Source organism: Streptomyces lusitanus, assembly GCF_042647945.1.
Lineage (GTDB): Bacteria > Actinomycetota > Actinomycetes > Streptomycetales > Streptomycetaceae > Streptomyces > Streptomyces pseudogriseolus.
The window spans coordinates 115,344-170,588 of sequence record NZ_JBHRWL010000004.1 but is presented as its reverse complement, the minus strand read 5'-3'; the positions used below and the strand labels follow the sequence as shown (position 1 = coordinate 170,588).

Below are 55,245 nucleotides of genomic sequence, written 5' to 3'. Positions count from 1 at the left end.
GAAGTGCGGTCGCGAGACCGTGCCGGCGTGCCCGGCCCAGAACCGCTCCCGCGGCCGCGGCCACGCCGGCCACGGCGAGCAGGGCTCCCGCGACGGCCGAACGTTCGTAGTGCGCACGTGCGAACAGGGCGGCGACGACCAGCAGGGCAACGCTCGCGAGACCCGCCGTCGTCCGCCGGGCGGACGGTCCCCACACCCATGTCCGGTGGCCCAGGTCACGGGCCACCTCGTCGCTGACGTCATGGACGACGGGGGCGGGCGGGGCGTCCTCGGCACGGACGAGACGCAGGACGGCGCCGTCGCGCACGCCCGCCGACTCGAGGGTGCTGTCGTGGTCGAGTGCGGAGCCGTCCACCGTGACGAGATGACGGGATGCGGGCCGCCCGTTCACGCGGTCGTCCAGCAGTCGCATGATCTCCGGCAGAAGGATGCCGACCGGCTCCCGCGCGGGCAGCACCAGATCGACTCGGCGTCGCTCACCGACGAGCGTGACCCGGCTCAACATCGCCGGACCACCGGCGGTCTCCCTGCTCAGAGCCCCCACAGACATCACGTTCGTGAACCTATCACCGGCTTGTATGACTACTGGAGGGAGTGGGGCCACCGTCGGAGTAGGGGTCCTGCCCCATCAGCCGGTGCGACACGAACGACCACCCGACGCACCCCGCGCACAGCACAGCCGCGATCACCATCCCGGCGATCACCCTGCCCACCCGCTCATCCAAGGTCCGCCGCTGCCGTTGCGTCCCGAAGACCAGGGCGTCCCGAAGCCGCCGCCGGCGCACGGCGACGGACTCGAGAAGCTGGCTGTCGTAATCCTGAGCGGTCATGGTGCCGCGTCACCTCGTGTCACGTGGGGAACTCGCCGAGCCAGCTGCGCTTGAGCAGGTGCTCGGGGAGGTATTCGGACTCGACCTCGATGGGCCGCCCGGCGTCGTATGCGAGGCAGGTGAGGGCGAGGAGGGCGAGCGGGACTCCCCCGTCTCCGGTCTCCTGGCGTTCCTCGTTCGCCGTCCAGTACTCACGGTGCAGTTCGAGCGATTGCACGAGAGTTTCGTTGAACTCGTCCGCATCTCGGCTGAGGAAGCGGAAGAAGAGATTGACCGGCGGGTAGAGCACCTTGAGTGCCGTCTCGCGGTCCATGAACCGCATCCGCTCGGGGTCGGTTCCCTCGATGGCGGCAGTGAGCTTCTCACCGAGTCCGGGACGCTCCAGCCAGTAGGTCTGCAGCGTGTCGACCCAGTCGTAGACGTACTCCTCGAAGACGGCGCCGGAGGCACGCAGGGTGTCGACGGACACCTGGCACAGCTGGGTCATACGGGCCTGATCCCGGCAGATCACCGCGAACCAGAAGGCATCGAGCCATGTGTCGGCGTCGGTGAAATCAGTGACGCCGACGGCAGGGATCACCCGGGTCTTGTGCGCGATGACGCACTCGACGGTGGTCCCCGCAGGAGCGGTGGCGGAGGCGAACAGGGCCGATCCGACCTGCATGGCGGTCACCCAGGCCTCCCACGTTTCGAGCAACTCCGCAGTGGGATCCAGGGAGCACTGGGTTTTTGCGGCGTTCATGGCACTACTGAAAGCCAGATCGAAGCTCTGAGGCCACTCCGGCAACTCCTCAACCCGTTGCACAACGCGCTCATTGAGCTGTGCCCGAGACCGGTCAGAGTCGGGGTGGCTGCCTGCCGGTGAGGGGCGAGTGATTTTGGTGGGCACGGACGGCATTCTCATTTCGTCAGGTCGAACGACTTCAATCACGTGTCGTACTCGCCGACCCAAGAACGCCTCAGAAGATGCTTGGGCAAATAGTCGGACTCGACCTCGATCGGGAATTCATTGTCGTAGGCCATGCAAGCCAACGCGAGGGGTGCGAGGGCCACTAGGCCGTCGCCGCTGACGGCGCGTGCCGCATCGCCGGACCAGTACTGTTTATGCCCGTTGACGGCGTCAAGCAGGGCGCTGTTGAACTGTTCGACCTCCCGGGCTTGGAAGCGATGGAAGAGGTTGAGTGGCGGGTACTGAATCTTCAGCATCATCTCTTTGTCGGTGATGCTGTCCCTCTCAGGGTCGGTGCCTTCGACTGCTGACACCAAGCTGTCCCACATGTCCGTCGCGCGACCGGCCCAGTAATTCTGAAGAGCGTCCACCCAGTCGTAAACATAGTCGTCGAAAGACGCGCCCTCGGGAACGGAGGCTCGAAGAAGTGACACGGGCACCTGCATCAGACGATCGAGACGGTCGTTCTCGCGGCATACCGTCGCCAGGTAGACCGAGGTGAGCCAGGCACCTGCATGTGTGTAGGTTGTCGGCCCCGTCGCAGGCAGATTCTTCACTTCACCCGCGCTTCCTATGCGGCATGCCACAGGGCCCTCGGTGGCCGTGGCCGCATCGAACAGGGCGCAACCGACCTGCATGGCGGTAACCCAGGCCTCCCAAGTCTCGAATTTCTCTGCCTCGGGGTCCACCAGGCAGCGCCACTTCGCCATGGTCAGGGTGCTGCTCAGTGCCCGGTGGCGAGACATCTCCGAGGTCTCCAGTCGCTCGAGAACACGGCGAGTCCCAGAAATGAGCGGCGCCATGTCCTCGGTCGCGTTGTCCGTGCGGAATTCATGGCGCGGAACGTTCGTGACCACGAAGCGTCTCCCTTAGTAGATCTTGAAATGTTCCAACACGGCACCGGTATAGGATCCCGTGTTGTCCTGCGCCTTCACCAGGACATATTGAAGTTTCCGGTTTTCCAGGGCCTCTTCGAGGGCGTTTGCTATCTTTGCGTCCTGTCCGCCTCGCGCCCACATCTTCTCAAGGATGGTGAGCAAGTACTCCTTGGTTCCCTGTTTTACCAGCATACCTTCATGGGAACCCGCTCCCTTACGCCAGCCCAGGTCTGCAGAGGGTGCCTTCGCTTCAACTATCAGATAGTTGCCGTCATCACCTAGCTTGTAAACCTGGTCGAACATGTCGGCGCCATTGGCGGTTTTCGGCAGCGGAACCCACTCGGCATCGGAGAACTGACGTGGAACCACGTGAAGCTCGGCGGCCTTTTCGCCCAGCTTCTCAGATATTTTGCTGTTGTTCGGCACATCGCCGAGTTGCCTGGTGTATGCCTCTTCTGCTCTCTTGTAGGCCTCGCGTGTGTGGTCTGTGGGTGAATCTTCGTATGCCTTTTTTGCGTCGGTCAAATCTCCGGCGACCTTGCGGTCTCTCGCCAGCCTGTCGAGTTCGGGGCGATGCGCTGGGGGCGCCGTGTCCGGTCCCAGTGGTGTCCGACCGAACTTGACGTCCGACGGACCGCTTGGCAGGTCGTGCTTGGCTACCAGGTTACCGTCCGCGTCCCTGGCCAGTATGGGCAATTCGACACCGTCAACTATCCGTGAGGCATCCTTGCGTCGGTCGAGAGCGTCGTAGTGTTCATCACGCCAGTCCGGATCGTTGTTGGCTTTCCAGACATGCTCGTCCTGAATGCGCTTTCGTTCCGCGGCGCTGAGCTCTTGTCCCTCAGCGGGGTTCCTTCCCTCGGGGAAGTGATCAGGGCCATGCGATTGTGCGGGCGAAGTCGTCGGACCAGGCCTGCCGTCTCCGCCGCCGGACCCGCCGTGCTGGGCGGGTACCCGGGCGCCGTCGGCCGCGTCACCGCCCGCGTGTCCGTCGCGGCCAGAGGAGTGGCCCCCGGTGTCGTGTGCCGGCACGGTGTCCGAGCCGCGGGCCCCCGCGTGCTCACCGACGTGAGCGGTCGGCGGCGTGTGTCCGCCGCCCCGAGCCGTAGCGTCGCCGACTGCGTGGACGCCCGCCCGCTCACTCGCGCCGACCAGCGCACCTTCCTCGCGTGGCAGGCTCTGCTCCAGCAGTTCCCGGTCCGCCGCGGACAGTTCGACCTTCGCCGGCGCCGCCGTTCCGTCCGCGCGGACGACCGAGCCGTCGTCCAGGTTGAGGCGGGTGCCGTCCGGCCACTCCACGACGTTGTCATGGATGACCGGCGTGTCGTCGGTGACCCGGACCACGCTGCCGTCCGGCTGGACCCGCCCCGCGCCGGAGGCCAGGTCGGCGTACGCTCCGGCATTCACGGTGCGCAGGTTGGCGAAGAGGTCGGACACCTTGACGGTGCCGAACTTCGCGGCCTTGCCGAGATACGTCATCGGGTCGACCAGACGCGCCGTCCTGCCGAGGGCGCCGACCGTGCGGGCCACCGCTCCGCCCTTGGCCGCCGCCCCGGCGCCTCCGGTGAACACCGTCGTCAGCACGTTGAAGGTGACGGCGCCGCCGGCCCGGGCGGGGTTGTCGCCCCACTGGTCCCAGGCGACCAGCGCCTTGCCCGCCTCCTTCACCGTGTTACGGGAGTCGCGCAGGTAGGACGGCAGCTTGTCTTCGGGCATCGTCCAGTACGCGATGCCGACGACCGGTACCGCGGTGATGACCAGGCCGGTGGCCAGCTTGCCGAGCCCCTTCCAGGCGTCGCCCGCAGCGTCCCAGCCGTCCACCCCGACAAGTGTGCCGAGACCGCGGATCGTCCCCCACACCCCGTCGACGAAGAATCCCTTGCCGAACTCGAGCAGTTGGTGACCCAGCCAGTCCAGCCCGTGCCGCTCCTTTTCCACCGTGCTGCCCCAGGGCAGTTCCTGCGACTGGTTCAGCATGTCGGCGGTGAAACCGTAGGTGGTGGTCCCGATCTTCAGCAGCCGCTTTTCCGCGCCGTCCTCGAGGATCAACGTCGAACCGCCCACCAGCGCGGTGATCTTGTTGTGGCAGGTGATCTCCGCCTGCCAGAAGGCGGACGTGGTGGCGTTGACGTCGTGTATCAGGTCGTTGTTGAGCTGGACGTTGTCCTCGTCCTCGCGCCAGTCGTCGTCCCCCGCGATCTGCTGCCGGAAGGTCTCCGCCCGCAGTTTGAGGCTCCTCAGCTTGGCGACGAGCGGCTGGACCTCCGCCTCGTAGGTGCCGAGGGCCGCCGCGACCTGCTCAAGGTCGTCGGCGAACTCGTCCGACTTGGTGGCGACGGGCGCCGTTGTCGCGAACAGTTGCTCCGCCTCCGGAGCCGAGTAGCACGCCGACAACCCCTGGAAGCGCGTGTGCACGTCCGAACCGGACTGCCGGAAGGTGAGGGCGTCGGCCGTCAGCAGCATCGTGTCGATGCCGAGTTGCTCGAGGTCCCCGGTGAACTGCGGGATGTTCTGCGGGTCGATGGGGCTGGTGCTCACCGGCCCCCCTGCTGTCCGTCCACGCCCGGCAGGTCGATCTTCGGCTCCTTGAGAGCGTTCGCCTGCGCCTGCGCCGCCATCTCGAGGTCACCTCGGACGTACGCTTTGCTCGCGGTAGCCGCGCCGTCGAGCGAGTTCGAGGTGCGCACCGCGATGTACTTCAGCCTCTTCGCATGGGCGTTGAAGAACTCGGCCAGAGCCGAACCGACCGGTCCCTGTACTCCGCTCTTCTCCACACCGCCCTGCTGAATCGTTCCCGCGGAAGCGGCCGCGCTCGGCAGGTTCTCCTGAAGCGCCTCGCCGATCGTGCCCAGGCTCTCGGCTGCCTTCGCCGTTTCCGTGAGGACGTGCTGCACTCCGGACGGCGAGATGTCCCACCCCGTCATGATTCCCCGTGCTCCCCTGTGCCGTTGTCCCGTCGTCGCGCCACGGACGCCTCGTGCGTCAGCCGATGTTGTCGACCGCTGCCCGCGCCTTCGCCATCGTCGCCTGCGCCGTCCCGTCGTTGTCCTCGAGGGTCGTGCGCAGAAGCTGGATGATGCTGCGCACCTCGTTGGCCGCACGGTTCCAGCGCTGTTCCTTGCCGTGGTACTCCTCGGAGACGCCATCGGCCTGGAAGTCGGCCATGGCGGCCTTCACGGCCTTGTCGCGGTCGGCGAGCACAAGCTCCAACTGCCCGATGATGCCTTGCAGACCGCCCTGCACCTCGCTCGAGGCGCCGGTGTCGTAGGAGCGGCGGTCCTGATTCTGGGCCATGTTCTTCCCCCTGTCGTTGCGCGAGCGGTGTTCTGGCGGCGGGTCAGCGTGCGCCGAACCGTGCCGCGTCGAAGTTCGCGGCGCCCATGTTCTTGTGGGCGTTGTCCTGCTGTTCGCTCTCACCGGTGGTGAACGCGGTGTCCATGCCGCCCTGGCCTTCGAGGATCGCGCTCAGGGACTCGTTGAGCGCGGCCGTGATCTCGTCGGCGCGCAGCTTGAAGGAGTCGAAGGCAACCTTGCCCGAGCCGTTGAACTTGCCCTCCAGGGGCTGGGCCGCCTGGATTAGCCGGCGAATGAGCACACCCAGGTCGGTGCTCGACCCCACCGTGTTCTTGCCGAGATCCGACAGGGTCGTGGACCCCATGTCGAACTTCACGTGTGTCACCCCCGTGCGTCACATACATCTCAGACCTACTCGAACATGTTGTCGCACGCCGCATTGCGCGCGCAACGCAGAACATCACCGTGTGACACGATCCGGACACGGCAGAGGCTTCCCGAGGGCAGTGCGGTCCGCCCTCTTCGACAGCCGGAAGAAAAACTCCCCACCCGTACAACCCTCCCCCCACCCCGCCTGTCTACATAGCGTCAGGACTTCCGGGTGGGGACCCGGGGGGGGACTTCAGGGAGGTCCTGGCGGGGGAGGGAAGCGAGGGGCCCGGTCGACGGACCGGGCCCCTCGAAGTTCGTGCGGGCGCCTCCCGCGGAGCGAACGGGGGCGCGCCTCCGAGAAGCCGGGCGCGCCCCGCGAAGTCCGCGCCTCTCAGAAGAAGACCCCGCACCGCAGCAGCACGTTCGCGTACGGGCTCGCCTCGCCCGTGCGGACAACCAGCCGCGCCCCGCACGTCAGTTGCTTCAGCCGCTCGTGCGGGACGTACGCCAGGTCCGGGAAGTGGCCCGACAGCAGCGACGCCGCGGCCGGGTTGGCGTCCCGTACCTCCTCCGCCGCCGTCGCGCCCTCGACCGCCAGCTCGGCGAGCAGCCCCTCCAGCACCTCCGCGAAGGACGGCACCCCGGCCGTGAAGGCGAGGTCCACCACGCGGGGCCCGTCCGGTATCGGCATGCCCGCGTCGCACACCAGCACCCCGTCGGTGTGGCCGAGCGTGGCGAGGGCGCCGGACAGGTGCCGGTTGAGGATTCCGTGCTTCTTCACAGCGCCGCGACCTCCGCCGCCGTCGGGAACGACACCTGCGCGCCCTCCTTGGTGACCGTCGCCGCGCCCACCCGGGCCGCGTAGGCGGCGGCCTCGGCGAGCGGTTCGCCCGTGCCGAGCCGCCACGCCAGCGCCGCGGTGAACGCGTCGCCCGCGCCCGTGGTGTCCACGGCCTCCACCTTCACCGACGGCACCCGCGTCACCCCGGCCGAGGACGCCACGAGCGCGCCCTCACCGCCCAGGGTCACGACCACCGAACGCGGGCCCTTCGCCAGCAACAGCCGCGCCCAGTCCTCGGGTTCACCGCTCACCTGGGCGCTGTCGCCGAGGATCACCTTCGCCTCGTGCTCGTTGACGATCAGCGGGTCGCAGGCCCCCAGCACCTCCGACGGCAGCGGACGCGGCGGCGACGGGTTGAGGACGAAGCGGCTGCCCGGCGCGAGGCTCCGCACCACCTCCACCACCGACTCCAGCGGGATCTCCAGCTGCGTCGACACCACCCGCGAGGCGTGGAAGAGGCTCGCGGCGGCGCGCACGTCCGACGGGGTCAGCCGGCCGTTCGCGCCCGGCGAGACGACGATGCTGTTGTCGCCCGACGGGTCCACCGTGATCAGCGCGACCCCGGTCGGCGCCCCGCCCACCAGCACGCCCACCGTGTCGGCCCCGGCCTCGCGCAGCGAGTCCAGCAGCAGCCGCCCGTGCTCGTCGTCCCCGACCCGCGCCAGCAGGGCGGTGCGCGCGCCGAGCCGGGCGGCGGCGACCGCCTGGTTCGCGCCCTTGCCGCCCGGGTGCACGGCCAGGTCGGAGCCGAGCACCGTCTCCCCGGCGCCCGGCCGGCGCTCCACCCCGATCACCAGGTCGGCGTTGGCCGAGCCGACGACCAGGAGGTCGTAGTCGTACATGAATTCGCTCCCCGATCCGCTGAGGAGGGCGGGCGGCCCGGTGACCGCCCGCCCGTGTGCCCCTGAGGCCCCGGCGCCCGTGGGGCTCCTGTGCCTCCGTGACCCCGTGCCTCCGTGATTCCGTGACTCCGTGCCCGGTGTCAGCCTTCGAAGCCGGCCACGTTCTCCTTCGTGACCACCTTCACCGGGACCTTCACCATCTTCTCCACCTTTTCGTCCTCCGCGGCCCGCAACGCGTTCCGTACGGCGATCCGGCCGAGTTCGCTCGGCTGCTGGGCGACGGAGGCGTACAGCGTGCCCGCCCGCACCGCCTTCAGCCCGTCCGGGGTGCCGTCGAACCCGACGACCTGCACCGACGTCCCGGCCTTGGAGCCGAGCGCCTTGATCGCGCCGAGCGCCATCTCGTCGTTCTCGGCGAAGACGCCGTCGATGCCGGGGTGCGCCTGGAGCAGGTTCGTCATCACGTCCAGGCCCTTGGTGCGGTCGAAGTCCGCGGGCTGCTTGGCGACGACCTTGATGCCCGGGTAGGCCTTCAGACCCTCCGCGAAGCCCGCCCCGCGCTCCCGGCTGGCGGAGGTGCCGGCCTGGCCCTGGAGGATCACGATGGTGCCCTTGCCGCCGAGCTTCTCGGCGAGCGCCTTGGCGCCGAGCGCGCCGCCCTCGACGTTGTCGGAGGCGACCAGGGCGGAGGTGTCCGCCTTGTTGACGCCGCGGTCCACGGCGATCACCGGGATGCCGGCCTGGTTCGCGCCGCGCACGGACGGTCCGGCCGCGTCGGAGTCCACCGGGTTGACGACGACCGCGGACAGCGAGCCGCTGGTGAAGTTCTGGAGCTGGTTGGCCTGCTGGGAGGCGTCGTTCTGCGCGTCGGTGACGGTGAGGTCCACGCCCAGCTTCTTCGCCTCCTCCTCGGCGCCGTCCCGGATCTGCACGAAGAACGGGTTGTTGAGCGTCGACAGGGACAGGCCGATCCTCGGCTTGTCCGCCCCGGACGAGCCGCTGTGCAGCAGCGAGGTGGCGCCGACGACCGCGACGGCGACGACGGCCGCGATCACGTACGTCAGTGCCTGCCTGGCCTTGTTCCCGCTGTTCCCGCCGCTGGACGCGCCGGCCGCCGGGGTGGTCGCGCCCGCCTTGCGGCGCACCGTGTCGAACAGCACCGCCAGCGCGATGACGACACCGATGACGACCTGCTGCCAGAACGCCGACACCGACAGCAGGTTGAGCCCGTTGCGCAGCACCGCGAGGATCAGCGCGCCGATCAGGGTGCCGGACGCCTTGCCGGTGCCGCCCGCGAGGGAGGCGCCGCCGATGACGACCGCGGCGATCGCGTCCAGCTCGTAGCCCTGCGCGGCCTGCGGCTGTGCGGACGCCAGCCGGGAGGCGAGCACGATGCCCGCGGCGGCGGCGAACAGGCCGGAGAAGGCGTAGATGGCGAGCTTCTGCTTCTTCACCCGCAGGCCGGACAGCCGCGCGGCCTCCTCGTTGCCGCCGATCGCGTACATGGACCGGCCGATGTACGTCCGGCCCAGGACGAACGCGGTGAGCAGGCCCATCACGACCATGACGAGCACCGGCACCGGCAGCCAGCCGCTGAGCGTGTCGCCCAGGTGGGAGACGGAGTCAGGGAAGGCGATGGGCGAGCCCTGCGAGATCACCAGCGACAGCCCGCGCGCCACCGACAGCATCGCCAGGGTGGCGATGAACGGCGGGAGTTTGCCGTACGAGACGAGGAAGCCGTTGACCAGGCCGCAGACGATGCCGGTCGCCACGGCGAGGAGCACCGCGAGGGCCACCGGGATCCCGGCCTCCGTCGCGCTCCAGGCGAGCACGGTCGCGGACAGCGCGGCGACCGAGCCGACCGACAGGTCGATGCCCGCCGAGACGATGACGAAGGTGACGCCGAAGGCGAGGATCGCGGTCACGGCGGCCTGGACGCCGACGTTCAGCAGGTTGTCGGCGGTCAGGAAGTCCCCGGACAGCGCCGACATGGCGATGACGAGGACGATCAGCGCGGTCAGGGCGCCGTTGTCGAGGAGCAGCCGGCGCAGGCCGCCGGTGGCGCCGCCCTGCGCGCCCGGCTTGCTCGTGAGCGTGTCAGTGGCCACCGGGGGCCTCCGTTCCGTTGCTGGGGGAGTCGGGGGAGCTGGGGGAGTCGAGGGTGTCGGGGGACGTGCTGACGGCGAGGGCCATCACGGCGTCCTGCGTGGCGTCGGCCGCGTCCAGTTCGCCCGCGAGCCGGCCCTGCGCCATGACCAGGACCCGGTCGCTCATGCCGAGCACCTCGGGCAGGTCGCTGGAGATCATGAGCACCGCGGCACCGGCCGCCGTCAGCTCGTTGATCAGCTGGTAGATCTCGACCTTCGCGCCGACGTCGATGCCGCGCGTCGGCTCGTCGAGGATGAGCACCTTGGTGTCCGCCAGCAGCCACTTGCCGATGACGACCTTCTGCTGGTTGCCGCCGGAGAGCGTGCGCACGTGCTGGCCGAGCCCGGCCATCCGCACCCCGAGCTGCCCGGCGATCCGGGCCGCGGCCTCGCGCTGCCCCTTGAGGTCGACGAGCCCCGCGCGGGAGGAGGACCGGAGCGTGACCAGGCCGAGGTTCTCCTCCACGGAGGCGTCCAGCACCAGCCCCTGGCCCTTGCGGTCCTCGGGCACCAGCCCGATCCCGGCCGCCAGCGCGGCGTTCACGTCGTGCCGGCGCAGCGGGGCGCTCGCGACGTGCACGGTCCCGGCGTCGTACGGATCGGCCCCGAACACCGCCCGGACCACCTCCGTCCGCCCGGCACCGACCAGCCCCGCGATGCCGACGACCTCACCGGCCCGCACCTCGAAACTCACGTCGTGGAAGACGCCGTCCCGGGTCAGCCCCTCCACCTTCAGCAGGGCGTCCCCGGCGTCGGCGCGCTCGCGCGGGTACTGCTGCTCGATCGACCGCCCCACCATGAGCCGCACGAGCTCGTCCTGAGGCGTGGAGGCGGGCACCTGCCCGACGCTGCGCCCGTCCCGGATCACGGTGACCCGGTCGCCGAGCGCGGCGATCTCCTCCAGATGGTGCGTGATGAAGACGATCCCGACGCCGTCCTCGCGCAGCCGCCGCACGATCGCGAACAGCTTCTCGACCTCCTCCGAGGTCAGCACGGCGGTCGGCTCGTCCATGATGAGCACGCGCGCGTCGAGGCTGAGCGCCTTGGCGATCTCGACCATCTGGAGCCGGGCGATGCCGAGTTCGCGCACCCGCGCCCGGGGGGACACGTCGACCCCGACGCGCTTCAGCAGCACCTCGGCGTCGGCGTCCATCCGCTTCCGGTCGATCATCCCGAACCGGCGCGGCTGCCGCCCCAGGAAGATGTTCTCCGCGACCGTCAGATCGGGGACCAGGTTGAACTCCTGGTAGATGGTGGCGATCCCGAGCCGCTCGGAGTCCTGCGCACCGTGGATGCGCACCTCCTCGCCGCCGACCGTGATCCGGCCGGCGTCGGGCGTGTAGGCGCCGGAGAGCATCTTGATCAGCGTGCTCTTGCCGGCGCCGTTCTCACCGAGCAGCACGTGCACCTCGCCGCGGCGCAGGTCGAAGTCGACGCCGTCGAGCGCGACCACGCCGGGGAAGGTCTTGCGGATGCCCTCGATACGCAGCAACTCGTCAGGACTGCGGCTGCTCACGGCGTACTCCTTCGTACGGGGGAGGGGGACGGGGGTCGCCCGGTCCCCGGCTCGCCGCACGAGCGGCGCACGACGAGCCGGGCGGGAAGGGTGACCGACGCGCCGGGCCGCCCGGCGATCCGGTCGACGAGGGCGCGTACGGCCGCCCGCCCCAGGTCGCCGGTGGGCTGGGCGATCGCGGTCACCGGGGGATCGGTGTGCACGAACCAGGGGATGTCGTCGAACGCGGCCAGCGCGATGTCGTCCGGCACGCGCAGCCCGCGCGCTCGGATCGCGTCCAGCGCGCCGAGCGCCATCAGGTTGTCGGCGGCGAACACGGCCTCGGGCGGCACGGGCAGGTCGAGGAAGCCCTCGGTGACGCGGCGCCCGCTGCCGGCCTGGAAGTCGCCCTGCCCGATGTAGGCGTCGGGCAGCTCAAGACCGTACGCGGCGAGCGCCTCACGGAAGGCGTCCACGCGCTCCCGGCCGGTGGTGGTCGCGGCGGGCCCGGCGATGATCGCCAGCCGCCGGTGCCCGAGCCCGTGCAGATGCGCGACGAGGTCCCGTACGGCGGCCCGCCCGTCCGACCGGACCACGGGCACGTCCACGCCGGGGATCCACCGGTCGACGAACACCATGGGCGTCCCCGCCCGCGCGGCCCCGAGCATCCCGGGCGAGCCGCCGTCGGTGGGCGAGACGAGCAGGCCGTCGATACGGCGGTCCAGCAGGGTGGTGACGTGGTGGTCCTGGAGGTCGGGCCGCTCGTCGGCGTTGCCGATGATCACGCTGTACCCCAGCGCGCGGGCCTCCTCCTCGACGGAGCGGGCCAGCTCGGTGAAGTACGGGTTCATCACGTCGCTGATGACCAGCCCGAGGGTGCGGGTCTCGTCGGTGCGCAGGGAGCGGGCGACGGCGTTCGGCCGGTACCCGAGCGCCTCGACGGCGGCGGAGACGCGCCGCCGGGCGTCCTCGCTGACGGACGGATGCCCGTTCAGGGCACGCGACACCGTGGCGACGGACAGCCCCGCCTCGGCGGCGACGTCCTTGATACTCGCCATCGCCGTTCCACCTCCTCGTGGAATCGATTACACGGAGGATTGGAAACGATTACACCGGCGGTGGGCAAGGGGGTGGGGGTCGCCGCAACCGAATCGTGACCGGGGGGGGCGAGCTCCGCCCCGGGCGTGGGTATGCGGCGAAGCCGGGTGAGCCGACGGTGCCGTGGATCCGTGCCAGCTTCGCGCGAGCTGTGACCAACGGGACGAACGCAGGGATAATGCGGCCATGGATACGCCGCACTCCCGCTCCCTGGGGCCTTCCGCCGGAGAGGTGCTGCGAGCTCGGTACGCGTCCCGTCTGCCCGGCGGGCTGGACGAGCTGACCGGGCCGGCGCACGGACAGGTGGAGTTGCCGCTGCACGTTGCCTGGTCCGGGCTGCGGTCCTACGACCTGGACCGTCCGCGTCAGCGGATGAGCCTGTACCGGACGGTTCTGGCGGAGGGGCAGCGCGACGACCTCCCCACCCTGCTGAACCGGGACGTGCTGGTCGGTCAGTGGCCCGTGCTCCGCACGCTGGTGAGCAGGCACGTCCGGGACGTGTGGGAGGACGCCTTCCCCGAACTCGCCCGTGAGGCGTCCGAAGCCGCGTGAACCTCAGCGATCTGCATCGGCGCCTGCTCGCCGACGTCCTCTCCATCGGCACGCCCTACCCGTTGGTCATCACCGGCGGATATGCCGTCCAGGCGCACGGGCTGGTCGACCGGCTCAGCCAGGACCTCGACGTCGCGACGGAGAATCCCGCTCCCATGCCGGACATCGCCGAGCATCTCCACCGGGCCCTGGCCGAGCGCGGCTGGCGCGTGACGATGATCGGCGTCGACCCGTTGTCGGCACGACTGCTGGCTGCGGACCCGGACACCGGTGAGGAGTGCGAGGTGGACGTCCTCAAGGAGAACCTGTGGGCTGCGCCGCTCGAAACCCGGTACGGACCGGTCCTGGCCTTCGACGACGTCGTCGGAACCAAGGTTCGCGCCCTCGCGGACCGTGGTGCGGTGCGGGATCTGATCGACGTTCACGCGGCTGCTGCCCACCGTACGAAGCGGGAACTCGAGCGGCTGGGTGAACGGCACGGCCGGGACGAGTTCCGCCCGGAGGATCTGCGCGACCGTCTCACGGGTGCCGAGTGGTACGACGACGACGAGTTCGCTTCCTACGGACTCACCGAGCAGCAGATCGCGGAGCTCAGGGAGTGGGCCCGGCAGTGGGCGAGTGAACTCGAACGCCGGCTCGCTGAAGACGCGGAGTTCTAGCTGCCTGTTGACCCTGGAGTGGGGGCGGTGCCGCGCGGTCCTGGTCCCGGACCACGTCCTCATGGGGCAGGCCCGCGCCTTTGGCCGGACGGATCGCGGGGGATTTGGGCGTGCCACCCCCGTGGGTCTACGCGGCGCCCACCTCGCACCACACGAACTTCCCCCGGCTGCCGTCCCGGGCGAGGGGCTGCCAGCCCCACACGTCGGCACACGCCCGTACGAGGGCGAGCCCGCGTCCGTCCTCCCGCTCCAGCAGCGGCGAGAAGGGCTGCGGGGGCTCCGGCGGAGAGGGGTCCGCGTCCCACGCCCCGATCCGCAAGGTCCCCGGCGGCGACCAGCGTACGCGCAGGGCGGCGGGCCCTTTGGTGTGCCGTACGGCGCTGGCGACGAGTTCGGTCGCGAGCAGCTCGGCGACGTCGACGAGGGCGATCAGTCCGTGCACGGTCAGGATGAGCCGCAGGGTGCGGCGACTGACGGTGACGGCGCGGACGTCGTTGGGGATGTGGAGGGAGTACTCCCAGGACTCGTTTTCAGGCATGCGGAAGTCCGTTCCGGGTGGGGTGGGTTGAACGACGGGACCGGTGTCATTGCCGCAGCCGCCATGGCAGGGCGGAGCGGTGCGCTTCCGGATTCCGGTTTCGCACTGTGTGCGTCGCGTGACTGAACGTAAATCTAAATCTAGGGACGCGGCAAGCGGGTCGCGTAATCTGAACCCGAACGAGGTGCATCAACCCAGCGGTGGGAGAGGCCGGTCGATGGTGAAGAGGCGCGAGCCCACGGCACGTCAGATGCGGCTGGCCACGGAGTTACGCAGACTGCGGGAAGCGGCGGGCCTCACCTCACGGCAGGCCGCCGCACTGCTCGGGGTGGCTCCCGCCCAGATCACGCACATCGAGTCGGCGCTTGCGGGCGTCAGCGAGCAGCGGGTGCGCCGCCTGGCGTCCCATTACGCGTGCACGGATGCGGAGTTCGTCGACGCCTTGGTGGCCATGGCGACCGACCGGACGCAGGGTTGGTGGGAGGAGTACCGCGGTCTCCTCCCGACACCGTTCCTCGATCTGTCCGAGTTGGAGCATCACGCGCGGTTCCTGCGACACGTGGCGATCCTGTACGTGCCGGGATTGCTTCAGACCGAGGACTACTCCCGTGCCGTCTTCTCAGCGCGATTGCCGGAGTTGAGCCGGGAGGAGCTGGAGCTGCGTATCCGGCACCGCAAAGAGCGTCAGAAGTTTGCCATCCCGTATGAAGCGGTCATCCATGAGGCGGCACTGCGCATCCGGGTCAGCGGCCGAGCCACCGCGCGCGCTCAACTGAACCGACTTCTCGAGCTGTCCGAGGCCGGGCACGTCTCCGTACGTGTCATCCCTCTCGACCGGGACGACTTTCCTAGAGCATCCAGCACGATGACCTACGTGGGCGGCCCCTTGCCCAAGCTGGACACTGTGGTCCGCGACGCCTTGCACGGCACGGTCTTCATCGATGCCGAGGCACAACTCGAGACCTACCGGACGAGTTTCCGTATGGTGGAGGCGGCTTCACTCGACCCTGATAAGTCGCGTGACTTCATCCACAGCCTGGCGAAGGAGCTGTAGTCCGCATGGAGAACTGGCGTAAGTCGTCCTACTCCGGTCCTGGCGACGGCGATTCCTGCGTGGAGATAGCGCGGAGGCCGGCTCACATCGCGATACGGGACTCCAAGGTGCCCGACGGGGCCACTCTCTCGTTCCCCGCCTCCATGTTCGCCGCTTTCCTCGCCGGCCTGAAGCAGGCGAGTGGAGCATGAGGCGTGCGGCCATCACGTCGGAGGGTTGGCGTAGGTCGTCCTACTCCGGTGGGGGCGACGGCAACAATTGTGTCGAGATCGCCAACTCGCAAGCTCGCACAGCCGTTCGTGACTCGAAGGCCCCGAACTGTGGAAATCTCACCTTCCGAGCGGCGGTCTTCGCCGCCTTCGTCGAAGGCCTCAAGGAGGCGACGAGCAGGACATGAAGGACACCGACATGACCCTGTACCGCTGGCGTAAGTCGTCCTACTCGGGCCCGGGTGACGGCAACGAGTGCGTCGAGATCGCGACCTCCCTCGCCCGTACGGCCGTTCGCGACTCGAAGGCCCCTGACCGGGCCACCCTTGTCTTCCCCAGCGAGACCTTCGCGGCCTTCGTCGAGGGCCTGAAGAAGGCGGCAAGCGGTTCGTGATGCCTCGCGTCACCACCTGGCGGAAGTCGTCCTACTCGGGCCCTGACGACGGCAACAACTGCGTCGAGGTCGCCACCTCAGCTGACCATACAGCCGTCCGTGACTCGAAAGCCCCCTCACAGGGAGTCCTCGTCTTCCGCGAGGGAGCCTTCGCCGAGTTCGTCGACGCCCTGCAAGGAGCCGAAGGTCGGCCATGCACCCGCTCACCCGAGACGGGAACCTCCGCTCACTGATCCTCGGGTCCGGCCCTCATCAGCGCGGCCGGATCCGGGAAGCGGGGGTTGCCGGCCAGGTCCCTCGCAGCCTCCGCGTCGGACCAGAGCACCCGCTCGGGTGAGCCGTCGCCTGTGTCGAAGAGGCAGCACACCGCGCCGGACGCGGCGGCGAGGTCGGTGAAGACCTTCCTGACCGCGGGTGACGCCTCGAAGAGCCTGCTCATCCTCGATGTCGCAGCCCAGAACTCCAGGCATGCGTAGTGCGGGTCCAGGAAGGATCGGAAGCGGACCGTCAGGTAGACGTATCCGATCGGGACCCGCCCGTCCACCACGTGATGCCCGAAGTCCTCCGCGTACGCGCGCACCGCTTGGTCCGCCGGGAACATGATGGACGTGTCGAGTTCGAAGCTGTCCAGCGAGGAACAGTCGACCGGCTCGCTCCCGAAAGAAGCCGTGAACGGCAGGACGACCCGCTCACCGTCCGGGAGGGTCACAGGCAGCGGCGGCGCCTCCCGCCCCGGCGGCGCCAGCTTCGCCACCTCGGTCAGCGCACGCGCCAGGTTCTCCGGGCGCAGGTAGATGTCGTAGCCGTAGGTCAGTCCCATGGTCCCCCCTCTGCCCAGGCAGAACAGCACCTTCTCACGTGACGCGGGTCCGGGAAGGACACGAACCGGACCGCTCGGGCCGAGCTACCCGTCCCTGCCGTACCGGCGGAACTCCGACGTCCGCACCGTCCACGGCCCGAACGGCACCTCGTCGCCGAAGATGTATGGCTCCTTGCTGCTGTAGCGGCCCTTGCACGGCTCGGAGTGGACCTCGATCGTGCCGGTGCGCGGGTCGACGATCATGTAGTGCGGAATGCCCATGGCCGGATAGTCGGCCAGCTTCTCGTCGTAGTCGTTGCTCGGGTTGGAGGGCGAGACGATCTCGACAGCCGCGAGCACCTGGGTCGCGTCGACGGCCAGGCCTTCTTCGTCGAGGACGGCCTCGGGGATCACGACGGCGTCGGGGCGGCGCATGCGGCCGATGGCCGGGTGCTCGATCTCGGGACCGTTCGCACAGATGTAGCCGGGGTGGGTGTCGGGCAGTTGCGCGTCCAACTGCTTGCAGATGCGGCGGACCGTACCCTCGTGCCGCTTCGACGGGCGCCTCATGGCCAGTACCGGACCCGACGGCCCGATTTCGATGCTCCAGGACCCTCCGAGGCGCTCCGCGTATGCCGCGAGGTCTTCGGCGATGGCGCGCATCCTGGCGTAATCCATGAGCCCAGACTAGGGAGAAGCCGACTTCCCCACCGCCCTGTCACACCCCACCGATACCGTCGGATCATGCCCAACCAGCCACCCGCCGCGGCGGCCCCCGGGGAGCGTCGGCTCGCCACGCTCGAAGGGGTCCTGGAGCGCATCACGTACGCCAACGAGGAGAACGGCTACACCGTCGCCCGCGTCGACACCGGCCGGGGCGCCGGCGATCTGCTCACCGTCGTCGGGGCGCTGCTCGGCGCGCAGGTGGGGGAGTCGCTGCGGATGGAGGGGCGCTGGGGGTCGCACCCCCAGTACGGCAAGCAGTTCCACGTCGAGAACTACACGACCGTGCTGCCCGCCACCGTCCAGGGCATCCGCCGTTACCTCGGCTCGGGGCTGGTGAAGGGCATCGGGCCGGTCTTCGCCGACCGGATCACCCAGCACTTCGGGACGGACACCCTCCGCGTCATCGAGGAGGAGCCCAAGCGGCTCATCGAGGTCCCCGGGCTCGGGCCCAAGCGGACCAGGAAGATCGCCGACGCCTGGGAGGAGCAGAAGGCGATCAAGGAGGTCATGCTCTTCCTCCAGACCGTCGAGGTGTCCACCTCCATCGCCGTGCGCATCTACAAGAAGTACGGCGACGCCTCGATCTCCGTGGTGAAGAACCAGCCCTACCGGCTCGCCGCCGACGTCTGGGGCATCGGGTTCCTCACCGCCGACAAGATCGCCCAGTCCGTCGGTATCCCGCACGACAGCCCGGACCGGGTGAAGGCGGGCCTCCAGTACGCGCTGTCGCAGGCCACCGACCAGGGGCACTGCTACCTCCCCGAGGAGAAGCTGATCGCGGACGCGGTGAAGCTGCTCCAGGTGGACACCGGGCTCGTCATCGAGTGCCTGGGCGAGCTGGCCGCCGAGCCGGAGGACCCGGGCGAGGACCCCGGGGTCGTACGGGAGAAGGTGCCCGATCCCGACGGCGGCGACCCCGTCACCGCCGTCTACCTGGTGCCGTTCCACCGCGCCGAGGTGGCCCTCGCCGCCCAGCTGATGCGGCTGCTGCGCACCGACCAGGACCGGATGCCCGCGTTCCGGGACGTGGCGTGGGACAAGGCGCTCGGCTGGCTGCGCGGCCGTACGGGGACGGAGCTGGCGCCCGAGCAGGAGGCCGCGGTCAAGCTGGCGTTGACGAAGAAGGTGGCCGTGCTGACCGGCGGGCCGGGCTGCGGCAAGTCGTTCACCGTGCGGTCGATCGTGGAGCTGGCCCGCGCCAAGAAGGCGAAGGTGGTGCTCGCGGCCCCGACCGGCCGCGCCGCCAAGCGGCTCGCCGAGCTGACCGGCGCCGAGGCGTCCACCGTGCACCGGCTGCTGGAGCTGAAGCCGGGCGGGGACGCGGCGTACGACCGGGACCGGCCGCTGGACGCCGACCTGGTGGTGGTCGACGAGGCGTCCATGCTGGACCTGCTGCTGGCGAACAAGCTGGTCAAGGCCGTGCCCCCGGGCGCCCACCTGCTGTTCGTCGGGGACGTGGACCAGCTGCCCAGCGTGGGCGCCGGTGAGGTGCTGCGGGACCTGCTCGCCGACGGCAGCCCCGTCCCCGCCGTCCGCCTCACCCGGGTCTTCCGCCAGGCCCAGCAGTCCGGCGTGGTCACCAACGCCCACCGGATCAACGCCGGGCAGCACCCCGTGACCGACGGTATGAAGGACTTCTTCCTCTTCGTCGAGGACGACACCGAGGAGACCGGGCGGCTCACCGTGGACGTGGCGGCCCGGCGCATCCCCGCCAGGTTCGGCCTCGATCCGCGCCGGGACGTGCAGGTCCTCGCCCCCATGCACCGGGGCCCGGCCGGCGCGGGCACGCTCAACGGGCTGCTCCAGCAGGCCGTCACGCCCGCCCGCCCCGACCTGCCCGAGAAGAGGTTCGGCGGCCGGGTGTTCCGCGTCGGCGACAAGGTCACGCAGATCCGCAACAACTACGAGAAGGGCGCCAACGGCGTCTTCAACGGCACCGTCGGCGTCGTCACCGCGCTCGACCCGGTGGACCAGCGCCTGACCGTGCTGACCGACGAGGACGAGGAGGTGCCGTACGACTTCGACGAGCTGGACGAACTGGCGCACGCGTACGCGGTCACCATCCACCGGTCCCAGGGCAGCGAGTACCCGGCCGTCGTGATCCCCGTGACGACAGGGGCGTGGATGATGCTCCAGCGCAACCTGCTCTACACGGCGGTCACCCGCGCCCGGAAACTCGTCGTCCTGGTCGGCTCCCGCAAGGCCATCGGGCAGGCCGTGCGCACGGTGTCGGCGGGCCGCCGCTGCACGGCCCTGGACACGCGCCTCGCCGCAGGGGCCGGCGGACCTCGCCCCGCCGGTTCCGCATCGGCGTGAGGGGGACTCGGGTGGACTCGGGGGGTGCGCCCCCTCTCGGCGGGGGCGGACGCCGCTGTGAGGGCCCCGCCACGCAAAAATGATCGATCAAATGAGTCGTGAAGGTCACAGAGGGCTTCCGGAAGGGGAACACAGGGGGCAGGATGGGCAAGTTGGCGGCACTCAGTGCCGTCAATAGGCCCGATGGTCGACCCCGAGTGCACTCTCCTGAGCCGAGTGGGGGATGGTAGAGACAGTCAGGGCACCTCGAAGATGAGGCACAACGTCGGTGAGGGAAGACGTGAGCGACAACTCTGTAGTACTGCGGTACGACGGCAGCGAGTACACCTACCCGGTGATCGACAGCACCGTCGGTGACAAGGGCTTCGACATCGGGAAGCTCCGCGCCCAGACCGGTCTGGTGACGCTGGACAGCGGCTACGGCAACACCGCCGCCTACAAATCCGCGATCACCTATCTCGACGGCGAGGCCGGCATCCTCCGGTACCGCGGCTACCCGATCGAGCAGCTGGCCGAGCGCTCCACCTTCCTGGAGGTGGCCTACCTGCTGATCAACGGTGAGCTGCCGACCGTCGACGAGCTGGCCGCGTTCAAGGACGAGATCACGCAGCACACCCTGCTGCACGAGGACGTCAAGAACTTCTACCGGGGCTTCCCGCGCGACGCCCACCCGATGGCCATGCTGTCCTCGGTGGTCTCCGCGCTGTCCACGTTCTACCAGGACAGCCACAACCCGTTCGACGAGCAGCAGCGCAACCTCTCCACCACCCGTCTGCTCGCCAAGCTTCCGACGATCGCGGCCTACGCCTACAAGAAGTCGGTCGGCCACCCGTTCGTCTACCCGCGCAACGACCTCGGCTACGTCGAGAACTTCCTGCGCATGACGTTCTCGGTCCCGGCGCAGGACTACGAGCTCGACCCGGTCGTCGTGGCCGCCCTGGACAAGCTGCTGATCCTGCACGCGGACCACGAGCAGAACTGTTCGACCTCCACCGTGCGCCTGGTCGGCTCCTCGCAGGCGAACATGTTCGCCTCGATCTCCGCGGGCATCTCCGCCCTGTGGGGCCCGCTGCACGGCGGCGCCAACCAGTCGGTGCTGGAGATGCTGGAGGGCATCCGGGCCGACGGCGGCGACGTCGACTCCTTCATCCGCAAGGTGAAGAACAAGGAGGACGGCGTCCGCCTGATGGGCTTCGGCCACCGGGTCTACAAGAACTTCGACCCGCGCGCCAAGATCATCAAGGCCGCCGCGCACGACGTGCTGTCCGCCCTCGGCAAGTCCGACGAACTGCTGGACATCGCGCTCAAGCTGGAGGAGCACGCGCTCTCCGACGACTACTTCGTCTCGCGCAGCCTCTACCCGAACGTGGACTTCTACACCGGTCTGATCTACCGGGCCATGGGCTTCCCGACCGAGATGTTCACCGTGCTGTTCGCTCTTGGGCGGCTGCCGGGGTGGATCGCCCAGTGGCACGAGATGATCAAGGAGCCGGGGTCTCGGATCGGGCGTCCGCGGCAGATCTACACGGGGGTTGTCGAGCGGGACTTCGTTCCGGTCGAGGAGCGCTGACACCTGCCGGTGCGGGTTGGGTGCCTTGCGCCCAGTAGCTCGGTGCCAGAGGGGCGTGGGCGGCTGCGGGTCGGCTTCGGCTGGTCGCGCAGTTCCCCGCGCCCCTTCGGGCGTCCTGGTCGCCGCGCCCCCTCCAAGTGAACGGGCAAAGGAAAAGGCGCCCTGGCCGCCGGTCCCCCCACGGGCCGACGGTCCAGGGCGCCTTCCCATGTCCCGGTGCGGATTCCCCCCACGGGATCCGGCCGGGCGCTTGTGAGGACAGCGCCTGAATCGCTGGTTGAGTACGGCGGACCTGAATCCGCCGCACCCGTCGGTGTGCGGTCTGCCGGGACAACGCACGTCGGGAGGGCCGCTCAAAGCTTCCCTGGGCACGTGCCCCGGCAACGCAATCTCTGGAGAAGTCCCCCAAGACATCCCCAGATGCCAGGTAGCGCCCCCCAAGACGCTGCCCGACATCGCCAACTTAGACCTTCGAACCCCTTCGATGGTTACGTTCAGATCACTGTGATCTGCGTCTCTTGCATATGTCCCCACACTGCGCAGGAGCCCGCAAATCTCTCACGGGGCCAAGCGTAAGGATGATGCGCGAGGCTTGTGAAGAGCTTATGTGAGGGTCTTACCGGACTCCAGGGGTACTGCCCAACTTGAGACCTCAATGAAATGACCGGAGCCGCAGACTGTTCGTGACCACGAACACCGACGAGAAGGCCATGGCGGCTCCGGCGATCATCGGGTTCAGCAGGCCCGCAGCGGCCAGTGGCAGCGCGGCCACGTTGTAGCCGAAGGCCCACACGAGGTTGCCCTTGATCGTGGAGAGGGTGCGCCGGGACAGCCGTATCGCGTCCGCCGCCACTCTCAGGTCGCCGCGCACCAGGGTCAGGTCGCCCGCCTCGATCGCCGCGTCCGTGCCCGTGCCCAGGGACAGACCCAGATCGGCGACGGCCAGCGCGGCCGCGTCGTTGACGCCGTCGCCGACCATGGCGACGCTGCGCCCCTCCTGCTGAAGCCGGCGCACCACGTCGGCCTTGTCCTCGGGCAGCACCTCGGCGATCACCCGGTCCTCGTCGATGCCCACGGTGCGCGCGACCGCCTCGGCCACCGCCCGGTTGTCCCCGGTCAGCAGCACCGGCGTCAGGCCCAGCGCCCGCAGTTCGCGGACCGCCTCGGCGCTGGTCTCCTTCACCGTGTCGGCGACGGCGAGGACACCGCGTGCCACGCCGTCCCAGCCGGCCACCACCGCGGTGTGCCCGGCGCGCTCCGCGTCCTCCTTGGCCCGCGCCAGCTCCGGCGGCAGCTCCCCGAACACCTCGGACAGCCGCCCCACGGCCACCTCACGGCCCTCCACGCGCCCGCGCACGCCCCGGCCGGGGACGTTCTCGAAGTGCTCGGCCCGGGGCAGCGCGCCCACGCGCTCCTCGGCGCCCGCGGCGACCGCCCGCGCCACCGGGTGCTCGGAGGCGTGCTCCAGGGCGCCCGCGAGCCGCAGCAGCTCCTCATCGTCCGTGCCCTCGGCGGCGTGCACCGCCCGCAGGGACATCCGGCCGGTGGTGACGGTCCCGGTCTTGTCCAGGACCACCGTGTCCACGCGCCGGGTCGACTCCAGCACCTCGGGGCCCTTGATCAGGATGCCGAGCTGGGCGCCCCGCCCGGTGCCGACCATCAGCGCGGTCGGCGTGGCGAGCCCGAGGGCGCACGGGCAGGCGATGATCAGCACGGCGACGGCCGCGGTGAACGCGGCGACCGTGTCCCCGGTGTTGCCCAGCCACAGCCCGAAGGTGGCGGCCGCGATCAGCAGCACCACGGGCACGAACACCCCGGCGATCCGGTCGGCGAGCCGCTGCACCTGCGCCTTGCCGGTCTGCGCGTCCTCCACCAGCTTCGCCATCCGCGCGAGCTGCGTGTCCGCGCCGATCCGGGTGGCCTCGACGACCAGCCGGCCGCCCGCGTTGACGGTGGCGCCGGTGACGGTGTCGCCCACGGTCACGTCCACCGGCACCGACTCGCCGGTCAGCATGGACGCGTCCACGGCGGAGGAGCCCTCGACGACCGTGCCGTCGGTGGCGACCTTCTCCCCGGGACGCACCACGAACCGGTCGCCCACCGCCAGCCGCTCGGCGGGCACCCGCACCTCACGCCCTTCCCGCAGCACGGTCACGTCCTTGGCGCCCAGTTCCATCAGCGCCCGCAGCGCGGCGCCCGCACGGCGCTTGGAACGGGCCTCCAGATACCGGCCGAGCAGGATGAACGCGGTGACCCCGGCCGCGACCTCCAGATAGATCGCGGAGGCCCCGTCGGCGCGGGACACGGTCAGCTCGAAGGGGTGCCGCATGCCCGGCTCGCCCGCGTCCCCCAGGAAGAGCGCCCACAGCGACCAGCCGAACGCGGCCAGCGTGCCCACCGACACCAGCGTGTCCATGGTGGCCGCGCCGTGCCGCAGATTGGTCCCGGCGGCCCGGTGGAAGGGCGCCGCGCCCCACACCACGACCGGCGCGGCGAGCGTCAGGGAGAGCCACTGCCAGTGGTCGAACTGCAGCCGCGGAATCATCGCCATCAGGACGACCGGCAGGGCGAGCAGTGCGGAAACGATCAGCCTGGTGCGCAGGGCGGCGGTCTCCGGGTCGCGCGCGGAGGCGCTCTCCTCGGCGTCCTGCCGCGGAGGCGCCGGCTCCTCGGCGGTGTAGCCGGTCTTCACCACCGTGGTGATCAGATCGGCGACCTCGACACCCGGCGGATACGTGACCCGGGCCTTCTCGGTCGCGTAGTTCACCGTGGCGGTGACGCCTTCCATGCGGTTGAGCTTCTTCTCGACGCGGGCCGCGCAGGAGGCGCAGGTCATCCCGCCGATGAGCAGCTCGACCTCCGAGTGGGCCGCCGGCTGCCCCGCGGCGGCCGGGGCCTCGGGGGCGGTGGTGCTGGTCATGTCCGTGCTCCAGGGACGTCCGGGATGCGGAGGGCGGCGGCGGGCCGGGCCGAACGGGCCGTGCTTGCCGGGTGGCCGGTACGGCCCGGTTCACGCCGCGCGGGGTGCCTTCGAGGGCGTACGGCGCCGATCGGATGCGGCGCCGGTACGGGGTACGGCGCCGGGTCAGACCGTGCCGGCCAGCTCGAAGCCGGCCTCGTCGACGGCGGCGCGCACGGCGGCCTCGTCGAGCGGGGCGGCGGAGACCACGGTCACCTCGCCGGAGGAGGCGACGGCCGTCACCGAGCTGACGCCGGGGAGCTGCGAGATCTCGCCGGAGACGGCGCCCTCGCAGTGGCCGCAGCTCATCCCGGTCACCTTGTAGACGGTGGTGACGGAACTCTGGGTGTCGGTCTGGGACGTCATGTCGTTCTCCTCGACGGGGCGTGTGGGGTGTGCAGGGGGTCGGAGGGGTCGCTGAGGACCCGTACCACCCACACTATACCCCTAGGGGGTATGAATCCAGGACGAGGGAGCGCGCGGACGGGACGGCCCGGAGGCGGCCCGGAAGCCGGCGCGCGGCGCCCCGGGGATAGCGTTCCGCCGACAGCGGCGATCACCGGAAGGCGGGACCTGGCATGCGAGCGGTGGTGTTCGAGCGGTACGGGGAACCGGCCGAGGTGCGCGAGGTCGCGGACCCGGAGCCGGCGGAGCACGGGGTCGTGGTCCGGGTGGAGGCCACCGGCCTGTGCCGCAGCGACTGGCACGGCTGGCAGGGCCACGACCCGGACGTCACCCTCCCGCACGTCCCCGGGCACGAACTCGCCGGAGTCGTCGAGACGGCCGGCCCCCGGGTCACCCGCTGGCGCGCCGGGGACCGGGTCACCGTGCCGTTCGTCTGCGCCTGCGGCTCCTGCCCCGCCTGCGCGGCGGGCGACCAGCAGGTGTGCGAGCGCCAGACCCAGCCCGGCTTCACCCACTGGGGCTCCTTCGCCCAGTACGTGGCCCTCGACCACGCCGACGTGAATCTGGTCGCCGTCCCGGACGGCATGGCGTACGCCACCGCCGCCTCCCTCGGCTGCCGCTTCGCCACCGCCTACCGGGCCGTGGTCCAGCAGGGCCGGGTCGCGGCGGGGGAGTGGGTGGCGGTGCACGGCTGCGGGGGCGTCGGCCTGTCCGCGGTGATGATCGCGGCGGCGGCCGGCGCGCGTGTGGTCGCGGTCGACGTGTCGCCGGGCGCGCTCGATCTGGCGCGGCGGTTCGGCGCGGCGGAGTGCGTGGACGCCTCGGCGGTACGGGACACCGCCGCCGCGGTCCGTGAACTGACCGGCGGCGGCGCGCACCTGTCCCTGGACGCCCTGGGCGCGCCGGCCACCTGCGCCGCCTCGGTGAACGGGCTGCGCAGGCGGGGCCGGCACGTGCAGGTGGGGCTGCTGCCCTCGGAGACGGGCACGACGCCCGTGCCTCTGGCCCGCGCCATCGCGCTGGAACTGGAGATCCTCGGCAGCCACGGCATGGCCGCGCACGCCTACCCGGCGATGCTGGACCTGGTGCGCGCGGGGGTGCTCCGTCCGGACCTGCTGGTGACGTCCGTGATCGGGCTGGACGCGGTGCCGGCCGCGCTGGCGGCGATGGGCGAGGGGGCGGGGCCGGCGGGGGCCGGGGTCACGGTGATCGAACCCTGGGCCTGAGCGCCGGTCAGCCGTCCCGGCGGTTCCGGTTGCCGGGACGGGCGGCGACCCAGCGGCGGACGGTGTCGGGGTACCAGTAGGGCTTCCCGCCCTCCACCCGGTCCGGCGGCGGCAGCAGGCCGTGCTTGCGGTAGGAACGCACGGTGTCCGGCTGCACCTTGATGTGGGCCGCGATGTCCTTGTACGACCACAGCTCGGTCATGTGTGCACCTCCCCGCACACGCCACGGCGGCGGCCGGGGGCGGCCGTCAGGGGGAGCCGGGCGTGCGCTGGCGATCGACAGCGTCGTGCGGGAGAACGAGCGGGTCCGCGCACGGAGAGGGGGCGTGCGCGGGTGTGACGGAAGGGCCACGGGCGTGTGACACCCGTGACGCAACGCCATCGTTGGTAACAGAAACGGCACACAAGTGCCCCAAGGGGGCGCGAGGAACTGCGCGCCCAGCCCCGTGCAGCCCGCACCCGGCGCACAAGAGCCCCCGGCACCCCGGTGGCCGTACGGAGGTGGGGCGCAGGCCTGCTGAAGGGGTGCCGCCTGCGCCCACCCGTGCCGCCCCAGCGGCACGACTGCCCGCAGGCGGCGGGGGCGCGGGGAACTGCGCGACCGGCCCCGCACGGCCTGCACCCGGCGTGCAACAGTGCTCGGCACCCCGGTGGCCGCCGGGGGCGCGGCAGCGCGCCCCTTAGGGGCGCGGGGAACTGCGCGACCAGCCCGGCACGGCCTGCACCCGGCGTGCAACAGCAACCGGCACCCCGGTGGCCGCACGGAGGTGGGGCGCGGGCCCGCTAGGGGGTGCCGCCTGCGCCCACCCGTGCCGCCCCAGCGGCACGACTGCCCGCAGGCGGCAGGCGCCTCAGGGGCGCGGGGAACTGCGCGATCGGCCACCGTGCGGCCCGCACCCGGCGTTGCACAGCCCCCGGCACCCCGATGGCCGCCGGGGCGGGGCGCGGCGGCCCGCAGGTCAAAACCAGGTTCTCGTCCGAATGTCCGGACAAAACATTGACAGGGCTTCACGCACAGGGCTAGAACCGACGAGAGCCCTCCGACCCCCGCAGGGCGGACGCGGACGAACCGTTCGAAGGGAGCGTCATGGCGAGCCATCCCCGTCGCCGCCCGCTCCCCGCCCCTCGGGGCGCCCCCGGTACCACCGGCACCGCCTCCACACAGATCGCCTCCGGCGCGGACCGCCGCCTCGCTTTGGCAGGAGCGAGCTGCGAGCGACGACTCCCCGCCCGCCGCGGCCCCGCGCCGGAGGTTCCGCCCCGACCGCCCGCCACCGCGCTCGCCCCCGGAACCCATGTGTCTACACGGGGACCCGAACGGCCGACACAGTGTCGGGCCCGCCCGGCCCCCCACCCCTGGTGGGATGGACCCGCGGCACCACACGAGCGAAGGAGTTCTCGGTCATGACGAAGATCGTCAACCACTGGATCGGCGGCAAGACCGCCGAAGGCGCCTCGGGAACCTACGGCCCGGTGACGAACCCGGCGACCGGCGAGGTCACCACCAAGGTCGCCTTCGCCTCCGTGGAGGAGGTCGACGCCGCGGTGGCCGCCGCCAAGGACGCGTTCCGTACCTGGGGCCGGTCCTCCCTCGCCCAGCGCACCTCGATCCTGTTCAAGTTCCGCGCGCTGCTGGACGCCCACCGCGACGAGATCGCCGAGCTGATCACCGCCGAGCACGGCAAGGTGCACTCCGACGCGCTCGGGGAGGTCGCACGCGGCCTGGAGATCGTCGACCTGGCCTGCGGCATCAACGTCCAGCTCAAGGGCGAGCTGTCCACCCAGGTCGCCAGCCGCGTGGACGTGGCGTCCATCCGCCAGCCGCTCGGCGTGGTCGCGGGCATCACTCCGTTCAACTTCCCGGCGATGGTGCCGATGTGGATGTTCCCGCTCGCCATCGCGTGCGGCAACACGTTCGTGCTGAAGCCCAGCGAGAAGGACCCGTCCGCCTCCGTCCGCCTCGCCGAACTGCTCGCCGAGGCCGGTCTCCCCGACGGCGTCTTCAACGTCGTCCACGGCGACAAGGTGGCCGTCGACCGCCTCCTGGAGCACCCGGACGTCAAGGCCGTGTCCTTCGTCGGCTCCACGCCCATCGCCCGCTACATCCACACCACCGCCTCCGCCAACGGCAAGCGCGTCCAGGCGCTCGGCGGCGCCAAGAACCACATGCTGGTGCTGCCCGACGCGGACCTCGACGCGGCCGCCGACGCCGCCGTGTCCGCCGCCTACGGCTCGGCCGGCGAGCGCTGCATGGCGATCTCCGCAGTGGTCGCCGTCGGCGCGATCGGCGACGAGCTGGTGGAGAAGATCCGCGAGCGCGCCGAGAAGATCAAGATCGGCCCCGGCGACGACCCGGCCTCCGAGATGGGCCCGCTGATCACCGCGACCCACCGCGACAAGGTCGCCTCCTACGTCGCCGGCGCGGCGGACGAGGGCGCCGAAGTCGTCCTGGACGGCACCGGATACACCGTCGACGGCCACGAGAACGGCCACTGGATCGGCATCTCCCTGCTCGACAAGGTGCCGACCACCGCCAAGGCCTACCAGGACGAGATCTTCGGCCCCGTCCTGTGCGTGCTGCGCGCCGAGACGTACGAGGAGGCCCTCGACCTCATCAACAGCTCCCCCTTCGGCAACGGCACCGCCATCTTCACCCGGGACGGCGGCGCCGCCCGCCGCTTCCAGCTCGAGGTCGAGGCCGGCATGGTCGGCGTCAACGTCCCGATCCCGGTCCCCGTGGGCTACCACTCCTTCGGCGGCTGGAAGGACTCCCTCTTCGGCGACCACCACATCTACGGCAACGACGGCACGCACTTCTACACCCGCGGAAAGGTCGTCACCACCCGCTGGCCCGACCCGGCGGACGCCCCCTCCGGCGTCGACCTGGGCTTCCCCCGCAACCACTGACGCCTGCCGGACCCCCTGCGCCCCGCCTTCGCGTTCACCGAGGCGGGGCGCAGGCCTGTCCGGCCGGTTTTCGTCGATATCTGCCGTAAACCCTCTTTGTTTCCCCCGTGACACTTGATGCGCCGAAATGTGACCGCCATGTGATTGTCGGCGCCACTGCGACGGACACTACCTTGCGGATGCGTGTTCCCGACCGCGTTCACGGCCGAGTGGCACTCGCTCAAATGCCCTCTCGTACGGGTCGTCGGAGGCCATCTACCCAGCAATTACTGGGCAGTTGACCTCGGTGTTCCGTGGTAGCGTACTTGTTCGGAGGGACAGTGCGACCTGAAAGGGAAATCGTGAACACGGAGAAGATCGCCGCTCGCCGCCTCTCGCTGGAAGAGGTGACGCAGCTCGGCGTGAAGGACAAAATCTTCGTTTCCGCCGACACGGCAGAACTCAAACTTCCCGACTGCTACGTCCCTGCTTTTCTGACCAAGCCCGGTGAGCTTTTCGAGGGCGGTTCGGTCACGGCGAGGACCGTATTCCAGGAAGAGGTCACCTGCCTTCCCGACGACGAGAACGAAGCCGGGATCTACGTGGCCGACGAGGGCGGCCCGGCGACGATCGAGGTCCTCCAGTCCGCCGGTGTCGTGCTCGACCTGGCGCTTTTCGTCCCCGGCGGGGACAAGGGATCCCTCACGGCCCTTTACGCCGCGGTCCGGCAGGCGTTCGGCGCCGACGTCGTGCAGATCTGGCGCCAGGGCCTCAAGGAGGTCCCGGACGTGAAGGTCGACATCTTCGAGGAGCAGATTCCCCGGGGCCGCAAGGCGAGCGACAGCCCCAAGCGTGACCGTCGCGCTATCGACACCTACCCCACCCGTGCGGACTTCATCGAGTTCTCCGCGGGTTGGAAGCCGGTCGTCGAGATCCACAAGCCGATCGTCGACGACACCCCGACCATCTGAGACGGCGTCACGCCTCCACGGACCGCCGCGTACCACGGACGCGGTACGCGGCGGCCCTCCCGTACACCAGCGGGAGGTGCCCGGATTCGGTCTCCGGTCGCCAGTCGGCCGACAGGGTGACCCCGTACGGTTGACGCATGGATCTTCGACTGCCCCGCCTCGGGCGGCCGCGGCCCCGGCGTGCCCTCGCCGCCGCGGCCGCCGTCGTCGCGCTCGCCGGGGCCGGCACCTGGACCGCCGTCGCCTCCGACGACGCGCCCGAGGTGCGCCGCGCCGACCGCGTCATGACCACGGGCGACGGCGTGCGCATCGACACCTCCTTCTTCACCGCGGGACCCGAGGGCCGCCGCCCGGCCGTGCTGCTCGGCCACGGCTTCGGCGGCAGCAAGGACGACGTCCGCGCACAGGCCGAGGACCTCGCCCGCGACGGGTACGCCGTCCTCACCTGGTCCGCGCGCGGCTTCGGCCGGTCCACCGGGAAGATCGGGCTGAACGACCCCGAGGGCGAGGTCGCCGACGTCTCCCGGCTCGTCGACTGGCTGGCCACCCGCCCCGAGGTCCGCCTCGACAAGGACGGCGACCCCCGCGTGGGCATGACCGGCAACTCCTACGGCGGGGCGATCGCCCTGCTGGGCGCGGGACACGACGACCGGATCGACGCGATCGCCCCGGCCATCACCTACTTCGACCTCGCCGAGGCGCTCTTCCCGGGCGGCGTGTTCAAGAAGCTGTGGGCGGGCGCCTTCGTCACCTCCGGCGGCGGCTGCGCCCGCTTCGAGCCCGAGCTGTGCGCGATGTACGAGCGGGTCGCCGAGTCGGGCGTGCCCGACGCCCGGGCGCGCGCACTCCTCGAGGAGCGCTCCCCGGCCGCCGTCGCCGACCGCATCGACGTGCCCACCCTGCTGATGCAGGGTCAGACCGACTCCCTGTTCCCGCTCGGCCAGGCCGACGCCGCCGCGCGGGCCGTCCGCGCCAACGGCGCCCCCGTCGACGTCGACTGGCTGGCCGGCGGCCACGACGGCGGCGACCCCGAGACCGACCGCCTGCACGCCCGGGTCCGCGCCTGGTTCGACCGCTACCTCAAGGGCGACAAGAGCGCCGACACCGGCCCCGCCTTCCGCGTCACCCGCACCGGAGGCGTCGACTCCACCGACGGGCAGGCCCAGCTGCGCGGCGCCAGCGCCGACGCCTACCCCGGCCTGCACAGCGGCACGCGCACCGTGGAGCTGACCGGCCGCGAGCAGAGCTTCGCCAACCCGGCCGGCGCCAGCCCGCCCGCCGTGTCCGCGCTGCCCGGCATCGGCGGCTCGGGCGGCCTCTCCCAGCTCTCCTCCCTCGGCATCGGCGTCTCCCTCGACTTCCCCGGCCAGCACGCTCGCTTCGAGTCCGCCCCCGTCACCCGCGACCTGCGCATCACCGGCTCCCCGGCCGTCACCGTGCGGGTCACCTCCACCAGCGACGACGCGGTCCTGTTCGCCAAGGTCTACGACGTCGGCCCGGACGGCCGCCAACAGGTGCTGCCCTCCCAGCTCGTCACCCCCGTCCGCGTCGAGGGCGCCCGCGCCGGCAAGGACGTGACGCTCACCCTCCCGGCCGTCGACCACGAGGTCCGCGAGGGCCACCGGCTGCGCCTGGTCCTCGCCTCCACCGACCTCGCCTACGCCTCCCCGGCCGCCCCGGCGACGTACACCGTGGCGCTGCGGAGCGGCCTCACCGTGCCCACCGCGCCCGGCGTCAGCACCGCCGCGGCCCCGCTGCCCGCCTGGGTGGTGTGGCTGCCCATCGCCGGCGCCGTGCTCGCCCTCGCGCTGCTGCTCACCGGCCGCCGCCGCACCACCGCCCCGGCCCCCGACCCGGAACTGGCCGGCGTGCCCCTCCAGATCACCGGCCTGAGCAAGCGCTACGCCCGCTCCACCGACCGGTACGCCGTACGGGACCTGTCGTTCCGGGTGGAGAAGGGCCAGGTGCTCGGCCTGCTCGGACCCAACGGCGCGGGCAAGACCACCACCCTGCGCATGCTGATGGGCCTCATCAAGCCCGACGACGGCGAGATCCGCGTCTTCGGCCACGCCATCCGCCCCGGCGCCCCCGTGCTGTCCCGGGTCGGCGCCTTCGTCGAGGGCGCGGGCTTCCTGCCGCACCTGTCAGGACGGGAGAACCTCGAGCTGTACTGGGCCGCCACCGGCCGCCCGCCCGAGGACGCGCACCTCGACGAGGCGCTTGAAATCGCCGGCCTCGGCGACGCGCTCGCCCGCGCCGTGCGCACCTACTCGCAGGGCATGCGCCAGCGCCTCGCCATCGCCCAGGCCATGCTCGGCCTGCCCGACCTGCTGATCCTCGACGAACCCACCAACGGCCTCGACCCGCCGCAGATCCGCGAGATGCGCGAGGTGATGATCCGGTACGCGGCCGCCGGACGCACGGTGATCGTCTCCAGCCATCTGCTGGCGGAGGTCGAGCAGTCCTGCACCCACCTCGTCGTCATGGACCGCGGCCGCCTGGTCCAGGCCGGGCCGGTGCACGAGATCATCGGCTCCGGCGACACCCTCCTCGTCGGCACCGTCACCCCCGTCGAGGAGCCCCTCGCCGAGAAGGTCGCGGCCCTGCCCGGCGTCGAGACCGCCGTCCGCACCGACGAGGGGCTGCTGGTCCGGCTCGGCGCCGACGGCACCGCCCCCCGGCTGATCGCGGAACTGGTCCGGCTGGAGGTGCCCGTGACGTCCGTGGGCCCGCACCGCCGCCTCGAGGACGCCTTCCTCACCCTGATCGGAGGTTCCGCATGAGCGCGCTCACCGAGCGGGCCGAGGAGTCCACGGCCCCCGCGCCGTCCGCCCCCGCCGGGACCGCCGCCGGCTACCGCGCCGGCCGCACCCTGCCGCTGCGGGTCGAGCTGGTCCGCCAGCTCAAGCGGCGGCGCACCCTCGTCATGGGCGCGGTCCTCGCCGTGCTGCCGTTCGTGCTGGTCACCGCCTTCGCGATCGGCGGCGAACCCGAGGGCGGCAACACCCGCGTCAACCTGATGGACACCGCCACCGCGTCCGGCGCCAACTTCGCCGCCGTCGCCCTCTTCGTGTCGGCGGGCTTCCTGCTGGTCATCCCGGTCGCCCTGTTCTGCGGCGACACCGTCGCCTCCGAGGCCGGCTGGTCCTCCCTGCGCTACCTGCTCGCCGCGCCCGTGCCCCGGATGCGGCTGCTGTGGTCCAAGCTGATCGTCGGACTGGGGCTGAGCCTCGCCGCGATGGTGCTGCTGCCGGTGGTGGCGCTCGCCGTCGGCACCGTCGCCTACGGCTGGGGCCCGCTGCACATCCCGACCGGCGGCACGCTCGACCCCGGCGCCGCCGCCGGGCGGCTCGTGGTGATCGTCGCGTACCTCTTCGTGTCGCAACTGGTCACCGCGGGGCTGGCGTTCTGGCTGTCCACCCGCACCGACGCCCCGCTGGGCGCGGTCGGCGGCGCGGTCGGGCTGACCATCGTCGGCAACGTCCTGGACGCCGTCACCGCCCTCGGCGACTGGCGCCACTTCCTGCCCGCCCACTGGCAGTTCGCCTGGGCGGACGCCGTCCAGCCCACGCCGGAGTGGTCCGGCATGATCCAGGGCGCGTCCGTGTCCGTGACGTACGCGCTCGTGCTGTTCGCACTGGCGTTCCGCGGGTTCGCCCGCAAGGACGTGGTGTCCTGACCCCCGGGCCCGCGTGAGGGTCACGCGGGCCAACCGGGTGAACCTGCGCAACCGATTCCGTGCAGCAGGGTTGGAGAGGGAGACAGGCCACAGGGCAGCCGGGCCGTGACGCGCGGCCTCGGCCGCCTCTCTCCATGCCGGGGCCGGCCTCCCGATCTTCAAGCAGGAAGACAACCACATTGCGACAGACCCTGAGCAGGGGAGTGTTCGCGGCGGCCGCTGCCGCCACGGGCATTCTGTCCCTGTACGGAACCCCCGCCCTCGCCGACTCGTTCGCGGGGGGCGGTGCCGAGGATTCTCCCGGTGTGCTGTCCGGGAACAACGTGCAGGCGCCGGTCCACGTGCCGGTGAACGCGTGCGGCAACACGGTCACCGCCGTGGGCGCCCTCAACAGCGCGTCCGACAACACGTGCGTCAACGAGTCCGGCGGCCACGGTGAGAAGGCCGGCGGCCACGACGAGAAGGCCGGCGGCGCGCACGCGGCCGGCGGCGCCAAGGGCTCGCCCGGTGTGCTGTCCGGGAACAACGTGCAGGCGCCCGTCCACGCCCCCGTGAACGCCTGCGGCAACAACGTCACCCTCGGCGGCGGGCTGAACAGCGCCTCCGACAACACCTGCGCCAACGTCTCGGAGGGCTCGCACGGCGCGAAGTCCTCCTCGGACCGCTCGGCGCACTCCCACCACGCGTCCGACCCGGGCGCCTCGCACTCCGAGGACGGCGGGGCCCACGCGGTCGGCGCCGCCAAGGGCTCGCCCGGTGTGCTCTCCGGGAACCTCATTCAGGCCCCGGTCCACATCCCGGTGAACGCCTGCGGCAACAACGTGAACCTGCTCGGCCTGTTCAACGAGGCGAGCGGCAACACCTGCGTCAACGACTCCGGCCACCACGGTGAGAAGGAGCCGGAGAAGACGCCGGAGAAGGACAAGCCCGAGCCGCCCGTCAAGGTGAAGACGCCGCCCGCGCCCGTCGAGCCGCCGGCCGAGGACACCCCGGACGGCCCGCCGCACCTCGCCCAGACCGGCACCGACGGCCTGATGGCCGCCTCCGCCGCCGGCGCCGTGCTGCTCACCGGCGGCGCCATGCTGTACCGCCGCGGCCGCGTCGGCGCCCGCCGCTGACCGTCCCGCGGACGCCGGGCCCACCCCACCCGGCGTCCGCGCCCCCGGCACGAAGCGTCCCCCGGACCACCCGGTCCGGGGGACGCTTCGTCGTACCGCCCGTCAGCCGCGCACCGGAGCCGGCGTGCCGCCGCGCCCCGGACCCGCCGGCAGCGGCACGCTCCCGCGCACCGGGGCCGCCCGCAGCCGCCTGCGCACCCCCTGCACCAGCGTCGACGCCGTGAACGTCGCGCCGTGCACGAACCGCATCGCCGGACCGAACCCGGACGCCGTCACCAGACCCGCCAGGAACAGCCCGGGGTAGGACGACTCGAAGCCCCGGTCCAGCACCGGCGACCCGTCGGGCAGCGCCGTCATCGCGCCCCGCAGCTCCGCCGACAGCATCCCCAGCCGGTCACGGTGCGCCTTGAACCCGGTGGCCGCGATGACGTGCTCCGTCTCCATCGCCCGCCGCGCGCCCGACCGGTCCACCAGCTCCAGCCGCAGCCCGCCCGGCACCGCGGCCGCCGCCGTCACCTCGTGCCCCGGCATCAGGTCCACCGCGCGCTCCACCCGCTCCCGCACCCACCAGGCGCCCGCCGGGCCCAGCGCGGTGGCCGCGATCCGCGTCCGGGTCGCCTCCGGCAGCCGCCGGAACAGCCCCGGCCGCTCCGAGTAGAACCAGTTCCGCCAGCCCGGGCCCAGACCGCTGTGCGGCGACCGCGCCGACTGCCACCACGGGCGCTCCCACGGCGGCGGCACGTCGTTCCAGCGCAGCCGCTCCGCCCGCGCCAGCACCCGCACCCGCGTGCCCTGCTCGGCGAGCAGCGCCGCCGTCTCGAGCGCGGCCTGCCCGCCGCCGATCACCGTGACGTCCTTGCCCTGGAAGGGGCCCAGGTCGCTGTGGTGGCTGCTGTGCGTCACCAGCGTCGGGTGCAGTCCGCGCAGCGCCGCCGGCACCTCGATGAACGGCATCACGCCCACCGCGAGCGCCACCGTCCGCGCGTGCAGCACCTCCCCGTCCTCGGCGACCGCGCTGAAGCCCTCGGGCCCCGACGACACCCGCGCGATCAGCCGCTCGTCCACCTCCGGCACGGCGTTGCGCGCGAACCACAGCCCGTACGACGCGAAGTCCTCCACCGGGATCGGATGCGCGTGACGGGCGGTCAGGCCCCGCTCCGTGCAGTACGCGTCGAGCCTCCAGCGCCCCGCGGGGTCGGACAGGTTCGACGCCCACGGCTCCGACTTCAGGAACATCCCGGCCGGCATGTGGTCCCGCCAGGACGCCATGGGCCGGCCGAAGACACGCAGGTTCAGTCCGGCGGCCGCCGCGTGCGACGCGATCGACAGACCGTACGGACCGGCGCCCACCACCAGAAGGTCGTACATCATCAGCTGCTCGCTTTCTCGTTGTCGGTCGTCAGGGAGGGCGTGCGGGGCGCCGGGCGCTGGGCCGGGACCCCGTCCGCGGCGCCACGCCGCCGGCGCAGCCGGCCGGACACATGACGGGCCCACAGCGCCCACATCGCCAGGCCCGGGGCGCGGTCGTCGGCCGCCCACCAGGCCAGTTCGCGCCCGCCGGGCGCGGGCCGCAGCGCGGCGAGGGGCGCGTAGTTCTCCACCACGAACGCCCTGCCGGCCACCGGATCGCCGTCCGGCAGCCCACGCCCCGTCAAATCCGCGTGCAGCGCCCGTACGACGTCCAGGCCGGCGCTGTCGGTGAACAGCCGGAACTGGGCGCCCGGACGCGGGTTGAAGTCGAGGAGGTGGTAGCGGCCGGTGGCGCCGCAGCGGCGGAAGTCCAGGTCGAAGATGCCGCGGTAGCCCAGTTCGCCGGTGATCCGCTCGGCGAGCGCCGTCACCTCCGCGTTGGGCGTCCAGCGGCCCACCGCGGTCAGTCCCGCGCCGCGCGGCCAGGACAGGTGCTTGCGGCCCGGTCCGCCCGCGCGCACCGTGCCCGTGCGGTCGGCGTAGCCGTGGAAGAACCAGTCGCGGTCCGTGCCGGGCGGCAGATACGCCTGGAGCAGCAGCGGGCTGCCCGCCTCCGCGGTGCGCGCGTGCAGGTCCCGCGCCTCACGGGCGGAGTGCAGCACCTGGGTGCTGCGCAGCCCCGAGCCCGCCGGGAGCAGCCAGGGGCGGCTCCACTTGGCGACCACGGGCAGCCCGAGCCGCAGCGCGTCCTCGCCGGCCCGCTGCGGGGTGTCCGGGACCTCCGTGCGCGGGTGCGGCACGCCCACCGAGGCGCACACGGCGGCCAGTCCGCCCTTGTCCGCGACGCGTTCGGCCGACGCCGGCGGCGTCACGGGCAGCAGGTAGGAGGGGGCCAGCTCCTCGCGCAGCCGGGCCGCGGCGATCGCGGTGGCGTCGTCCATCGGCACCAGCACCGCCGCGCGCCCCACCTGGGCGGCGACCCGGCGCAGCACGGCGAGGATCTCGGCGTCGGACGCGTCCGGGGGCGGCGGGGTGTGCAGCCGGCGCACAAAGCGCGAACGGGCCACGGGACTTCCCGTGCAGTCGGCGACGACATGCACGTCCACCCCTGCCCGGCCGAGCGACCGGACGGCGCCCAGGGTGCCGTGATGAAAGGGATTCCGGTCGATCCGCAGTACGACCGCGGGAACCCGGGTGTCAAGCAAGGACACGCATTCTCACTTTCTTCTGGCGCCGTCTCACCCACACGGGCGAGAACGGCACTCGAAAGCCGCAGTGGCAGTGGCACTGTCGTATTTCGTATGGCTGACTTCATATGACTGTTCGTCAACAGCGAGGCATCAGGCAGCGGGCGGACGCGAGCGAGAAGAGGAGCAGCCAATGGCCCCACAGCACAGGCGGGTCCGGGCCCGCGCCCTGGCCGTGGGCGCGGCGGCGGTCGCCGTGTCGGCCGCCCTGGCGGCGGGTCCCGCGGCCGGGGCGGCGCCCATGGACGAGACCGGGGCCGCGCTGCCGGGCCCCACCGGGCGCCCCACACCGGCCGCCGGCGCCCAGCCGGCGCCCGGCTCCGGAGCCCGGCCCGCGCCGGGCGCCGAGCCCGCCGCGTCGGCCTTCCCGACCCCCGACATCGACGTGCCCGCCGTGTCCGTGCCCGAACTGCCCGACGTGCCGGAGCTGCGGCCCCCGACCGTGCCCGCCCCCGCGAAGGGCGTGCCGCCGTTCGGCGCCTTCCTGGCCTCCGACGCGCGCGGCGTGGAGCGGATGGAGCAGCTCAGCCGCTGGCTCGGCGGCGCGGAACTGCGCGTGGGCCACACCTACCTGCCCGGCAACCACTGGAAGGACATCGAGGGCGACATCGGCTTCCTCGAGGACTGGGCGCGCTGGCGCAACGCCGACGACAAGCGGATGCTCGTCCTCAACGTCCCGCTGCAGGAGCGCAACGAGGCGGGCGTGCCCGACGGGGAGGTCCGCGAACTGCTGCGGCGCGGCGCGGCCGGCGAGTTCGACCACCACTTCCGCGCCCTCGCCGAGCGGCTCGTCGCCCTGAAGATCCCGGACACCGTCCTGGTCCTCGGCTGGGAGATGAACGGCGTCACCTACACCCACCGCTGCGGTCCCGACCCGGAGAACTGGAAGAAGTACTGGAACCGCATCGTCACCACGATGCGTTCCGTCCCCGGCCAGGAATTCCGGTTCGAGTTCACGCCCAACCGGGGCCGCGACGCCGTGCCGTGGACGCAGTGCTATCCCGGCGACGACACCGTCGACATCATCGGAATGGACTCCTACGACCAGCCGCGCGGAATGTCCTTCGACGAACAGGTGAAGGAGCCGTACGGCCTCCAGGCGCACGTCGATTTCGCCAAGGCGCACGACAAGCCCATCGCCTATCCGGAGTGGGGGCTTTTCCGCAACGGCGACAATCCCGAGTACATGCGCCGCATGCTCGCCTGGATGCAGCGGCACCGGCCGCTCTACCACACGGTCACCGACTACTGCCCGCACGGCGTGTGGCAGTGCGACGACAACCCGGACTCCTCCCGCGTGTTCCGCTCCGCCCTCTACGGGCGCACGCCCGAGGACCCGGTGACCCCGGCGCCCGCCGAGCCGCCCGCGGCGCCGCAGCTGCCGGAGCAGTGCATGCCGCTGGACCTCGGACGCTGGGTGGAGCACTGGCTCGGCGGGAAGCTGTGCCTGCGCCTCGACTGGTGGTCGCGCACCGGATGACGCCGGAGCCGTCCCGGCCGGGCTCACCGCCGTCACCGCGGCACGTCGGCGGCGGTGGCCGGACCGGGCACGGAGGCGCTGGGCGCCGCCTCCCCGTCCCGGCCGCCGCGCCGGGGCCGGGCCAGCAGCGCCAGACCGCCGAGCAGCCCGCCCGCGCTCGCGCCGACCAGGGCGGTCACCGCGGGGGACGCCGAGGCGGGCGCGGACGGCTTCGCCGCGCGGGAGAACTGCACCAGCCGCACCCGGGTGCTGTCCTTGGTGTCCTCCGCGTGCCGGGTCAGCGCCCGGGCCACCGCGTTCGCCATGTCGACCGCCGTCCCGGGCCGTTCGGACACGGCCGTGACGGAGACCATCGGCGCGTCCGGCGAGGTCGCCGTGCGCACCCCGTCCCGCAGGGTGCGCACCGGCACACCCGCCCACACCTGCGCGTCCCCGAGCACCGCGAGCTGGGTGGCCACCCGCCCGTACGCCTGCGCGAAACCGCGCGCGGACTCCGGGGTGGCCTGGTCGGTGGGGACGGCCACGACGTAACTGGTGGCCGTGTACTCGGGCGGCGTGAGCAGGCCGTACGCGCCGCCGGACAGACCGCCCAGCAGCGTGCCCGCCACCAGCGCGGACCAGGCCGGCAGCTTTCTGACACGGTCCAGGGACGGCAGGCGCGGAAGACGCGGACGGGTCGGGGTGTCGGTCATGACGACGGTGCTTCCTTGACGTGGAGGGAAGGGGAGAAGCCGGCCACGGCGGCCGCGTACACGTCCATGAGGCGGGCCGAGCTGCGGGTGATGCTGTAGTGGCGGGCGGCCTCGGCGGCCGTGCGCGGGCCCGGGCCCGCCGCGCGCGCCTCGGCGATCGCGCGGGCGTACGTCTCCGGGCCGCCGCGCACCCGCCGCGCGCCGGCCGAGGACTCCGGCGGCAGGTCCTCGATCGCCGGGCAGGAGCCGTAGAGCACGGGCAGCCCGGCGGCCAGGGCCTCCACCGCCGCCAGTCCGAACGCCTCCTGTGTGGACGGGGCGGCGAACAGGTCCATCGCCGAGGTGAGCGAGGGCAGATCGGGACCGGGCGTGCCGTCGGGCACGACGGGCCGCTCCCCGGTGAACAGCACCCGCCCGGACACCCCGGCCTCGTGGGCCGTGCGCCGCAGCACGTGTTCCTCGGGGCCGCCGCCCACCAGCAGCAGCCAGCAGTCCTCCGGGAGCCGCGCCAGCGCCCGCACCAGCACGTCGAACCGCTTGCCGGGGGCGAGCCGGCCCACCCCGCCGACGACGAACGCGCCGTCCGGCAGGCCCAGCCGCCTGCGGGTGCGCTCGCGCCGCTCCGGGTCGAAGCGGAAGCGGTCCGGCTCGATGCCGTTCGGCACCACCTCGATCCGGGGCGCGGGCACCCCCCACCGCTTCAGCCGGTCGGCCACCGTCGGGGAGACGGCGACCGTCGCCGAGCCGAGCCGCTCGCTCGCCAGGTACAGCGCCCGCACGCCCTGGGTGAGCGCGCGGCCCTCCATCTGGGAGTCGCCCAGCGAGTGCTCGGTGGCCACGACCGCCCGCACGCCCGCGATCCGCGCCGCCGGCCTGCCGTACACACAGGCCCGGTAGAGGTGGGTGTGCACCAGGTCGTAGCCGCCGGAGCGGATCACCTTGACCAGCCGCGGCAGCACGCCCACGTCGCGGTTGCCCGCCATGCCCAGGTGCAGCACCCGCACCCCGTCGGCGCGCAGGCCGTCGGCGACCGGGCCCGGGTTGGTGAGCGTCACCACGTCGCACTCGACGGGCAGATGACGCAGCAGCAGCCGCAGCTGCTGTTCGGCGCCGCCCACGCCGAGACCGGTGATGATGTGCAGCGCCCGCATCTCACACGCCCTCCGCCGGACGGCGGCGCCAGCGGTGCAGCCGCAGCTTCAGCCGCAGCCGCCACGCCGTGTCGTTCTGTCCCACGTGCGCCCGCGGCAGGGCGTGCGGGCCGGTCAGCGGGCCCGGGTCGATGGCGCAGGCGTACCGGTAGCCGGCCTTCCGTACGGCGTCGACGGCGCGCGCGTCGACCGTGCCGTACGGGTAGCAGAAGCCGTCCACGGGCGCGCCGGTCAGCTCGGCGAGCCGGGCGCGGCTCCCGGTCACCTCGGCGTCCAGCAGCGCGTCGTCGGCGCGGGTCAGGTCGACGTGCGTCAGCCCGTGCGAGCCGATCTCCACGCCCTCCCCGGCGGCGTGCCGGATGCCGTCCGCGTCCAGCAGCGGCTTGCGCGGGCCGAGCGGGTCCCAGGCGTTGTCGCCGCCGAGCCGCCCCGGCAGCACGAACAGGGTCGCGTTGAACCGGAAGCGGCGCAGCAGCGGCAGCGCGCCGGTGAGGAAGTCGGTGTAGCCGTCGTCGAAGGTCAGACCGACCAGGTCCCGGCCCTCGCCCCGGGCGCGCGCGTCCAGCAGCTCCGCCACGGACACACCCCGCAGCCCGCGCCGGCGCAGCCAGGTCAGCTGGTGCTCCAGCCGGTCCGGGGTGACCGTGACGCGGTAGGGGTCGTCGGAGCAGTCGCCCACCGAGTGGTACATCGCCACCCAGGGGACGGTCGCCGGGCGGCGCGCCGGCCGGGTCGGGTCGGCGAGCGGGGAATCAACGGGTGCGGCCATGTGTGAGCCTTCGTGTGACGGTACGGACGGAGCGCCGCGCGGTGGCGGCGCCCACGCCCAGGGCGGACAGGGCGATGGGGACGAAGACGGCGGTGACGGCGAGGCAGCCGGCCGCGAGCGCCGCCACGGGCGAGGCGAACCAACCCGCCGCGAACACCCCGGCGGTGACGGCCAGGACGGACGCGAGGACCGGGCGGCCCAGGTCGGCGAGGACCCGGCGGACGCCGACGGTGACGCCCGGGGCGTGGTCGGAGGGGGCGGCGCGCAGCCCGAGCAGCAGCAGGGCGGCGGTGACGGTGATGCCGGCGGCGTTGGCCGCGGCGATCCCCGCGACGCCCCAGCGGCCCACGGCGAGCGCGCCGGCCAGGGACGTGACGGCGATGCCCACGCCCATCACGCCCAGCGGGTACCAGCGGGCGCTGCCCGCCGAGAAGTAGCAGCGGACCAGCGCGCCCACCAGCGTCTGGCCGAGCAGGCCGAGCGCGTACACCCGCATCACGTCCGCCGTCGCGGCGGTGTCGGACGCGGTGAACGCCCCTCGCTGGAAGAGCAGTCCGATCATCTGCGGGGCGCAGGCGACCACCGCGCACATGCCCAGCAGCACCACGCAGGACGCCAGCACCAGGTCCCGCTGGACCCGGGCGCGGGCCCGCGCGGTGTCCCCGTCGGCGAGCGCCCGTGCCACCACCGGGAAGGTCACCGTGCACACCATCAGCGACAGCGTCATCGGGATCTGCGCGACCTTCTGCGCGTAGTTGAGGTGCGAGATGGCGCCCGCGGGCAGCGACGACGCCAGGAAACGTTCGACCAGCACCTGCGACTGGCGGCACAGCGCGAACAGCAGCACGGCGGCGATCAGCGCCAGCCGCACCGGCCGCTCCTCGTCCGCCGGAGCTCCGTCCACGGCGGCCGGCGCGGGCCCGCGCGAGGTGAGGCGGCGCCACAGCGACGGCAGTTGCACCGCCACCATCAGACAGCCGCCCACCGCGACCCCGGCCGCCGCCGCGCGCACCCCCCAGTCGCCGCCGAAGGCGAACATCGTCGCGATGATCCCCGTGTTGTACGCGACGTAGATCGCCGCCGGGGCGAGGAAGCGCCGGTGCGCCCGCAGCGCGGCGCTGCAGTACCCGGCGAGCCCGAAGGCCAGCAGGCTGAGCGCGGTGAGCCGGGTGCAGTCCACGGCGAGCCGCGGGTCGGGCAGCCCGGGCGCGAGCACGGCCACCAGGTACGGCGCCCCGGCGGCGGCCAGCGCGGCCACCGCGGCGAACGCCAGGCACAGCCGCGGCAGCGTGGCCCGCACCAGCTCCCGCACCGGGTCGCCCGGGACGCCCCGCGCGCGCCGGGCCAGCGCCATGCTGAACGCCGGGATGAGCGCGATCGCCAGCCCGTCCTCGATCAGCAGCGTCGCCGCCATCTCGGGCACGGTCCACGCGACGAGGAACGCGTCGGTGTCGCTCCCCGCCCCGAACAGCCGCGCCAGCGACTGGTCCCGGACCAGGCCGAGCAGGGACCCGGCGATGGACAGCGCGGCGGTGAGCAGCGCGGCCCGGGCGAGGAAGCGGCGGGAGGGATTCGGGTCGCCGTGCCCGTGCCCTTGCCCTTGCGGACCGGCGGAGGGGCGGTCGCCCGGACGGCCGGGCCCGTCGGCGGTGCGGGCCTTCGCGCGGGCCGGGACGGGCTCCGTACGGGGGCCGGGCGCGGTGCCCGCGGCCTGGGGCGGGAAGGACGTCATCGGGCCACCGCCTCCTCCACCCGGCCGGGGAGGGTGTCCGGGCAGGCCGCGTCCACCCGGCCCCGCTCCGTCAGCCCCCACCACGCCGTCAGCCCGAGCGCCACACCGGTCAGGACGGTCGACGGGCCGCCGATGTCGCCGTACACGTAGTCGACGAGCTGCCACAACAGCAGGCCGCACGCGATCAGCGCGCAGTCGAGCCCGGACCCGTCGCGGCGCGCCCGCGCCGGCGCGCGCACCGCGCACACCAGCAGCGCCAGCCAGCTCCCCACGAGCGAGCAGAAGCCGAGCAGGCCCTGCTCGCTGAGCACCAGCAGGTACATGCTGTGCGGGGAGAGCAACGCCTGCTTGTGGAACGTCTCCCCGGCGCCCTCGATGTCGCTGCCCGACGACAGCGCGAGCGTGGCGTGCCCGTCGCGGTACTCGGGGAAGTTCTTCAGCCCCACCCCGGTCACCGGCTGTTCGCGCCACATGCCGACGGCGGACGCCCACAGCGTGTACCGGTCGATCACGGACTGGTCCGGCGCGTCGGCGACCTGCGTGATGCTGTCGATCCGCTCCTGGAGCATCGCCGTACCGACCCCGAGGCCGCCCACGAGGATCACCCCCGCCGCGGCCACGGCCGCCCCCACCTTCAGCGCCCGCCGCAGCCCCGCCGTCGCCAGCTGCACCGCGCAGGTCAGCGCGGTCGCGATCCAGGCGCCCCGGCTGAAGGACACCGCCAGCGGCACCAGCAGCACGACCGCGCACCCGGCGGCCGCCGCCCGCTGCCACAGCGGCGTCCGCCCCAGCGCCAGCCCGGTCGCGCAGACCACGCCGAGCGCCACCGCCGTGGCCATGCCCATCACGTCCTGTGCCCCGAAGGTGCCCACCGCGCGGACGGTCTCGCCCTGGTAGGAGGCGCCGGTGCCGGTGACGTACTGGTGCACGCCGACGGCCCCCTGCCACACCGCGAGCCCCACGAACGACCAGGCCAGCAGCCGGAAGTCGGCCCGCCCGCGCAGCAGCACCAGCACGGCCGCCGGGACCAGCACGAACACCTGGAGATAGCGGGCCATCCCGCCGAGCCCCGCCGCGGGCGAGGCCGCGTCCATGGCGGCGACCGCGAGCCCCGCCACGGGCAGTCCCAGCACCACCGCCGCGCGGCGTGACAGCGGACGCCGCCGCTGGCGCAGCAGCAGGATCACGCAGTACCCCACCACCAGCGCGGACACCACGTCGGCGGGCCCCGCGCCGTCCCCCGTCGGCGGCAGGCCCAGCAGCGCGACCACCGCCACCAGCGGCAGCACCGGCGCGAACCGGGCGGCCGCGCGCGGCAGCGGCAGTACGGGGACGTGGCTCACCTGGCGTCAGCTCCCCGTCGGACGGACCAGCGTGGCCGCCGTGCGCAGCAGGATGCACACGTCCTGCCACAGCGACCAGTCGTCGATGTACGCGTTGTCGAACCGGGCGCGGTCCTCGATCGAGGTGTCCCCGCGCAGCCCGTGGATCTGCGCCAGCCCGGTGATGCCGGTACGCATCCGGTGCCGGGCCGCGTATCCCGGATACGTCTCGCTGAACTGGGCGACGAAGTACGGGCGTTCGGGGCGCGGCCCGACCAGGCTCATGTCGCCGCGCAGCACGTTCCACAGCTGGAGCAGCTCGTCCAGCGACGTGCGGCGCAGCATCCGGCAGAAGCGGCGCATCTCGTGCTCGCCCGCCACGCTCCACCGGGTCGCCGACTCGTGCTCGTCGACCGGCCGGTGGGTGCGGAACTTCAGCAGCGTGAACGGCTCGCCGTCCCGGCCGATGCGCTCCTGACGGAACACCACCCCGGGCCCGTCGGTGAGCCGCAGGGTCACCGCGCACACCAGCAGCAGCGGGCTGACCAGCAGCAGCAGGGTCCCCGACACCAGGATGTCCAGCAGCCGCTTGCCGGCGCCGCCACCGCCGCGGACCGGCGCGAGGTCCAGCCGCCGGGCCGAGAACCCGGCCAGCCGCTCGGGCGCCGGGTACGGCGAGGCGTCGGCGTCGACCTCCCAGACCGTGCACCCGGACGCCGCCAACGCCCGCAGCAGCGTGCCCTGTTCACCACGCACCGACGGGTGGACGGCGAGAACCGCGCGCACCCCGTTCTGGATGACCGCGCGTTCCACCTCCTCGTCCGTGCGCAGCACGGGGACGCCCCCGTCACCACCGTCCCCCTGCGCGGCGACCACACCCACCGGCCGCATCCCGCACCGGGGGTGACGCAGCACGGCGGCGGCCACGCGCTGCGCGGTCGCCGCCGGGCCGATCACGAGCGCCGCCCGCGGATGCCGCAGCAGCGCCACCCGCCGCCGCCCGTGGACCAGCGCGCGCGACACTCCGCCCGCCGCCACCTGCGCCGCCAGGCCCGCCAGCACGGTGCCGGCGGACAGCGCCTCCTGCGGCCGGAACGCCGCCCACAGCGCCGCCGTCGCCAGCCAGGCCACCGCCACGCGCCCGCACACGGCGGGCAGTTCGTCCAGGACCGCCGGGAGCGCGGGCCGCACGCCGCGCGGACGCAGCAGCAGGAGCGAGGCCCCGGTCAGCAGAGCGAGCAGCAGCGGGGGGAGCCCGGCCGCCCACCCGGCGAGCAGGGCCGCCGCGCCGTCCGCGAGCAGCAGGGGAACCGGGGAGTCGGGGCGGTCCGGAGGCCGCGAGGCGGGCAGCCGGGGACCGGTGTCGCCGGCGCGCGGCGGCATGACGGACACGGGCGGGAATCCGTGCTCCCGGGGCGGGACACCGGGGGAGGGCACGGTACGTTCGGCGGTCACGAGTGGATGGACTCCCTGTGCTCTGAGTGCTCGACGCGCTGTGTCGTCCGGTCGGCCTCGGCGCCCTCGGCCGTCAGGAGCGGGCGTGCCCCGGTCGTGGCCGGCCGGGCGCCGAGCAGATCGCGGTAGACGTCGGCGACCGCCCGCGCGGTGTGCCGCACGTCGTGGAGGGACAGCACATGGCGGCGTGCCCGGTCGCCGAGGTCGGCCCGCAGCGGCGGATCGAGCAGCAGCGCGGCCACGGTCCGGGCGAGCGCGCGCGGGTCCTCCGGCGGCACCAGGCAGCGGGCGGCCAGCGCCGCCGGCAGGCTCTCGCGGGCCCCGTCGACGTCCGTGACCACCACGGGCCGCGCGCAGGCCATCGCCTCCAGCGGGGCCAGCGCCATGCCCTCCCAGCGGGACGGCAGTACGACGAGGTCGGCGGCCTGGTACCAGGGCGACGCGTCCGCGACGGCCCCCGTGAACAGCACGGAGTCCGGGGCGTCGGCGCGCAGCCGGTCGTGGTCCGGACCGTCGCCGACCAGCGCCAGCCGCGCCCCGGGCACCTGTCGGCGTACGGCCTCCCAGGCCCGCAGCAGGACGTCCTGCCCTTTCTGCCGGCACAGCCGTCCGACGCACACGACCAGGGGTGCGTCCGCGTCCATGCCGTGGCGGGCGGCGAGTTGGGCCCTGACCGGGCCCGTGTCCTGCGCGGGCCGGAAACGCTCGGGGTCGATGCCGTTGGGTACGACCGTCCAGCGCCCGTGGATCCCGGCGCCCACTCCGGTGTCGCGCTCCGCCTCGCTCACGCAGATCACCCGGGAGGCCCAGCGCGCCGCCCACCGCTCCCAGCGCAGGGCGAGCGCGGCCGTGGTCCCGCCCACCGCCTCGAACGACCAGGCGTGCGGCTGGAACACCGTGGGGATGCGCCCGCGCACGGCCAGCCGCCCGGCCAGCCCGGCCTTCGCGCTGTGCGCGTGGATCAGGTCGGGCCGCAACTCGTCGACGAGCTGCTTCAGTTGCCGTACCTCCCGGACGAGGGAGGGCCCCGGCGAGCGGGTCGCCTCCCAGGTGCGCAGGTGGGCGCCGAGGGAACGCAGCCGGGTGGTGAGCGGGCTGTCGGGGCAGACGGCGGCGACATCGAGGCCGTCGGCCAGCTGCGCCCGCACCAGGTCGGTCACCACCCGTGCGACGCCTCCGTCCACGGGCTGGGTGAGGTGCAGGACCCGCGGCCGGCGGCCGTGGGGTGTCAGATCCGTGGGCACGGCTTCCTCACTCACGCAGGTGTCGGGGACGCGGGACGGCGCGTTCACGGACGGGCGTCGACGGCGGCGAAGAGCACGCCGGCCCACGCGGCGTCGCGTTGCGAGGTGAGGCGGAGGGCCGCCTGGTCACCGGCGCGCGTCAGCAGCCCGCCGAGGTCGAACACGTCGGAGTCGTAGCCGAGGGTGTTGGCGTACGCGGGCACGCGCGCCGAGGGCGCGTTCGCGGGGGCGGCGACGGTGGAGTTCAGCACGTCGTCGGCCGGGTTGGCGCCGTCGCCGAGCGCGGTGACCGTGTCGCCCGCGGTCAGGACCAGGGAGTCGCCGGCGGTGCCGCGGTCGCCGTTGTAGGCCACCATGCCCACCCGGCCCCCGGCCGCCGCGGGGAACGGCAGGTCGCGCAGCGTGACATGGGCGCCGGAGTCGCCGCCCAGCGGGGCGAAGCCGTCCCATACGGACAGGTGCCGCAGCGGCTCCGCCGGGTCCTCGTACGCCACCACCAGCGTCCATCCGCCCCAGGCGCCGGCCGCCGACCGGCCCCCGGCCACGTTGATCTGCGCGACCGTGTAGAGGCCGGAGCCGCTGTCCCGCACCAGCCGTGTCACGTCCGCGGAGGCCTGGAAGGCGTCCATGCCGCCCGCCACGCGGTGCCCGACGACGGTGTCCGCGAGCAGCTCCTTGTAGTTGCCGCCGGGCTCGGCGATCAGCACGCGCCCGTTGTCCTCGGCCGGCTTCTGCTCGCCGACGAGCAGGTTGCCGCCCCAGTACAGCCGCGCGTACGTCACCCGCGACCCCCTGGGCAGCCGCACCTCCCCCTGGGAGGAGTTGTACGTGTTGGGGTCGTCGTCGACGTCGATGTAGTGCATGTCGAAGTCGCCGTTCACCCCCGGCCGCGTGCCGTTCTGCACCGAGCGGCAGGAGGACGCCGAAGCGCGGCAGGTGTGCGAGGAGTTGGCCGCGCGCACGATGTTGCCGCGCTGAAGGACCCGGTACCGCTCGCCGAAGGGAAGCCCCTCCGCCTCCGGAGCCGGCGCGGCGGGCGCGGCGGTCGCGGCGACGGCGGTGGAGCCGCAGGGCGCCCACAGCGCGGCCAGGGCGAGGACGCCCACCGTCGCATGGCGAAGCAGCTGACCCAGGGTTTGGCGCATGACCGTTCGGAGCCTTTCGGAAAAGGGTGGCGGCGGCAGGCAGCGGGGACGAGTGCGATGCGTCCGCCCATGAAGGTGCGTCGAAGCAACGCAACTCTAGTCACTAAACGGACAAAGTCCCCGAAATTCGACCAAGGGGGACAAGTGTGTTGGAATCGTGAAGTCGGGCGTGTGTGACCTGCGGCTTCCCGCACCGGCTCATCTGCCGTGACGCGCAGAGGAGTGACGGCGGTCCGGTCCGAAAGGCGTACGCCCGGTTGCGGGGCGTCGCGGGCACTTCGACGGTGGGTCCAAGATCCGAAGCCCCGCGAAAGGACTCTCCATGCGCGCTCTGCCGGCCCGGCGCATCGCTCTCGGCGCCCTGTGCGCCGCCCTCCTGACCACCACCACCGGCCCGACCGCCCTCGCGGCGGACTCGCTCCCCGGACAGGACCCGGCGGCGTCGTCCGCCGCGCTTCTCGCGCGGGTCCCGCACAGCGAGGCTCCCCGGGGCGACCTCGCCCCGGTCGCCGACCTGATCAGGGCCGTCCTCGCCGCTCCGGACGGGCAACTGCCCCCGGCCCAGGCCCGGAAGCTGGCCGACGCGGCACGGAGGGCGGTGGCCCGCGCGGCCGCCGACGACCCGGGGACCGTCACCACGACCGTGACCACCACCCCCACGGCCGCGACTCCGTTCCTGCCGGGCCTGCCGGCGCCGGTGACGGGCGTGCTGCTGCCCACGGCCGAGGAGGACGACGGCACCGCGAACAGCGGGCTGGGCGCCGTGCGCGAGGCCCTCGACAACCTCCTGGACGTGCTGCTCCCCGCGTCCGGGCAGGCCGCGCCCACCGGCAGCACGACGACCACGACGACCGAGAACACGTCGACCGGCACGACGGAGATCACGGACGGCACGGACAGCACGGAGAGTACGGAGTCCACGGAGAGTACGGAGCCCACGGCGGACGCGTCGGAGGCGTCGGACGCCACGAGTGCGACGGACGCCGCCGACACGGCCGGGACGGCGGCGGACGCGGCGGCCGACGCGTCCCTCACCTCCACCGACGAGCTTCTCGCCCGGGTGGACGAGCTCCTCGACGCGCTGACCGCGACCGACCCGCAGACGGCGACGACCCTGCCCGCACCGGCCGACCCTGCTGACCCGGCCGAGCCCGCTGACCCCGCCGAGCCGGCGGACCCGGCCGATCCCGCGGACCCGGCCGACCCCGCCGCGTCGGCCGGACTGCTGCCCGCACTCACGTCACTCATCCTGCCGAATTCCTGAAAACACGACGCGGCCTCAGACGGCCCGTCGGTTCATAGAATTCGTATTTCGTATGAGGACTCGGCAATCTTCGATTTCCCGGTTTCCGCTCCGGCCGGGGATCGTTGTGCACGGCGACAGAACCACTCCGGCGACTCGCGTTGCCGAAGAAAGGAACACGATGAAGTCCCTGAAGGCTGCCGCCGTCCTTGCCGGGTCCCTGATCGCCGCCGGTGTCGCCGCACCCGCGTACGCCGACTCCACCGACCTGGCGTCCACCGGCCTCGACACGGGCCTGCGCACCGCGGTTCCCTTCGAGCTGATGCCGCTGCAGGAGTCGGACTCGCTCGTCGACTCCGACGAGAGCTCGCTGCTCGGCACCACGAAGGAAGCGGCGGCCGTGGTGAACGAGGCGAAGCCGGTGCGCGGCGACGTGGGGCTCCACGCCTGACCTTCCCGCCCCAGACTCTCGGCCCCCGGTGTTCCGCCGGGGGCCGATTGCGTTGCCGCTGCCTTTCACCACGCCCATGCACAGAAAGGAGCCCCGGGGCGCAAGGCCACCGGGGCTCCGGAGGTTCTGCGGCGGACGTCCGTGGTCGTGGGCCGCCGGGCTACTACTTGTTCACGCAGTAGTTGCCGAAAGCGGGGTTCAGGGCGCCGACGATGTTCACGGTGTTCCCGCACACGTTGACGGGAATGTGGATCGGAGCCTGGATCACATTGCCCGACACGACGCCGGGCGAGTGGACGGCCGCACCCTCGGCACCGGAGTGGGCAGAGGCCATTCCGGCGCCGCTGAACACCACGGCGCCCGTGCCGAGAGCCAGGGTGGCCGCCTTCGCGATGCGAGACATCACGTTCTCCTTACTGGACTGGTTGACGCGGCGGCATGACGAGCGCCGCACTCCTCCCTCAACGCGCCACCTCGGCGTGGGTCACGGGGTATGTCACGAGATCACTCTTTGTGCGTCTTTGCTACGAAAGACCCGCCTCGGCACGCCCGTCCTTTGGTCCGTCCGGTGCGACTGGCAAGGCTCTGACCTGCATCTTCACAAGAAACTTACGCTGCTGGGCGTTTTGCTCCCAAAAATCACCAAGCGTTGCTTACGTTAACGCCTGTCAGCGACCGGTCCGGCACGGACCGAGTCAACACGAGAAACGGAGAGGTAATGCGCAAGTACCAGAAGGCCGCTGTGGTCATGGCCATGCTCGGCAGCGTCGGCTTCCTCGGTGCCGGTGTCAGCCACGCCGGCGACGAGCCGAAGTTCGAGCTGAACAACAAGCAGGCCACCCACTGCGCCCAGGACAACTCGTCCAAGGGCCTCATCAACGTCGATGACGTGAACGTGGGCATCGCGCTGCTGGCCGTCGCCAAGCAGGAGGCCAACGACGCCAACTCGCAGGCCTGCGGCAGCGGCCTGTCGATCGGCGGCAAGGACTGATCGTCGCCACGACGTGACGTGGCGGGTCCCGGGGCTGCGGAGGCAATCCGTGAGTCCCGGGGCCTGCCCCGCCGAAGGCGCGTCACTCCCGCGGCTCCGCAACTCGGCTCTCGGGGATGCGCGGGAAGCGTTTCAAGAAAAAAGCCACGAAACGGCGTTTCTGCTAACAACTGACCCAAATCGTCGCTTTACTTGCGACTGTCAGTGATGCGGCCAACGCAGGTCGTATCCAGATGAATGGAGAAAAATGCGCAAGTACCAGAAGGCCGCGGTCGTTCTCGCCATGCTCGGCAGCGTCGGCTTCCTCGGCGCCGGTGTCAGCCACGCGGGCGACGAGCCGGAGGTCGAGCTGAACAACAAGCAGACCACGACCTGCGCCCAGGACAACTCCACCGAGGGCCTCATCAACCTCGAGGATGTCAACATCGGCGTCTCCATCCTGAGCCTCGCCGGCCAGGAGGCCAACGACACCAACTCGCAGGCGTGCAGCAGCGCCTTCAGCATCGGCGGCGAGTGACCGCTGTGAAGTGATCGGGCAGGTCCCGGGGCTCGAACCCAGGTGGTCGAGCCCTGGGCCTGCCCGTTCGTCGATCGGCGCGGCCGGTCCCACGCATCTGTAACGACTTCGCCGCTCGGTTGCGGAGTCGACCAGCAAGGAAACAGGTAGATGTTCAAGTCGAAGATGATCGCAGCGGTGGCGGGAGTCCTGGGGGGCTTCGCCCTGATGGGCGCCGGTGCCGTTCAGGCCGTCGGCGTCGAGAGCCCGGCTCACTGCACCAAGGACAAGCAGGGCACCGTTCGCTGTGCGCAGGTCGCCACGTACGAGGTCACGTCGGAGGAGCACGGGAAGGTGCGCGTCGTCAACGACTCGACGCTGACCTGCTCCGGCGGGGGCAAAGTGTCGTGCGCGAACAATTTCGTGTACCCGGGTGAGGAGTCCTGACGTCCCGGACGTCGGAACCCGCACAGCGGAGCGTGGCCGGAACCCGGTATCGGGTTCCGGCCACGCTTTATGGCTCACTCATCCGGTGGGTTACAAGCCGGCCATTTCCCCGCACGGAGTCTCCAACGGACCGCAGTACGGCAGGTCGTCGACAGAGCGGTCCGTGCAGAAGCGGGCGATCAGGTCCGCCGACTCCTCCCGGCGCTCGACCGTGACGAGGTGGTCCGCCTCCCTCACGGTGGTGAACAGCGCCCCCGGCAGGGTGGCGGCCAGCTCCCGCCCCATCTCCGGCGTGCACAGGGTGTCGTACTCCCCGGTGAACACCAGCGTCGGCACCCGCGGCACCGGCAGCGGCTCGTAGCACCCGTGCGTCACCAGCCGGGTGTTGTGCTCGACGGTCTTCCTGATGTCGTCCTGCGTCTGGTTCACGAACTGGCGCTGGAGCAGCCGGGCCACGGCCGCGTGCCGGCGGACCTTCGCGGCCCCGGGGTTCGACATGAACAGCCGTACCAGCCCGTCCGCGGCTGCCTCGATGTCGCCCCGCTCCAGGGTCTGCGAGAGCCTGGGCACGGCCTCGCTGTAGAGCTCGGGCAGCCGGTTCGCCGCCGCCGCGAAGATGATGCGCCGGACCGAGCCCGGGTGGCGCTGGGCGAACCGCAGCCCCACGACCTCGCCGAAGCAGCCGCCGAACAGATTCACCTCGGGCACGCCGATCTCGGTCAGCATGTGCTGCACCGCGTCCCCGAGGAAGTCCATGTCGTAGGAGGCGGGGAGGAAGTCCGAACTGCCGTACCCGGGAAGGTCCACCGTGATCAGCGTGCACAGCGGCGCCAGCCACTTCTCGTGGCTCTGCCAGGAGTACCGGTTCTGCGACGAGCCGCCCAGCAGCAGCAACGGCGCCGTCTGCGGGGAGCTCTGACGGACGATCCGGCAGGTGTACCGGAACCCGCCGAACACGAGGTCGCGTTCCTCCGCCGGCTCGGGCGCTGAGGAAACGGGCCGGGGTTCCTCCGCGCGGGGTGGGGCCTGGGCGGCGATGACGGCAGTGCGCATGAGCGGCTCCGGGAAAGGCGGAACGAAACGGTGGTGAACCGTTCCATCCTTACCAGTGAACTCACTATTCAGGCGTAACCACCCAATTGTGGGCGATCCTGGACAAACTCTGGACCAGGCGCGGGCGTTCGCCCGCGGGCGCGGCGCCAGAAGTGCCCACGTGGGGGAGCGCACCCGCGCACGAGCGCCCCTGCTGCCTTGCCTCCGAGGCGCAACGCGCCGACTCCCACGGGTGTGAGGGCATCGTCCCCCTGCGTCCCGGGGCCGGTGGAGGCCCGGTTACCGTTCCCCGGCATGAAGATCGTGATCTGGACCTTCCTCACCCTGTTCTTCGCCGTTGCCGCCGCCGGCGCCCTGTTCAACGCCGTACAGGGGCATGGCGTCTCGACCGTCGTCCGTCATCTGTTCGCCGGTGCCCTGTTCTCATGGCTGGCCTGGGGCTGTTGGGCGAGAGCCTCCCGCCCCCGGATTCCGGCATGGGCCCGGATCGAGGAACCGCGTCGCAGACCCTGGCGTCGACGATGATCCCGTCGAGCGGCAGGGGCCCGGTAGTCATGCCGGTCGTGATGTGACGGGGTCGTTGCCGTCGGTGATGCCGCCGGAAACGACGAAACGCCCTGGAGGGGAGGTCCCCCCTGGGGCGTTCTTGCTGACGGCGACTTGCGCCCCCGGCAGGACTCGAACCTGCGGCCAAGCGCTTAGAAGGCGCCTGCTCTATCCACTGAGCTACGGGGGCCGGTGTGGTGGCCTGTCGTCGTGGTGGCCTCGGCGGGCCTGTCCTTGACGCTGCCGGGGACAAGGATAGGGCTCCCGCATCCGTGTCCCTGTCGCCTCGCCTCCGTGGCTCGATGTGGAGGTTCGGTGAAGCGGTCCTGATAATCGCAGGCAGGTGCGAATCGTGCACTGCTTTTGGCCTCTGGCGCATCGGGTGTTGTGCACTCGTTATGCCTCAGCTGTGTCCGCGTCTCAGACGCCCCTTCCATCCGCTTGTGTCCTGTCGGCGCGCAGACATGCTCATATGCTTCAGAATTACCCTGAAATTGGGCATTCTTCGCATGTGGTGACCTTGGACGTACGGCCTCAGCTGCTCGACGCACTCTCCGCCCTGCGCGACCGTGTCGCCGCCGCACGCTTCCCGCTGCCCCTCGCCGGGGCCGCCCGCGCGCGTGCCAACCGCGACGAACTGCTCGCCCAGCTGGACGACTACCTGGTGCCGCGGCTGAGAGACCCCGGGGCGCCCCTGCTGGCCGTCGTCGGGGGATCCACCGGAGCCGGGAAGTCCACGCTGGTGAACTCGCTCGTGGGCCGGCGCGTCAGCGAGGCGGGGGTGCTGCGGCCGACGACACGGACGCCGGTGCTCGTCTGCCATCCGGAGGACCACCACTGGTTCAGCGGGATGCGGGTGCTGCCCGACCTCACCCGCGTCTGGGTGCCCCACCACCAGGACCCGGCCGACGACCTGCTGCTGCCCGGCGAGGACCCCGCCCGCGTCCTGCGCGTCGAGACCGCCGACACCCTGCCGCCCGGCCTCGCCCTCCTCGACGCGCCCGACATCGACTCCCTGGTCTGCGACAACCGGGTCCTCGCCGCCGAGCTGATCAACGCCGCCGACATCTGGATCATGGTCACCACCGCCGCCCGCTACGCCGACGCCGTCCCCTGGCACATGCTGCGCACCGCCAAGGAGTACGACGTCAGCCTGGTCACGGTGCTGGACCGGGTACCGCACCAGGTGGTCTCCGAGGTGTCACGGCAGTACGGCGCCCTCCTCACCAAGGCCGGACTCGGCGACGTACCCCGCTTCACCGTGCCCGAGCTGCCCGAGTCCGCCTTCGGCGGCGGACTGCTGCCCGCCACCGCCGTGGCCGCCCTGCGCACTTGGCTCGTCCACCAGACGCTCGACCCCGCCGCCCGCCAGCACGTCATGGCCCGCACCGCGTACGGGATCCTCGACTCGCTCAACTCCCGGCTGCCCGAGCTGGCCGGCGCCGCCGCCGCCCAGTACGCCGCCGCCCTGCGCCTCACCTCCGCCGTGGAGACCGCGTACGACAGCGAGCACTCCCGGGTGCGGGGGCGGCTCCAGGCCGGGGCCGTGCTCGCCGGCGACGCG

At 72.0% G+C, this 55,245-nt stretch carries 54 protein-coding genes, 1 tRNA gene and 1 pseudogene (2 of these 56 running past the window's edge); 24 read left to right on the top strand and 32 right to left on the bottom strand.

What is annotated here, in order from left to right:
- The 13 genes from eccD to ACFOSY_RS07330 all read right to left on the bottom strand — a co-directional run.
- On the bottom strand, positions 1-550 hold the 5' portion of the coding sequence (gene eccD / locus ACFOSY_RS07390; protein WP_394306234.1) for a type VII secretion integral membrane protein EccD. It extends 836 nt beyond the left edge of the window; the window shows 550 of its 1,386 coding nt (coding positions 1-550); it begins with the start codon at positions 548-550; its stop codon lies beyond the left edge, outside the window.
- A gap of 16 nt (positions 551-566) precedes the next feature.
- Positions 567-830 carry a hypothetical protein gene (locus ACFOSY_RS07385; protein WP_394305921.1) on the bottom strand — a complete coding sequence of 88 codons (264 nt, stop codon included), beginning with the start codon at positions 828-830 and terminating at the stop codon, positions 567-569.
- 19 nt (positions 831-849) lie between these two features.
- Positions 850-1,572 (bottom strand): immunity 49 family protein, encoded by a 723-nt coding sequence (locus ACFOSY_RS07380; RefSeq protein WP_394305920.1) that lies wholly within the window; start codon positions 1,570-1,572, stop codon positions 850-852.
- A 185-nt stretch (positions 1,573-1,757) separates the two neighbouring features.
- The gene (locus ACFOSY_RS07375) at positions 1,758-2,636 is read right to left on the bottom strand and encodes an immunity 49 family protein (protein WP_394305919.1); all 879 of its coding nucleotides are present in this window, start codon (positions 2,634-2,636) and stop codon (positions 1,758-1,760) included.
- Positions 2,637-2,648: 12 nt separating this feature from the next.
- Complete coding sequence (locus ACFOSY_RS07370) at positions 2,649-5,195, bottom strand: hypothetical protein (protein WP_394305918.1); 2,547 nt, start codon at positions 5,193-5,195, stop codon at positions 2,649-2,651.
- On the bottom strand, positions 5,192-5,581 hold the full coding sequence (locus tag ACFOSY_RS07365; RefSeq protein ID WP_394305917.1) for a DUF6507 family protein: 390 nt from the start codon (positions 5,579-5,581) through the stop codon (positions 5,192-5,194). Before ACFOSY_RS07365 ends, ACFOSY_RS07370 begins: the two co-directional genes overlap by 4 nt.
- A 58-nt stretch (positions 5,582-5,639) precedes the next feature.
- Positions 5,640-5,951 (bottom strand): pore-forming ESAT-6 family protein, encoded by a 312-nt coding sequence (locus ACFOSY_RS07360; protein ID WP_006135376.1) that lies wholly within the window; start codon positions 5,949-5,951, stop codon positions 5,640-5,642.
- A gap of 43 nt (positions 5,952-5,994) precedes the next feature.
- Positions 5,995-6,327, bottom strand: coding sequence for a hypothetical protein (locus ACFOSY_RS07355; RefSeq protein WP_031060157.1), 333 nt, complete (start codon positions 6,325-6,327; stop codon positions 5,995-5,997).
- A gap of 387 nt (positions 6,328-6,714) precedes the next feature.
- A complete protein-coding gene (rbsD, locus tag ACFOSY_RS07350; RefSeq protein ID WP_394305916.1) occupies positions 6,715-7,104 on the bottom strand; it encodes a D-ribose pyranase in 390 nt (129 codons plus the stop codon).
- On the bottom strand, positions 7,101-8,006 hold the full coding sequence (locus tag ACFOSY_RS07345) for a ribokinase (protein ID WP_394305915.1): 906 nt from the start codon (positions 8,004-8,006) through the stop codon (positions 7,101-7,103). The genes rbsD and ACFOSY_RS07345 overlap by 4 nt, the downstream gene beginning before the upstream one ends.
- 140 nt (positions 8,007-8,146) lie before the next feature.
- Positions 8,147-10,114, bottom strand: coding sequence for an ABC transporter permease/substrate-binding protein (locus ACFOSY_RS07340; protein WP_394305914.1), 1,968 nt, complete (start codon positions 10,112-10,114; stop codon positions 8,147-8,149).
- Entirely contained in the window at positions 10,104-11,669 is a 1,566-nt protein-coding gene (locus ACFOSY_RS07335; protein WP_394305913.1) for a sugar ABC transporter ATP-binding protein, read from the bottom strand. The genes ACFOSY_RS07340 and ACFOSY_RS07335 overlap by 11 nt, the downstream gene beginning before the upstream one ends.
- Positions 11,666-12,706 (bottom strand): LacI family DNA-binding transcriptional regulator, encoded by a 1,041-nt coding sequence (locus ACFOSY_RS07330; protein WP_394305912.1) that lies wholly within the window; start codon positions 12,704-12,706, stop codon positions 11,666-11,668. The genes ACFOSY_RS07335 and ACFOSY_RS07330 overlap by 4 nt, the downstream gene beginning before the upstream one ends.
- Before the next feature lie 226 nt (positions 12,707-12,932).
- Between ACFOSY_RS07330 and ACFOSY_RS07325 the strand changes: the two genes are divergently transcribed.
- Entirely contained in the window at positions 12,933-13,298 is a 366-nt protein-coding gene (locus tag ACFOSY_RS07325) for a hypothetical protein (RefSeq protein ID WP_394305911.1), read from the top strand.
- Entirely contained in the window at positions 13,295-13,957 is a 663-nt protein-coding gene (locus ACFOSY_RS07320; protein WP_394305910.1) for a nucleotidyl transferase AbiEii/AbiGii toxin family protein, read from the top strand. Before ACFOSY_RS07325 ends, ACFOSY_RS07320 begins: the two co-directional genes overlap by 4 nt.
- A 127-nt stretch (positions 13,958-14,084) precedes the next feature.
- Here ACFOSY_RS07320 and ACFOSY_RS07315 read toward each other — a convergent pair whose 3' ends face one another.
- Positions 14,085-14,495, bottom strand: coding sequence for an ATP-binding protein (locus ACFOSY_RS07315; RefSeq protein WP_394305909.1), 411 nt, complete (start codon positions 14,493-14,495; stop codon positions 14,085-14,087).
- A 217-nt stretch (positions 14,496-14,712) separates the two neighbouring features.
- Between ACFOSY_RS07315 and ACFOSY_RS07310 the strand changes: the two genes are divergently transcribed.
- The 5 genes from ACFOSY_RS07310 to ACFOSY_RS07290 are packed head-to-tail and all read left to right on the top strand — an operon-like array spanning position 14,713 to position 16,385.
- On the top strand, positions 14,713-15,549 hold the full coding sequence (locus ACFOSY_RS07310; RefSeq protein WP_394305908.1) for a helix-turn-helix domain-containing protein: 837 nt from the start codon (positions 14,713-14,715) through the stop codon (positions 15,547-15,549).
- A gap of 5 nt (positions 15,550-15,554) precedes the next feature.
- Entirely contained in the window at positions 15,555-15,740 is a 186-nt protein-coding gene (locus tag ACFOSY_RS07305; RefSeq protein ID WP_394305907.1) for a DUF397 domain-containing protein, read from the top strand.
- Entirely contained in the window at positions 15,737-15,946 is a 210-nt protein-coding gene (locus tag ACFOSY_RS07300; protein ID WP_394305906.1) for a DUF397 domain-containing protein, read from the top strand. Before ACFOSY_RS07305 ends, ACFOSY_RS07300 begins: the two co-directional genes overlap by 4 nt.
- On the top strand, positions 15,943-16,152 hold the full coding sequence (locus tag ACFOSY_RS07295; protein WP_394305905.1) for a DUF397 domain-containing protein: 210 nt from the start codon (positions 15,943-15,945) through the stop codon (positions 16,150-16,152). The genes ACFOSY_RS07300 and ACFOSY_RS07295 overlap by 4 nt, the downstream gene beginning before the upstream one ends.
- Positions 16,152-16,385: a DUF397 domain-containing protein gene (locus tag ACFOSY_RS07290; protein WP_394306233.1), complete on the top strand. Its 234-nt coding sequence runs from the start codon at positions 16,152-16,154 to the stop codon at positions 16,383-16,385. Before ACFOSY_RS07295 ends, ACFOSY_RS07290 begins: the two co-directional genes overlap by 1 nt.
- Here the strand turns inward: ACFOSY_RS07290 and ACFOSY_RS07285 are convergent.
- On the bottom strand, positions 16,379-16,972 hold the full coding sequence (locus ACFOSY_RS07285) for a hypothetical protein (protein ID WP_394305904.1): 594 nt from the start codon (positions 16,970-16,972) through the stop codon (positions 16,379-16,381). The two genes, ACFOSY_RS07290 and ACFOSY_RS07285, sit on opposite strands and share 7 nt — an antisense overlap.
- A gap of 84 nt (positions 16,973-17,056) precedes the next feature.
- Positions 17,057-17,629, bottom strand: coding sequence for a Uma2 family endonuclease (locus ACFOSY_RS07280; protein WP_394305903.1), 573 nt, complete (start codon positions 17,627-17,629; stop codon positions 17,057-17,059).
- 66 nt (positions 17,630-17,695) lie between these two features.
- Here ACFOSY_RS07280 and recD2 point away from each other — a divergent pair, with 66 nt between their 5' ends.
- Both recD2 and ACFOSY_RS07270 read left to right on the top strand, forming a co-directional pair.
- Positions 17,696-19,993 carry an SF1B family DNA helicase RecD2 gene (gene recD2, locus ACFOSY_RS07275; RefSeq protein ID WP_394305902.1) on the top strand — a complete coding sequence of 766 codons (2,298 nt, stop codon included), beginning with the start codon at positions 17,696-17,698 and terminating at the stop codon, positions 19,991-19,993.
- Positions 19,994-20,273: 280 nt separating this feature from the next.
- A complete protein-coding gene (locus ACFOSY_RS07270; RefSeq protein ID WP_394305901.1) occupies positions 20,274-21,563 on the top strand; it encodes a citrate synthase in 1,290 nt (429 codons plus the stop codon).
- Between the two features lie 652 nt (positions 21,564-22,215).
- On the opposite strand, the gene ACFOSY_RS07265 is transcribed toward ACFOSY_RS07270, so the two are convergent.
- A complete protein-coding gene (locus ACFOSY_RS07265; protein WP_394305900.1) occupies positions 22,216-24,483 on the bottom strand; it encodes a heavy metal translocating P-type ATPase in 2,268 nt (755 codons plus the stop codon).
- A gap of 165 nt (positions 24,484-24,648) precedes the next feature.
- On the bottom strand, positions 24,649-24,888 hold the full coding sequence (locus tag ACFOSY_RS07260; protein ID WP_394305899.1) for a heavy-metal-associated domain-containing protein: 240 nt from the start codon (positions 24,886-24,888) through the stop codon (positions 24,649-24,651).
- 212 nt (positions 24,889-25,100) lie between these two features.
- Between ACFOSY_RS07260 and ACFOSY_RS07255 the strand changes: the two genes are divergently transcribed.
- Positions 25,101-26,153: a zinc-dependent alcohol dehydrogenase family protein gene (locus ACFOSY_RS07255; RefSeq protein WP_394305898.1), complete on the top strand. Its 1,053-nt coding sequence runs from the start codon at positions 25,101-25,103 to the stop codon at positions 26,151-26,153.
- Between the two features lie 7 nt (positions 26,154-26,160).
- Here ACFOSY_RS07255 and ACFOSY_RS07250 read toward each other — a convergent pair whose 3' ends face one another.
- Positions 26,161-26,355, bottom strand: coding sequence for a helix-turn-helix transcriptional regulator (locus tag ACFOSY_RS07250; RefSeq protein WP_225656198.1), 195 nt, complete (start codon positions 26,353-26,355; stop codon positions 26,161-26,163).
- Between the two features lie 951 nt (positions 26,356-27,306).
- Between ACFOSY_RS07250 and ACFOSY_RS07245 the strand changes: the two are divergent.
- The 6 genes and pseudogenes from ACFOSY_RS07245 to ACFOSY_RS07220 form a co-directional block, all read left to right on the top strand.
- Positions 27,307-27,411: pseudogene (locus tag ACFOSY_RS07245) on the top strand (5-deoxy-glucuronate isomerase); the annotation flags it as partial.
- 146 nt (positions 27,412-27,557) lie between these two features.
- Positions 27,558-29,060 carry a CoA-acylating methylmalonate-semialdehyde dehydrogenase gene (gene mmsA / locus ACFOSY_RS07240; protein WP_394305897.1) on the top strand — a complete coding sequence of 501 codons (1,503 nt, stop codon included), beginning with the start codon at positions 27,558-27,560 and terminating at the stop codon, positions 29,058-29,060.
- Positions 29,061-29,401: 341 nt separating this feature from the next.
- Positions 29,402-30,010, top strand: a complete 609-nt coding sequence (locus ACFOSY_RS07235; protein WP_394305896.1) for a hypothetical protein — start codon at positions 29,402-29,404, stop codon at positions 30,008-30,010.
- A 137-nt stretch (positions 30,011-30,147) separates the two neighbouring features.
- Positions 30,148-32,793 carry an alpha/beta fold hydrolase gene (locus tag ACFOSY_RS07230; protein WP_394305895.1) on the top strand — a complete coding sequence of 882 codons (2,646 nt, stop codon included), beginning with the start codon at positions 30,148-30,150 and terminating at the stop codon, positions 32,791-32,793.
- Positions 32,790-33,689, top strand: a complete 900-nt coding sequence (locus ACFOSY_RS07225; RefSeq protein ID WP_394305894.1) for an ABC transporter permease — start codon at positions 32,790-32,792, stop codon at positions 33,687-33,689. Before ACFOSY_RS07230 ends, ACFOSY_RS07225 begins: the two co-directional genes overlap by 4 nt.
- A gap of 179 nt (positions 33,690-33,868) precedes the next feature.
- Complete coding sequence (locus ACFOSY_RS07220) at positions 33,869-34,807, top strand: chaplin family protein (RefSeq protein ID WP_394305893.1); 939 nt, start codon at positions 33,869-33,871, stop codon at positions 34,805-34,807.
- A gap of 102 nt (positions 34,808-34,909) precedes the next feature.
- On the opposite strand, the gene ACFOSY_RS07215 is transcribed toward ACFOSY_RS07220, so the two are convergent.
- Positions 34,910-36,175 (bottom strand): NAD(P)-binding domain-containing protein, encoded by a 1,266-nt coding sequence (locus ACFOSY_RS07215; RefSeq protein ID WP_394306232.1) that lies wholly within the window; start codon positions 36,173-36,175, stop codon positions 34,910-34,912.
- Positions 36,176-36,177: 2 nt separating this feature from the next.
- Positions 36,178-37,428 carry a carboxylate--amine ligase gene (locus ACFOSY_RS07210; RefSeq protein WP_394305892.1) on the bottom strand — a complete coding sequence of 417 codons (1,251 nt, stop codon included), beginning with the start codon at positions 37,426-37,428 and terminating at the stop codon, positions 36,178-36,180.
- A gap of 169 nt (positions 37,429-37,597) precedes the next feature.
- On the opposite strand from ACFOSY_RS07210, the gene ACFOSY_RS07205 reads away from it, so the two are divergent.
- Positions 37,598-38,944 (top strand): glycosyl hydrolase, encoded by a 1,347-nt coding sequence (locus tag ACFOSY_RS07205; protein WP_394305891.1) that lies wholly within the window; start codon positions 37,598-37,600, stop codon positions 38,942-38,944.
- Positions 38,945-38,976: 32 nt separating this feature from the next.
- Here ACFOSY_RS07205 and ACFOSY_RS07200 read toward each other — a convergent pair whose 3' ends face one another.
- The 8 genes from ACFOSY_RS07200 to ACFOSY_RS07165 are packed head-to-tail and all read right to left on the bottom strand — an operon-like array spanning position 38,977 to position 48,454.
- The gene (locus ACFOSY_RS07200) at positions 38,977-39,636 is read right to left on the bottom strand and encodes a lipopolysaccharide biosynthesis protein (protein ID WP_394305890.1); all 660 of its coding nucleotides are present in this window, start codon (positions 39,634-39,636) and stop codon (positions 38,977-38,979) included.
- On the bottom strand, positions 39,633-40,787 hold the full coding sequence (locus tag ACFOSY_RS07195) for a glycosyltransferase (RefSeq protein ID WP_394305889.1): 1,155 nt from the start codon (positions 40,785-40,787) through the stop codon (positions 39,633-39,635). The genes ACFOSY_RS07200 and ACFOSY_RS07195 overlap by 4 nt, the downstream gene beginning before the upstream one ends.
- 1 nt (position 40,788) lies before the next feature.
- Positions 40,789-41,556: a polysaccharide deacetylase family protein gene (locus ACFOSY_RS07190; protein ID WP_394305888.1), complete on the bottom strand. Its 768-nt coding sequence runs from the start codon at positions 41,554-41,556 to the stop codon at positions 40,789-40,791.
- Positions 41,540-43,288, bottom strand: a complete 1,749-nt coding sequence (locus ACFOSY_RS07185; RefSeq protein ID WP_394305887.1) for a lipid II flippase MurJ — start codon at positions 43,286-43,288, stop codon at positions 41,540-41,542. Before ACFOSY_RS07185 ends, ACFOSY_RS07190 begins: the two co-directional genes overlap by 17 nt.
- Positions 43,285-44,631 (bottom strand): O-antigen ligase family protein, encoded by a 1,347-nt coding sequence (locus ACFOSY_RS07180; RefSeq protein ID WP_394305886.1) that lies wholly within the window; start codon positions 44,629-44,631, stop codon positions 43,285-43,287. Before ACFOSY_RS07180 ends, ACFOSY_RS07185 begins: the two co-directional genes overlap by 4 nt.
- Positions 44,632-44,637: 6 nt before the next feature.
- On the bottom strand, positions 44,638-46,065 hold the full coding sequence (locus ACFOSY_RS07175) for an exopolysaccharide biosynthesis polyprenyl glycosylphosphotransferase (protein WP_394305885.1): 1,428 nt from the start codon (positions 46,063-46,065) through the stop codon (positions 44,638-44,640).
- On the bottom strand, positions 46,062-47,309 hold the full coding sequence (locus ACFOSY_RS07170) for a glycosyltransferase family 4 protein (protein WP_394305884.1): 1,248 nt from the start codon (positions 47,307-47,309) through the stop codon (positions 46,062-46,064). The genes ACFOSY_RS07175 and ACFOSY_RS07170 overlap by 4 nt, the downstream gene beginning before the upstream one ends.
- Positions 47,310-47,353: 44 nt before the next feature.
- Positions 47,354-48,454 (bottom strand): DUF3344 domain-containing protein, encoded by a 1,101-nt coding sequence (locus ACFOSY_RS07165; RefSeq protein WP_394305883.1) that lies wholly within the window; start codon positions 48,452-48,454, stop codon positions 47,354-47,356.
- A gap of 322 nt (positions 48,455-48,776) precedes the next feature.
- Between ACFOSY_RS07165 and ACFOSY_RS07160 the strand changes: the two genes are divergently transcribed.
- Positions 48,777-49,718, top strand: coding sequence for a hypothetical protein (locus ACFOSY_RS07160; RefSeq protein ID WP_394305882.1), 942 nt, complete (start codon positions 48,777-48,779; stop codon positions 49,716-49,718).
- A gap of 160 nt (positions 49,719-49,878) precedes the next feature.
- Entirely contained in the window at positions 49,879-50,148 is a 270-nt protein-coding gene (locus ACFOSY_RS07155; RefSeq protein ID WP_394305881.1) for a hypothetical protein, read from the top strand.
- A gap of 163 nt (positions 50,149-50,311) precedes the next feature.
- Here the strand turns inward: ACFOSY_RS07155 and ACFOSY_RS07150 are convergent, their stop codons facing one another.
- A complete protein-coding gene (locus ACFOSY_RS07150; protein WP_031060105.1) occupies positions 50,312-50,551 on the bottom strand; it encodes a chaplin in 240 nt (79 codons plus the stop codon).
- Between the two features lie 315 nt (positions 50,552-50,866).
- Here ACFOSY_RS07150 and ACFOSY_RS07145 point away from each other — a divergent pair, with 315 nt between their 5' ends.
- The 3 genes from ACFOSY_RS07145 to ACFOSY_RS07135 all read left to right on the top strand — a co-directional run bounded on the left by ACFOSY_RS07145 (position 50,867) and on the right by ACFOSY_RS07135 (position 52,082).
- Positions 50,867-51,139: a hypothetical protein gene (locus ACFOSY_RS07145; protein ID WP_394305880.1), complete on the top strand. Its 273-nt coding sequence runs from the start codon at positions 50,867-50,869 to the stop codon at positions 51,137-51,139.
- Between the two features lie 247 nt (positions 51,140-51,386).
- A complete protein-coding gene (locus ACFOSY_RS07140) occupies positions 51,387-51,656 on the top strand; it encodes a hypothetical protein (protein ID WP_394305879.1) in 270 nt (89 codons plus the stop codon).
- A 150-nt stretch (positions 51,657-51,806) separates the two neighbouring features.
- Positions 51,807-52,082 carry a hypothetical protein gene (locus tag ACFOSY_RS07135; protein ID WP_394305878.1) on the top strand — a complete coding sequence of 92 codons (276 nt, stop codon included), beginning with the start codon at positions 51,807-51,809 and terminating at the stop codon, positions 52,080-52,082.
- A gap of 90 nt (positions 52,083-52,172) precedes the next feature.
- Here the strand turns inward: ACFOSY_RS07135 and ACFOSY_RS07130 are convergent, their stop codons facing one another.
- Positions 52,173-53,135, bottom strand: coding sequence for an alpha/beta fold hydrolase (locus tag ACFOSY_RS07130; RefSeq protein ID WP_394305877.1), 963 nt, complete (start codon positions 53,133-53,135; stop codon positions 52,173-52,175).
- Positions 53,136-53,429: 294 nt separating this feature from the next.
- On the opposite strand from ACFOSY_RS07130, the gene ACFOSY_RS07125 reads away from it, so the two are divergent.
- On the top strand, positions 53,430-53,660 hold the full coding sequence (locus ACFOSY_RS07125) for a hypothetical protein (RefSeq protein WP_394305876.1): 231 nt from the start codon (positions 53,430-53,432) through the stop codon (positions 53,658-53,660).
- Positions 53,661-53,798: 138 nt separating this feature from the next.
- Here ACFOSY_RS07125 and ACFOSY_RS07120 read toward each other — a convergent pair.
- Positions 53,799-53,871 (bottom strand) — tRNA-Arg (locus tag ACFOSY_RS07120).
- A 321-nt stretch (positions 53,872-54,192) separates the two neighbouring features.
- Between ACFOSY_RS07120 and ACFOSY_RS07115 the strand changes: the two genes are divergently transcribed.
- Positions 54,193-55,245: the 5' portion of a dynamin family protein gene (locus ACFOSY_RS07115; RefSeq protein ID WP_394305875.1), read on the top strand. 558 nt of this gene lie beyond the right edge of the window; the window shows 1,053 of its 1,611 coding nt (coding positions 1-1,053); it begins with the start codon at positions 54,193-54,195; its stop codon lies beyond the right edge, outside the window.

Excerpts from the sequence above, each read along its gene's own strand:
- ACFOSY_RS07260 (WP_394305899.1), bottom strand. The coding sequence starts at position 24,888 with ATGACGTCCCAGACCGACACCCAGAGTTCCGTCACCACCGTCTACAAG.
- ACFOSY_RS07310 (WP_394305908.1), top strand. The coding sequence starts at position 14,713 with ATGGTGAAGAGGCGCGAGCCCACGGCACGTCAGATGCGGCTGGCCACG.
- ACFOSY_RS07280 (WP_394305903.1), bottom strand. The coding sequence starts at position 17,629 with ATGGATTACGCCAGGATGCGCGCCATCGCCGAAGACCTCGCGGCATAC.
- ACFOSY_RS07165 (WP_394305883.1), bottom strand. The coding sequence starts at position 48,454 with ATGCGCCAAACCCTGGGTCAGCTGCTTCGCCATGCGACGGTGGGCGTC.
- ACFOSY_RS07215 (WP_394306232.1), bottom strand. The coding sequence starts at position 36,175 with ATGTACGACCTTCTGGTGGTGGGCGCCGGTCCGTACGGTCTGTCGATC.
- ACFOSY_RS07230 (WP_394305895.1), top strand. The coding sequence starts at position 30,148 with ATGGATCTTCGACTGCCCCGCCTCGGGCGGCCGCGGCCCCGGCGTGCC.
- ACFOSY_RS07315 (WP_394305909.1), bottom strand. The coding sequence starts at position 14,495 with ATGCCTGAAAACGAGTCCTGGGAGTACTCCCTCCACATCCCCAACGAC.
- ACFOSY_RS07290 (WP_394306233.1), top strand. The coding sequence starts at position 16,152 with ATGCCTCGCGTCACCACCTGGCGGAAGTCGTCCTACTCGGGCCCTGAC.
- ACFOSY_RS07195 (WP_394305889.1), bottom strand. The coding sequence starts at position 40,787 with ATGCGGGCGCTGCACATCATCACCGGTCTCGGCGTGGGCGGCGCCGAA.
- ACFOSY_RS07145 (WP_394305880.1), top strand. The coding sequence starts at position 50,867 with ATGCGCAAGTACCAGAAGGCCGCTGTGGTCATGGCCATGCTCGGCAGC.
- ACFOSY_RS07225 (WP_394305894.1), top strand. The coding sequence starts at position 32,790 with ATGAGCGCGCTCACCGAGCGGGCCGAGGAGTCCACGGCCCCCGCGCCG.
- ACFOSY_RS07140 (WP_394305879.1), top strand. The coding sequence starts at position 51,387 with ATGCGCAAGTACCAGAAGGCCGCGGTCGTTCTCGCCATGCTCGGCAGC.
- ACFOSY_RS07150 (WP_031060105.1), bottom strand. The coding sequence starts at position 50,551 with ATGTCTCGCATCGCGAAGGCGGCCACCCTGGCTCTCGGCACGGGCGCC.
- ACFOSY_RS07185 (WP_394305887.1), bottom strand. The coding sequence starts at position 43,288 with ATGACGTCCTTCCCGCCCCAGGCCGCGGGCACCGCGCCCGGCCCCCGT.
- ACFOSY_RS07265 (WP_394305900.1), bottom strand. The coding sequence starts at position 24,483 with ATGACCAGCACCACCGCCCCCGAGGCCCCGGCCGCCGCGGGGCAGCCG.
- ACFOSY_RS07160 (WP_394305882.1), top strand. The coding sequence starts at position 48,777 with ATGCGCGCTCTGCCGGCCCGGCGCATCGCTCTCGGCGCCCTGTGCGCC.
- ACFOSY_RS07325 (WP_394305911.1), top strand. The coding sequence starts at position 12,933 with ATGGATACGCCGCACTCCCGCTCCCTGGGGCCTTCCGCCGGAGAGGTG.
- recD2 (WP_394305902.1), top strand. The coding sequence starts at position 17,696 with ATGCCCAACCAGCCACCCGCCGCGGCGGCCCCCGGGGAGCGTCGGCTC.
- ACFOSY_RS07125 (WP_394305876.1), top strand. The coding sequence starts at position 53,430 with ATGAAGATCGTGATCTGGACCTTCCTCACCCTGTTCTTCGCCGTTGCC.
- ACFOSY_RS07345 (WP_394305915.1), bottom strand. The coding sequence starts at position 8,006 with ATGTACGACTACGACCTCCTGGTCGTCGGCTCGGCCAACGCCGACCTG.
- ACFOSY_RS07130 (WP_394305877.1), bottom strand. The coding sequence starts at position 53,135 with ATGCGCACTGCCGTCATCGCCGCCCAGGCCCCACCCCGCGCGGAGGAA.
- ACFOSY_RS07365 (WP_394305917.1), bottom strand. The coding sequence starts at position 5,581 with ATGACGGGGTGGGACATCTCGCCGTCCGGAGTGCAGCACGTCCTCACG.
- ACFOSY_RS07205 (WP_394305891.1), top strand. The coding sequence starts at position 37,598 with ATGGCCCCACAGCACAGGCGGGTCCGGGCCCGCGCCCTGGCCGTGGGC.
- ACFOSY_RS07385 (WP_394305921.1), bottom strand. The coding sequence starts at position 830 with ATGACCGCTCAGGATTACGACAGCCAGCTTCTCGAGTCCGTCGCCGTG.
- ACFOSY_RS07295 (WP_394305905.1), top strand. The coding sequence starts at position 15,943 with ATGAAGGACACCGACATGACCCTGTACCGCTGGCGTAAGTCGTCCTAC.
- ACFOSY_RS07330 (WP_394305912.1), bottom strand. The coding sequence starts at position 12,706 with ATGGCGAGTATCAAGGACGTCGCCGCCGAGGCGGGGCTGTCCGTCGCC.
- ACFOSY_RS07380 (WP_394305920.1), bottom strand. The coding sequence starts at position 1,572 with ATGAACGCCGCAAAAACCCAGTGCTCCCTGGATCCCACTGCGGAGTTG.
- ACFOSY_RS07255 (WP_394305898.1), top strand. The coding sequence starts at position 25,101 with ATGCGAGCGGTGGTGTTCGAGCGGTACGGGGAACCGGCCGAGGTGCGC.
- ACFOSY_RS07300 (WP_394305906.1), top strand. The coding sequence starts at position 15,737 with ATGAGGCGTGCGGCCATCACGTCGGAGGGTTGGCGTAGGTCGTCCTAC.
- ACFOSY_RS07305 (WP_394305907.1), top strand. The coding sequence starts at position 15,555 with ATGGAGAACTGGCGTAAGTCGTCCTACTCCGGTCCTGGCGACGGCGAT.
- ACFOSY_RS07135 (WP_394305878.1), top strand. The coding sequence starts at position 51,807 with ATGTTCAAGTCGAAGATGATCGCAGCGGTGGCGGGAGTCCTGGGGGGC.
- mmsA (WP_394305897.1), top strand. The coding sequence starts at position 27,558 with ATGACGAAGATCGTCAACCACTGGATCGGCGGCAAGACCGCCGAAGGC.
- ACFOSY_RS07155 (WP_394305881.1), top strand. The coding sequence starts at position 49,879 with ATGAAGTCCCTGAAGGCTGCCGCCGTCCTTGCCGGGTCCCTGATCGCC.
- ACFOSY_RS07190 (WP_394305888.1), bottom strand. The coding sequence starts at position 41,556 with ATGGCCGCACCCGTTGATTCCCCGCTCGCCGACCCGACCCGGCCGGCG.
- ACFOSY_RS07250 (WP_225656198.1), bottom strand. The coding sequence starts at position 26,355 with ATGACCGAGCTGTGGTCGTACAAGGACATCGCGGCCCACATCAAGGTG.
- ACFOSY_RS07200 (WP_394305890.1), bottom strand. The coding sequence starts at position 39,636 with ATGACCGACACCCCGACCCGTCCGCGTCTTCCGCGCCTGCCGTCCCTG.
- ACFOSY_RS07360 (WP_006135376.1), bottom strand. The coding sequence starts at position 5,951 with ATGGCCCAGAATCAGGACCGCCGCTCCTACGACACCGGCGCCTCGAGC.
- ACFOSY_RS07285 (WP_394305904.1), bottom strand. The coding sequence starts at position 16,972 with ATGGGACTGACCTACGGCTACGACATCTACCTGCGCCCGGAGAACCTG.